The sequence below is a fragment of the Paenibacillus doosanensis genome (assembly GCF_025060755.1).
Taxonomy (GTDB): domain Bacteria; phylum Bacillota; class Bacilli; order Paenibacillales; family NBRC-103111; genus Paenibacillus_S; species Paenibacillus_S doosanensis.
On sequence record NZ_JANYUY010000032.1, the window covers coordinates 1 to 57671 of the forward strand.

The 57671-nt window shown below is 55.2% G+C and carries 44 protein-coding genes, 1 pseudogene, 1 riboswitch and 1 other annotated feature; of the genes and pseudogenes, 38 read left to right on the top strand and 7 right to left on the bottom strand.

The window, feature by feature from the left end; all coding sequences use genetic code 11:
* The 3 genes and pseudogenes from hrpB to N0M98_RS20850 all read right to left on the bottom strand — a co-directional run.
* On the bottom strand, positions 1-1269 hold a 1269-nt coding region (gene hrpB, locus N0M98_RS20840), incomplete at its 3' end, for an ATP-dependent helicase HrpB (RefSeq protein WP_259619027.1).
* Positions 1270-1669: 400 nt separating this feature from the next.
* Positions 1670-1897, bottom strand: a complete 228-nt coding sequence (locus tag N0M98_RS20845) for a 3-dehydroquinate dehydratase (protein ID WP_249864706.1) — start codon at positions 1895-1897, stop codon at positions 1670-1672.
* 250 nt (positions 1898-2147) lie between these two features.
* Positions 2148-2287 (bottom strand): annotated as a pseudogene (locus N0M98_RS20850) (cell wall hydrolase); the annotation flags it as partial.
* Positions 2288-2384: 97 nt separating this feature from the next.
* Here N0M98_RS20850 and N0M98_RS20855 point away from each other — a divergent pair.
* The 8 genes from N0M98_RS20855 (at position 2385) to N0M98_RS20890 (ending at position 14691) form a co-directional block, all read left to right on the top strand.
* Entirely contained in the window at positions 2385-4730 is a 2346-nt protein-coding gene (locus tag N0M98_RS20855; RefSeq protein WP_259619028.1) for a helix-turn-helix domain-containing protein, read from the top strand.
* A gap of 421 nt (positions 4731-5151) precedes the next feature.
* A complete protein-coding gene (locus N0M98_RS20860; protein WP_259619062.1) occupies positions 5152-6057 on the top strand; it encodes an ABC transporter permease in 906 nt (301 codons plus the stop codon).
* 18 nt (positions 6058-6075) lie between these two features.
* Positions 6076-6960 (top strand): carbohydrate ABC transporter permease, encoded by an 885-nt coding sequence (locus N0M98_RS20865; protein WP_249864704.1) that lies wholly within the window; start codon positions 6076-6078, stop codon positions 6958-6960.
* Between the two features lie 136 nt (positions 6961-7096).
* On the top strand, positions 7097-8650 hold the full coding sequence (locus N0M98_RS20870) for an extracellular solute-binding protein (protein ID WP_259619029.1): 1554 nt from the start codon (positions 7097-7099) through the stop codon (positions 8648-8650).
* Between the two features lie 316 nt (positions 8651-8966).
* A complete protein-coding gene (locus N0M98_RS20875; RefSeq protein ID WP_259619030.1) occupies positions 8967-9665 on the top strand; it encodes a DUF1961 family protein in 699 nt (232 codons plus the stop codon).
* Positions 9666-9668: 3 nt separating this feature from the next.
* A complete protein-coding gene (locus N0M98_RS20880) occupies positions 9669-10358 on the top strand; it encodes a rhamnogalacturonan acetylesterase (protein ID WP_259619031.1) in 690 nt (229 codons plus the stop codon).
* A gap of 21 nt (positions 10359-10379) precedes the next feature.
* On the top strand, positions 10380-12980 hold the full coding sequence (locus N0M98_RS20885; RefSeq protein ID WP_259619032.1) for an exo-rhamnogalacturonan lyase family protein: 2601 nt from the start codon (positions 10380-10382) through the stop codon (positions 12978-12980).
* Between the two features lie 373 nt (positions 12981-13353).
* Positions 13354-14691, top strand: coding sequence for an ABC transporter substrate-binding protein (locus N0M98_RS20890; RefSeq protein ID WP_259619033.1), 1338 nt, complete (start codon positions 13354-13356; stop codon positions 14689-14691).
* Between the two features lie 162 nt (positions 14692-14853).
* Here N0M98_RS20890 and N0M98_RS20895 read toward each other — a convergent pair whose 3' ends face one another.
* Positions 14854-16053: an aminotransferase class I/II-fold pyridoxal phosphate-dependent enzyme gene (locus N0M98_RS20895; protein WP_249864698.1), complete on the bottom strand. Its 1200-nt coding sequence runs from the start codon at positions 16051-16053 to the stop codon at positions 14854-14856.
* A gap of 293 nt (positions 16054-16346) precedes the next feature.
* Positions 16347-16559: a binding site (T-box leader), on the bottom strand.
* Between the two features lie 220 nt (positions 16560-16779).
* Between N0M98_RS20895 and N0M98_RS20900 the strand changes: the two genes are divergently transcribed.
* Together N0M98_RS20900 and N0M98_RS20905 are read left to right on the top strand one after the other, a co-directional pair.
* The gene (locus N0M98_RS20900; protein WP_259619034.1) at positions 16780-17616 is read left to right on the top strand and encodes an amidohydrolase family protein; all 837 of its coding nucleotides are present in this window, start codon (positions 16780-16782) and stop codon (positions 17614-17616) included.
* A 15-nt stretch (positions 17617-17631) separates the two neighbouring features.
* A complete protein-coding gene (locus N0M98_RS20905) occupies positions 17632-18735 on the top strand; it encodes a lactonase family protein (RefSeq protein WP_259619035.1) in 1104 nt (367 codons plus the stop codon).
* Positions 18736-18899: 164 nt separating this feature from the next.
* On the opposite strand, the gene N0M98_RS20910 is transcribed toward N0M98_RS20905, so the two are convergent.
* A complete protein-coding gene (locus N0M98_RS20910) occupies positions 18900-19355 on the bottom strand; it encodes a MarR family winged helix-turn-helix transcriptional regulator (protein ID WP_249864695.1) in 456 nt (151 codons plus the stop codon).
* 266 nt (positions 19356-19621) lie between these two features.
* Here N0M98_RS20910 and N0M98_RS20915 point away from each other — a divergent pair, with 266 nt between their 5' ends.
* The 13 genes from N0M98_RS20915 to N0M98_RS20975 all read left to right on the top strand — a co-directional run bounded on the left by N0M98_RS20915 (position 19622) and on the right by N0M98_RS20975 (position 36386).
* Entirely contained in the window at positions 19622-20395 is a 774-nt protein-coding gene (locus N0M98_RS20915; RefSeq protein WP_259619036.1) for a type III pantothenate kinase, read from the top strand.
* A 335-nt stretch (positions 20396-20730) separates the two neighbouring features.
* Positions 20731-20932: riboswitch (cobalamin riboswitch) on the top strand.
* A gap of 418 nt (positions 20933-21350) precedes the next feature.
* On the top strand, positions 21351-21710 hold the full coding sequence (gene nrdI / locus N0M98_RS20920; protein WP_249864693.1) for a class Ib ribonucleoside-diphosphate reductase assembly flavoprotein NrdI: 360 nt from the start codon (positions 21351-21353) through the stop codon (positions 21708-21710).
* Entirely contained in the window at positions 21697-23781 is a 2085-nt protein-coding gene (gene nrdE, locus N0M98_RS20925; protein ID WP_249864692.1) for a class 1b ribonucleoside-diphosphate reductase subunit alpha, read from the top strand. Before nrdI ends, nrdE begins: the two co-directional genes overlap by 14 nt.
* Before the next feature lie 37 nt (positions 23782-23818).
* Positions 23819-24799, top strand: coding sequence for a class 1b ribonucleoside-diphosphate reductase subunit beta (gene nrdF, locus N0M98_RS20930; protein ID WP_249864691.1), 981 nt, complete (start codon positions 23819-23821; stop codon positions 24797-24799).
* A 121-nt stretch (positions 24800-24920) separates the two neighbouring features.
* A complete protein-coding gene (locus tag N0M98_RS20935; protein ID WP_259619037.1) occupies positions 24921-25298 on the top strand; it encodes a hypothetical protein in 378 nt (125 codons plus the stop codon).
* A gap of 143 nt (positions 25299-25441) precedes the next feature.
* Positions 25442-26497, top strand: a complete 1056-nt coding sequence (locus tag N0M98_RS20940; protein WP_259619038.1) for a CotH kinase family protein — start codon at positions 25442-25444, stop codon at positions 26495-26497.
* Positions 26498-26639: 142 nt separating this feature from the next.
* Positions 26640-28829: a RelA/SpoT family protein gene (locus tag N0M98_RS20945; protein WP_249866234.1), complete on the top strand. Its 2190-nt coding sequence runs from the start codon at positions 26640-26642 to the stop codon at positions 28827-28829.
* 54 nt (positions 28830-28883) lie between these two features.
* A complete protein-coding gene (gene dtd / locus N0M98_RS20950; protein ID WP_259619039.1) occupies positions 28884-29327 on the top strand; it encodes a D-aminoacyl-tRNA deacylase in 444 nt (147 codons plus the stop codon).
* Between the two features lie 135 nt (positions 29328-29462).
* Positions 29463-29639: a hypothetical protein gene (locus N0M98_RS20955; RefSeq protein WP_249864689.1), complete on the top strand. Its 177-nt coding sequence runs from the start codon at positions 29463-29465 to the stop codon at positions 29637-29639.
* Positions 29640-29854: 215 nt separating this feature from the next.
* The gene (locus N0M98_RS20960) at positions 29855-31813 is read left to right on the top strand and encodes an FAD-dependent oxidoreductase (protein WP_259619040.1); all 1959 of its coding nucleotides are present in this window, start codon (positions 29855-29857) and stop codon (positions 31811-31813) included.
* Between the two features lie 620 nt (positions 31814-32433).
* Positions 32434-33690 (top strand): histidine--tRNA ligase, encoded by a 1257-nt coding sequence (gene hisS, locus N0M98_RS20965; protein ID WP_259619041.1) that lies wholly within the window; start codon positions 32434-32436, stop codon positions 33688-33690.
* Between the two features lie 34 nt (positions 33691-33724).
* A complete protein-coding gene (gene aspS, locus N0M98_RS20970; protein ID WP_259619063.1) occupies positions 33725-35500 on the top strand; it encodes an aspartate--tRNA ligase in 1776 nt (591 codons plus the stop codon).
* A gap of 127 nt (positions 35501-35627) precedes the next feature.
* Positions 35628-36386 carry a tRNA threonylcarbamoyladenosine dehydratase gene (locus N0M98_RS20975; protein ID WP_259619042.1) on the top strand — a complete coding sequence of 253 codons (759 nt, stop codon included), beginning with the start codon at positions 35628-35630 and terminating at the stop codon, positions 36384-36386.
* A 78-nt stretch (positions 36387-36464) separates the two neighbouring features.
* On the opposite strand, the gene N0M98_RS20980 is transcribed toward N0M98_RS20975, so the two are convergent.
* The gene (locus tag N0M98_RS20980) at positions 36465-37400 is read right to left on the bottom strand and encodes a helix-turn-helix domain-containing protein (protein ID WP_259619043.1); all 936 of its coding nucleotides are present in this window, start codon (positions 37398-37400) and stop codon (positions 36465-36467) included.
* A gap of 311 nt (positions 37401-37711) precedes the next feature.
* Here N0M98_RS20980 and N0M98_RS20985 point away from each other — a divergent pair, with 311 nt between their 5' ends.
* The 9 genes from N0M98_RS20985 (at position 37712) to N0M98_RS21025 (ending at position 50470) form a co-directional block, all read left to right on the top strand.
* Positions 37712-39775 (top strand): glycoside hydrolase family 65, encoded by a 2064-nt coding sequence (locus N0M98_RS20985; protein WP_259619044.1) that lies wholly within the window; start codon positions 37712-37714, stop codon positions 39773-39775.
* A 64-nt stretch (positions 39776-39839) separates the two neighbouring features.
* The gene (locus N0M98_RS20990; protein WP_249864683.1) at positions 39840-40043 is read left to right on the top strand and encodes a hypothetical protein; all 204 of its coding nucleotides are present in this window, start codon (positions 39840-39842) and stop codon (positions 40041-40043) included.
* A gap of 56 nt (positions 40044-40099) precedes the next feature.
* Entirely contained in the window at positions 40100-41194 is a 1095-nt protein-coding gene (locus tag N0M98_RS20995; RefSeq protein ID WP_259619045.1) for a Gfo/Idh/MocA family protein, read from the top strand.
* Positions 41191-42090, top strand: coding sequence for a sugar phosphate isomerase/epimerase family protein (locus tag N0M98_RS21000; protein ID WP_259619046.1), 900 nt, complete (start codon positions 41191-41193; stop codon positions 42088-42090). The genes N0M98_RS20995 and N0M98_RS21000 overlap by 4 nt, the downstream gene beginning before the upstream one ends.
* 1 nt (position 42091) lies before the next feature.
* Positions 42092-43255 carry a DUF6807 domain-containing protein gene (locus N0M98_RS21005; RefSeq protein ID WP_259619047.1) on the top strand — a complete coding sequence of 388 codons (1164 nt, stop codon included), beginning with the start codon at positions 42092-42094 and terminating at the stop codon, positions 43253-43255.
* Between the two features lie 20 nt (positions 43256-43275).
* On the top strand, positions 43276-45828 hold the full coding sequence (locus N0M98_RS21010) for a glycosylhydrolase-like jelly roll fold domain-containing protein (RefSeq protein WP_259619048.1): 2553 nt from the start codon (positions 43276-43278) through the stop codon (positions 45826-45828).
* Between the two features lie 173 nt (positions 45829-46001).
* Positions 46002-47321, top strand: coding sequence for an ABC transporter substrate-binding protein (locus tag N0M98_RS21015; RefSeq protein ID WP_259619049.1), 1320 nt, complete (start codon positions 46002-46004; stop codon positions 47319-47321).
* A gap of 238 nt (positions 47322-47559) precedes the next feature.
* Positions 47560-48879 (top strand): replication-associated recombination protein A, encoded by a 1320-nt coding sequence (locus N0M98_RS21020; RefSeq protein ID WP_249864677.1) that lies wholly within the window; start codon positions 47560-47562, stop codon positions 48877-48879.
* Between the two features lie 253 nt (positions 48880-49132).
* A complete protein-coding gene (locus N0M98_RS21025) occupies positions 49133-50470 on the top strand; it encodes a hemolysin family protein (RefSeq protein WP_249866232.1) in 1338 nt (445 codons plus the stop codon).
* A 106-nt stretch (positions 50471-50576) separates the two neighbouring features.
* Here the strand turns inward: N0M98_RS21025 and mnmA are convergent, their stop codons facing one another.
* Positions 50577-51662 carry a tRNA 2-thiouridine(34) synthase MnmA gene (gene mnmA, locus N0M98_RS21030; protein ID WP_259619050.1) on the bottom strand — a complete coding sequence of 362 codons (1086 nt, stop codon included), beginning with the start codon at positions 51660-51662 and terminating at the stop codon, positions 50577-50579.
* Between the two features lie 343 nt (positions 51663-52005).
* Here mnmA and cymR point away from each other — a divergent pair, with 343 nt between their 5' ends.
* The 6 genes from cymR (at position 52006) to N0M98_RS21060 (ending at position 57457) form a co-directional block, all read left to right on the top strand.
* Positions 52006-52425, top strand: a complete 420-nt coding sequence (cymR, locus tag N0M98_RS21035; RefSeq protein ID WP_249864675.1) for a cysteine metabolism transcriptional regulator CymR — start codon at positions 52006-52008, stop codon at positions 52423-52425.
* 18 nt (positions 52426-52443) lie between these two features.
* The gene (locus N0M98_RS21040) at positions 52444-53592 is read left to right on the top strand and encodes a cysteine desulfurase family protein (RefSeq protein ID WP_259619051.1); all 1149 of its coding nucleotides are present in this window, start codon (positions 52444-52446) and stop codon (positions 53590-53592) included.
* Between the two features lie 165 nt (positions 53593-53757).
* On the top strand, positions 53758-54282 hold the full coding sequence (locus N0M98_RS21045) for a PRC-barrel domain-containing protein (RefSeq protein ID WP_249864673.1): 525 nt from the start codon (positions 53758-53760) through the stop codon (positions 54280-54282).
* A gap of 11 nt (positions 54283-54293) precedes the next feature.
* The gene (locus N0M98_RS21050) at positions 54294-54491 is read left to right on the top strand and encodes a YrzR-like zinc ribbon domain (protein WP_218093074.1); all 198 of its coding nucleotides are present in this window, start codon (positions 54294-54296) and stop codon (positions 54489-54491) included.
* Positions 54492-54895: 404 nt separating this feature from the next.
* A complete protein-coding gene (locus N0M98_RS21055) occupies positions 54896-55966 on the top strand; it encodes an AI-2E family transporter (protein ID WP_249866231.1) in 1071 nt (356 codons plus the stop codon).
* Positions 55967-56176: 210 nt separating this feature from the next.
* Positions 56177-57457 carry an ArsB/NhaD family transporter gene (locus tag N0M98_RS21060; RefSeq protein WP_249864672.1) on the top strand — a complete coding sequence of 427 codons (1281 nt, stop codon included), beginning with the start codon at positions 56177-56179 and terminating at the stop codon, positions 57455-57457.
* Positions 57458-57671 lie beyond the last annotated feature (214 nt).

The following is a 57671-nucleotide window of genomic DNA, read 5'->3' on the forward strand; positions in this document are numbered from 1 at the left end:
CAGCCCGAGCGCGGCCATGCGCTTGCCGTGCGCCGTGACGGCGCCGTCCGCGGCCAGCGCGCCGAGCCGGGCGAGCAGCTCGCGCGCCTGCGCGAAGGCGGCCGCCGGCGGCGGGTCGAGCCAGCGTAGCTGCGCCGGGTCGCTGACGCCCCACTCCGCGAGCTCCAGCGCCAGCGGCGCGAGATCGGCCTCGGCGATCTCGGGGACGCCGCGCGCCGGCAAGCTTCGGTCGTCGGCTTCCGTCCACAGCCGGTAACAGACGCCCGGAGCCGTACGGCCTGCCCGGCCGCGCCGCTGATCGGCGGAGGCGCGCGATACGGCGACCGTCTCCAGCCGGGTCATGCCCGTTCGCGGCGAGAAGCGCGGCACGCGCATCAGACCGGCGTCGATCACGACGCGGACGCCTTCGACGGTCAGCGACGATTCGGCGATCGTCGTGGCGAGCACGACCTTGCGCTGACCAGGTTTGCCGGGAGCTATCGCGCGATCCTGCTCTTCCTGCGGCAAATTGCCGTAGAGAGGCGCGACCATGACCGCGCCGCGCATCGCCGAAGCCGCAAGATGCTCGTGGAGCAGCGCGGCGGCGCGGCGAATTTCTCCTTCGCCGGGCAGGAAGACGAGAATGTCGCCTTCGTCCTGCTCCAAGGCGTTCAGAATCGAGCGGACGGCGACCGGTTCGATGCGTCCTTCCGGTCGTCGGCTCGCGAATCTCGTCTCAACCGGATAGCTGCGGCCTTCGCTGGCGACGACCGGAGCTTGTCCGAGCATAGCGGCCACCGGCTCCGCGTCGAGCGTTGCGGACATGACGAGAATGCGCAGATCGTCCCGCAGGACGGATTGCGCCTCAAGACATAGCGCGAGTCCGAGGTCGGCGTGAAGGGAGCGTTCGTGGAATTCGTCGAAGATGACGATTCCGACGTCCTCCAGCGCCGGATCGGACTGCAGCATGCGGGTGAGAATCCCTTCGGTGACGACTTCGATGCGGGTGTCCGGGCCGACTTTCGTATCCAGTCGAACCCGGTACCCTACGGTCCGGCCTACGTCCTCGTTCAGCGCGGCGGACATGTAGCGGGCCGCAGAACGTGCGGCCAGCCGCCGAGGCTCCAGCATGATGATGCGCCGGCCGTTCAGCCACGGCTCGTTGAGTAAGGCCGGCGGGACGCGCGTCGTCTTGCCTGCTCCCGGCGGAGCGACCAGAACGGCGGAAGTGCGCTCGCGGAGCGCCGGCAGAAGATCGGGAATAACGGAATCAATCGGTAACGCGTTCATGAAATCACTCTTTCTCATCCTTACAGCGTACTGGTGATATGATGGATGGCCTTGTAAGGCCGTTTGTTCACCGGTCATATAGTGATATTATACCGTCCGGCGCGCGGAAAAGGAAAAAGCAATTTTTGCGGGCGCCATTCGGCCGTTCGTACAGATTGACGGGATTGTAACCGTTTTCATAATAATCCAAATCAAAACTAGCGTCTGCGAAAACGAAAAAAGAAGCCTGTCCGCAGCCGAACCGGTATGAAATGCGGGTTATACAGCCAATCGCGGGCGCACTTATAAAGACAGGCTGACGCAGATCGGGACTTGCCTGCAGGCGCAGTCCGGGGCAAGGCAGGCGCGGGCCTCGGCCGAGGCCCGAATAACCTGACATGAATGAAACGCAAGTCTCATATCAATAAAGGGACAGAGCAAGCGTATCTCTCTCATTCAAGGAATGAAGTATAGCTTCGCAGCCGACAATTTCGATGCTGATCAAAGAATCGAGACATTTTTTGATCGCTTTGCGGCCTTTGGTCACTTTGGATTCCAAAGCGGATTTTAATAGATTAAACTTTTTATTTGTTTTCTCATCGGTGTACACAGGCACAGTTTTGTTTTGAACAGTAATAAATAGTTTCATCAATGATCACCAACCTAATATTGGATATGTAAATAGGATATATTACGATTATTAAAATAACATTAAAAAAGTTTTACAATTTGACTACAGAATCTATTATCTTTGCGAAGTCTTACTAATAAGACGAAAGATAGATGGAAAAGGTTACACATGGATACAGAAAAATTTGCAATTATCAGCGTGCAATCATCGCCGAATCAGCCTGGTATCAGGGAATCGGCAAAAAGCCTCCGAGGGCGCAGTCCTATGAATCGGAGCCGTTTGCTCTGATTCTATTAATCCCCACATGGCCTACGGGCAGCATCCCCTGTTCTCCTTCGCCTTCCGCCTCCGCACCAGTAGCTTTGCCGACAGCGCAATGTCCTTCCGTTCTCCAAATGAATAACCAATCAAAAGACGATCTGTTCAAAATAAAACGGTTGAAAACAAAAATAAATAAAGGTATGTTATAAAAAGCGACTATACATAAGCTTGGTGGTGAAGTGGATTGCCCGATACGCTGAAATTGCGCTTGACGCATTGGGGCTCCCGCTTTTATGGCGGCAAAGGAACGCATTATCGTAAAATATTGATTCTTATCTTATTGATCGCGAGCATCCCCGGTCTGATCACAGGCGCGCTTATTTATTGGTTTGTCGGGGGAACCATCGAGAATGAGCTGCTGCAGCTGCACAAAAATCAAATTGTGAAGCGCGCCGAGCATATCGACGGGCAGTTTGCCAATATGGAGCTGGCGATGTCTCACGGCGCGCTCGATACGAAGTTTGATTACAGCTTGAAGGAAACCGATTTCTACACGCAGTTTGCCGTGACCCGCGACATTTCCAAAACGATCGTGCTGATGCAGGGCGCCATGCCGCTGGCCAAATCGCTCGATCTGTATATTGACGGAAAAATGCCCGCTCACTTTAATCCGGAATTCAGCTTGATCGATATTCAGTCGGATGAATGGAAGCAGTTCAAATCTATCACCATGAAAGCGCCGAACGTATTTTGGACTATGGTGCTGACGAACACCAAGGCGGGAACGACCACGGACTTGGCGCTCGTGCACAAAATTCCCGGAGGCGTCTCCGAGCCGTTCGGACTTATGGTCGCCAGGCTTGACCGGGACAATGTCGTCTCTTTGTTGAAAACGGTTGCTCCTTATGACGAAGGCGAAGCCTTCATGATGCAGGAGGACGGAACGGAGCTAATTTCGACCGGCGGCGGCAGCAATCGGGAATCGTCCCTGATCGAAGCGGTCAAGAAGGAAGTGCTCGGCCGCGGCGGCGTTCAGCAGATGTCGTTCTTGTTCAAATGGGACAAGAATACGTATTCCGTTTCGGCAGGCGCTCTGGAGCGTATCGACAGCAGGTGGATCTACGTATCGATCGCTCCGATCAGCGCCATCAAGAAGCCGATCGTATTTCTGTCCCAGGCGATCGTGCTGGTGAGCTGCGCCGGCCTGCTGCTCGCCGCCGTGCTGGCGTGGATTGCATCCAGGCGAATTTACTCGCCGCTGCACCAGCTTGTGCGCCTGCTTAGCGGAGGCAAGCTGACGCAAGGAAACGAATTCGAGCTGATCGAGCGGCATTGGGAGCATATGAACCGGGAGAGCCTGGAGCTGCAGAGCAAGCTGGAGCAGCAGCTGCCGCAGGTGAAGGAAGGGTTTTTGCTTCAGCTGATTCAAGGCTATTTGTCCGCTTATTCGGAGGAAGATCTGATCGAGCGGATGCATCATTACGGCTGGAACACCGAGCAGCGGCAGTATATCGTCCTGTATATTCAGCTGGTCGGCATGTCCCAGCTCGACACGGTCGGCCGGTTTTCGCACGGGGACGAAGGGCTCATTACGTTCGCGGCGGCGAATATGGCGGAGGAAATCGCGCGCGAGCGGTTCGACGACTGCCATGTCATTAACTTCCATAACTTAACCGCAGGGCTGCTGATCAGCATTCCGCAGGGCGATTCCTGCCAAGCGGAGCTCAAGCAGCTGAGCGAAGCGTTGATGCAGACGATTAACCGGATTTTGAAGATGCAAGTTACGATTACGCTGAGCAAGGCGACGACTCAGATTAGAAAAATCCCGCTTTTGTTCGAGGAAGCGAAGCTGGCGCTTAGCTACCGAAACTTCGGCAACGAGAATCAGATCATCGATCTGGATGCGTTCAGCCGGACGGAGGAGGAGCAGCCGTTCCAATACCCGTTTTCGCTGGAGCGCGATATTATTCAAGCGATGCGGATGGGGCAGGAGAGCGAGGCGGAGAGCCACATCCGGGCGTTTATGGAGACGCTGGCCGCCGACGGCGTGAAGGAAATGGACGTGCAGCAAGGGGTGATGAACCTGCTCGGTTCGTTGGAGCACGCGATGATGCAGTCCGGCATGAATCCGAATCAGCTGTTCAAATCGGCGAATATGTTCGAGCAGCTCGGACAGCTGCGGGAGCCGGAGCAAATCGAAAAGTGGTTCGTGCATAAAGTGATTGGCCCGTTCATCGCGGCGATGGAAAGCCGCGCCGATTTCCAGCTCAAAAAAATGATCGAGCAGGCGATGCTCTACATACAGGCCCACTATATGAACGATATTTCTCTCGACAGCTGCGCCGAGCATTGCGGCACGAACGCTTTCGTCCTGAGCCGGACGTTCAAGCAGGTTTCGGGCAAAAATTTCATCGATTATTTGACCGATCTGCGGATGGAAAAAGCGAAGGAGATGCTGCGCAACTCCGATCTCAAGATCAACGAGGTATCGGAGCGCGTCGGTTACCAGCACAGTTATTTCAACCGCATTTTCAAAAAATACGAAGGCGTTACGCCGAGTCAATATCGCGATATGAGCCGCAAAAGTTAGCTTTGCCAGGAGAAGCTCCGCTCTTCACCATGCTCCGGCAAGAGCGGGCGCCTTCGGGGAAACGTTGTTCACCGGCGGCTCGATAGCACATGAAAACCCGCTCCTGGAGCGGGTTTTTCGCGTTTTCATCAAGAAAAGAGTAGATTTGCCAAAGAAGTGTAAACGCCAGAAACTGCCGGATCAAGAATGTCTAATTGAAAACAAACGGCCCTTCCAACACAATGTGACTTATGAATCAGCCGAACGACGAAACGAATCGAAACCGAATCAAAACCGAATCGAAACTTGAAAGCTTATAAGTGCTTAAATCGGAATTTGTCGCATAGGTGAACATGATATTCGTATAGGGAGTGAAACTATGGGCCACACAACAACGACAGACACGATCCGCGGGACGAAGGAGCGGAAACGGCAAAGCGCCATGGAATGGTTTCTCGGCAGGCTGAAGAGAGATAAATGGATGTATTTGCTGCTGCTGCCCGGCTTGCTTTACTTTTTAATTTTTAAATATGTGCCGATGTGGGGCGTCCTGCTCGCCTTCAAAAACTATCAGCCTTTTACGGGCTTCTGGAACAGCGAATGGGTCGGGCTCGAGCATTTCCGCAACTTTTTCCAAAATCCCGACTTCGGCCGCCTGCTCAGAAACACGCTGCTGCTGTCGTTCTACAATCTGGTATTTTTCTTTCCGGCGCCGATCGTCATTGCGCTTCTGCTCAACGAGATCCGCAAAGACCTTTATAAACGGACGATTCAGACGCTTATTTATGTGCCGCATTTCATATCGATGGTGATCGTGGCGAGTATTTCCTACGTATTTCTGACGACGGAAGGCGGTATTGTCAACAGCCTGCTCGAGCAGTATACCGGTCATAAGCTCGACTTCTTATCCGATCCGAGCTGGTTCCGGCCGCTCATTATTTTGCAGACGATGTGGAAAGAATGCGGTTGGGGCACGATCATCTTCCTCGCGGCGTTAGCCGGGGTAGATACCGAGCAGTATGAGGCGGCGATCGTCGACGGCGCGAATCGCTGGCGCCAAATGTGGCATATTACGCTGCCTTCCGTGCGCAGCACGATCATCATTTTGCTGATTTTGCGCGTGGGCGACGTTCTGGAGAACGGCTTCGAGCAAATTTACTTGATGACCAACGCCTTGAACCGCGAAGTCGCCGACGTATTCGACACCTACGTCTATATGATGGGGATTACCCAAGGGGCGTTCAGCTACAGTACCGCGGTCGGATTGTTCAAATCGATCGTCGGCGTCATCCTTGTCTTCACAAGCAATTATTTGGCCAAGCGGTTCGGCCAATCCGGTATTTACTAAATAAAGGGGTGGAAATAAGTGGGGAGACATCATAGAAGCTTTTTGGGCAACTTGTTCGACGGCATCAACTACGTCGTTCTCGGACTTCTCGGTCTATTGACGATACTGCCGTTCCTGTACGTGATCGCCGGCTCCTTCGCTACCGAAGCGGAGCTGACGCAGCGGGCGTTCTTCCTCGTACCGAAGACGTTCTCGCTATCGGGCTACCGGTTTATCTTTTCTTCCGACACGCTCTTCCGCAGCATTCTCGTCTCGGTCTATGTGACGGCGATGGGAACGCTGGTCAATCTGCTATTTACCGTCACGATGGCGTATGCGCTTGCGCGCCGCGACTTGATGGGCCGGAATACGATTCTGAATCTCGTGCTGTTCTCGATGCTGTTCTCCGGGGGCATGATCCCGACGTATTTGATCGTCAAAAATCTCGGCCTGCTCGATTCCTATTGGGCTTTGATGCTGCCGGGCGCGATCAGCGCGTTTAACCTGATCGTCGTCAAAAACTTTTTCCAGGAGCTGCCCCCGGGACTCGAAGAAGCGGCCAAAATCGACGGCTGCACCGAGCTCGGCGTGCTGTGGAGAATCGTTCTGCCGCTGTCGAAGCCGGTGCTGGCGACCTTCGGCCTGTTCTATGCGGTAGGCCATTGGAACAACTTTTTCCAGGCGCTGCTCTACATCAACGATCCGGACAAATGGCCTTTGCAGGTGATGCTGCGGCAGCTGGTCATGCTGTCCCAGGGCAGCATCGGGGATATGAGTCAGCTCGACCCGACGTTCGTCCAGCCGCCGGAGCAAACGATCAAAATGGCCGTTATCGTCGTGGGAACGATTCCGATTCTGCTGGTGTATCCGTTCCTGCAAAAGCATTTTGCCAAAGGGGTATTGATCGGTTCGATCAAAGGCTGACGGCCGCTTTCGACCGACGGGCTCCCCGCACTGCCGTATGAGGATAGGCGCTCGCAGTGCGGGTTCATATAAATAGCTAGAACCTATCACCCATTTATATTATTCTATGAAGAGATCAAAGGGAGGCAATCATGGTATGAAATCCACCAAAAAATCGATGAAGCGCTGGGCAAGCGGAGTTATGCTTTCCGCCATCGCCGTGACGGCGGTAACCGGCTGTGCCGCAAACGGCGGCGATAAAGCTTCCGCGGGCAAAGAAGGCGGCTCTGCGGCGCAAGGTCCGCTTGAGCTGAGCATTATGCTTCCGGCGTTCAAGCCGACGTTTCCCAAGGACGGCAGCCCGGTCGTCGCCGAGCTGGAGAAGTACACGAATACGAAAATTCATCTGGACTGGGTGCCGGACTCTTCCTATGCGGACAAAATCAATATTACGCTGGCGTCGGGCAAGCTGCCGACCGTCATGGTCATCAAGGACAAGACGGCGAGCTTCATCAATGCGGCGCGATCCGGCGCGTTCTGGGAAGTCGGGCCCTATTTGAAAGATTATCCGAACTTGAGCAAAGCCAATCCGATCGTCAACAACAATATTTCGGTCGACGGCAAAATTTACGGCATTTACCGCGCCAGACCGCTCGGCCGCAACGGCATCGTCTACCGCAAGGAGTGGCTGGATAATCTTGGCATGCAAGAGCCGAAGACGATCGACGACTTTTATAACATGCTGAAAGCCTTTACAACCAAAGATCCGGATAAAAACGGCAAAAACGATACGTACGGCATGGTCATTTCCAAATATACCGGACCGTTCGACATTATGCAGACCTGGTTCGGCGTTCCGAACAAATGGGGGACGGACGAGAGCGGCAAGCTGATTCCTGCCCATTATACGCCGGAATATATGGAAGCTTTGAAATTTTTCAAAAAGCTGTATGACGAGAAGCTGATCAATGCGGACTTTGCCGTGATGGACTCGAACAAATGGACCGACCCGATCGTCAACGGCCAGGCGGGCGTTATCGTCGACGTCACGGATAACGCGGCACGGATCGACGAAAAGATTCACAAGGCGCTGGAGCAGGCGGGCAAGGACGACAAGAACAAATATTTCATGGACATTCTGGGCTCCGTCGCCGGACCTAAGGGCAATCGCGCGCTGCCTACCTCCGGGTATGCGGGCATGCTGGCGATTTCCAAATCGACGGTCAAAACCGAGGCCGAGCTTCGCCAGGTGCTCGCCTTCCTGGATAAGTTGAATGACGAAACGGCGCAAAATCTCGGCTTTAACGGCATCGAAGGCAAGCATTACAAGAAAGTGGAAGGCGGTATCGAGCCGGCGAAGGACACGACCTTGATGGATCAGGAATTAAGCGGCTTGAACCAAATGTTCATGGGCATTCCGGAAAACCGCTATTTGGAGGTCGTGCAAACTCCGGTTCGCATTAAATCCAATGAAGTGCAGAAAGCGAACGAATCCATCGTCGTGGCGAACCCGGCCGAACCGCTCGTGTCTAACGTATACGCGCAAAAAGGACCGCAGCTGGATAACATCATCAACGATGCGAGAACGAAATTTATCGTAGGCCAGATCGACGAGGCGGGCTTTAAAGCGGCGGTAGAGCTGTGGAAGAAGAGCGGCGGCGACGACTACGTCAAAGAAATCAATGACCTGTACCAGGCCTCCAAGAAATAAGGCTGCGGGCAAGGGCCGTGTCATTGCGACACGGTCCTTTTGGCCTGTTAGCGGGAGTGACGCCGCCAGCCGCTTTGTATGAGCGGCTGGCGGCGCGGCGCGGCGCGGAAACAGCCGATATGCAGCAGTTAACCCGAAGGCCGCGGCCCGCGAAACGGCGGGCTCAAGACCGGGCCGGCCGATTCAGCCTATTGCAAGGAAGTGGAAGCGGTGCAATAAAGTATTAAGCAATGCTGCCCCCGGCTCAAAAATCTACAATGGCCGGAAAAGCGGATGTGCGGTACATTGGTACTACACTATAAGGGGGAGACAGCAGATGACGGCAATCGATTCATCATTGTATTCATTGGGCGAACGCATCTATCATAATCCGTTCGCCAAGGAAAAGGATGTCGGCGATTTTATTATGGAAGGACAGGCGGCGATCATCTTTCCGCAAGGCAGAATGCGCATGGAAAACGTGCTGGACCCGAAGCTTGGCCAACAGGCGAACTTCGTGTTCTGGTGTCCTGTGGATTTCCCGGACTCCATAGCGGCGACCTGGGAATTTTGGCCGGTCCGCGAGCCGGGTCTCTGCATGACGTTTTTCTCTGCCGCGGGCGCTCAAGGGGAAGACCTGTTCGACGCCGGACTGGCGCCGCGGACAGGCGTATACCCCGAGTATCATCACGGCGATATGAACGCTTATCATGTCTCATACTTCCGCCGCAAGGAGGCGGACGAGCGCAGCTTCCATACGTGCAATCTGCGCAAAAGCTTCGGACTTCATCTGGTTGCGCAAGGAGGCGACCCGATTCCTTCCGTCGGAGATGCGGCCGGCCCGTATCGAATCAAGCTGCTGAAATGGCAGGATGAGATCGTATTCATGATCAATGAGATGACGGTATTTCAGTGGAAGGACGACGGCGTAACGTACGGCAAACGGCTCGAAGGAGGCAAAATCGGCTTCAGGCAGCTGGCGCCGATGATCGGCGAGTATGCGAATTTGAATGTTTATGCATTGGAGAGAGGATAGCTTATGACAAACGCAATACGAATTTATATCGCCGGCGATTCCACGGCGGCGAGCTACCCGGCGGATCAAGCGCCGATGGCCGGGTGGGGGCAGATGCTCGGCGCGCTGCTGACGGCGGAAGCCGAAGTGCATAACCACGCTTCCTGCGGCCGGAGCTCCAAGAGCTTCATCGCCGAAGGGCGCCTCAAGCCCATCGCGGAGGGGCTTCGCCAGGGCGACTATTTGTTCGTCCAATTCGGACATAACGACGAGAAGCCGGACGAGCAGCGGCACACGGAGCCGTTCACGACGTATCTGGATCACCTGATGCAGTATATTGCCGCAGCCCGGAAGAAGGGAGCGGTGCCGGTCCTGTTCACCTCCGTCGCCCGCCGGCATTTCGATGCGGACGGGCAGCTGCTGGCTACGCACGGCGATTACCCGGAAGCGATGAAGAAGCTGGCCGCCGAGCAGGACGTGCTGCTGATCGATATGGAGGCGAAGACCGGCGAGCTGTACCGCAAGCTGGGGCCGGAAGATTCAAAGCGGCTGTTCACGTGGCTGGAGCCCGGCGAGCACCCGAATTATCCGGACGGCGCGCGGGATAACACGCATTTCAACGAGCGCGGAGCGATGGAGGTCGCGCGCATTGCGGCGGCCGAGCTTGCGGCGTTATATCCGGGATTATCGCATTATTTCCGCAAGGTCCAATAAGGTGAGGGAGAGGACTTAACGATGAGCGTACAAACCGATCGTATAGAGCTGAAATGGCTGGGAACGAAAGGTCATGCCGCCGACGGGCTGGGAGTGACCTGGGGGATACCGTGGGCGGAAGGGCAGCTGCAGCGCGACGAACCGCTTGCTCTTACGGGAGCCGGCGGAGAAGCGGTGCCTGTGCAAAGCTGGCCGACGGCTTATTGGCCCGACGGCAGCGTGAAATGGTCCGCGCATGCGGCGTCTATCGCCGGAGAGCGTTCGGATGCGTATTATTTGAGCAAAGGCGCGCCCGCCGCGGCGGCAGGCGTTAAGGTGACGTCCTCGGACGATGAGGTGGTCGTCGATACCGGCAGCATCGTCTGCCGGTTGAACCGCGAAGGCTCGTCGCTGATCCGCTCGATTCAACGCGGCGGCTCGCTTGTCTGCACCGGCGGCCGGCTCCTCTGCATCCGCGAGGAGCGCCATGCGACATCGGGCGTGGTGACGAGGAAGGAGCATCCGTTCTCCAGCGTCATCTCGAGCGTCGCAGTCGAACAAAGCGGTCCGGTGCGCGCCGTCGTGCGGATCGAGGGCAACCATAAGCTTCACGCCGGTGTGCGGGAATGGCTGCCGTTCTCGCTGCGGCTCTATTTCTATGCGGGACAGCCTACGATCAAAGCTATCCACACGTTCAAGTTCGACGGCAACCCGCATATGGATTTTATCAAAGGGCTCGGCATGACGTTCAAGGTGCCGATGAACGGGCCGCTGTACAACCGTCACGTCCGGTTCGCCGGAGATGCCGGGATCTTCGCCGAATCGCCGAAGCATTTGATGACGATCCGTACGTCCGGCAAGTACGAGGAATTGTTCCGCCGCCAGACCGCCGGAGAACCGGTCAGCTTCGATCCCGAAGAGGACGAGCGCTTCATCGGGCTTATTGAGGAGTCGGCCGTATGGGACGACTTCAAGCTCGTGCAAAGCTCGGCCGATTCGTATACTATTACGAAGCGAACGCAGGAGGGCTGCGCTTGGATTCGCGCGGCGTTCGGACAGCGCTCGCTCGGCACCGCCTACGCCGGAGGCGAGAACGGCGGCTTGAGCGTCGGCGTGCGCAATTTCTGGAAGAAGTATCCTTCCTCGCTGGAGCTTCATCATACGTCCAAGGAAGAGGCGGAGCTGACGGCATGGTTCTGGTCGCCGGACGCCGAGCCGATGGATTTGCGTCATTACGATACGACGACTCATCTGCAATCGTCGTACGAAGGCTTCGACGAGATGCGCAGCACGCCGTACGGCATAGCGAATACGAGCGAGCTGGCGCTCGGCTGCTACGAACGGACGCCGAGCCATGCCGAGCTTCATGCGGCGGCGCTCGAATGCCAATCCCCGTCTCTGCTCGTATGCCGCCCCGAGCATTATTATGAAGCCCGAGCCTTCGGCATCTGGAGTCTTCCGAACCGCAGCACATCCGCTCACGCGCGGCTGGAAGACCAGCTGGACGCGGCGATCGAGTTCTACAAGGAAGAAATCGAGCAGCGCCGCTGGTACGGCTTCTGGGACTACGGCGACGTTATGCACAGCTACGATCCGACCCGCCATACGTGGCGCTACGATATCGGCGGCTGCGCTTGGCAAAATACCGAGCTCGTGCCGAATATGTGGCTGTGGTACATGTTCCTCCGTTCCGGACGCGAGGATATATTCCGCTTGGCCGAGGCGATGACGCGCCATACGAGCGAAGTCGACGTCTATCACTTCGGCGAATACGCCGGCCTCGGCTCCCGGCATAACGTCGTTCACTGGGGCTGCGGCTGCAAGGAAGCGCGGATCGGCATGGCCGGGCTTCACCGCTTCTACTATTATTTGACCGCGGACGAGCGGATCGGCGACATTATGAACGAAGTGACCGATTCGGATTATACGACGGTTCATCTGGACCCGATGCGGTACTACTTCCCGAAAGACGAATACCCGACCCATGCCCGCGTAGGTCCGGATTGGGCGGCTTTCAGCTCCAACTGGATGACCCGCTGGGAGCGTTATGAGGATACTTCTTACCGCGACAAGCTGCTGGTCGGAATCGAAAGCTTGAAGAGGATGCCGAATCGGATGAAAAACCTCGCGGTGCACGGCTACGATCCGAAAACCGGTAAGCTGTACGACATGGGCAATAACGCCGGCGGCCATTTGGCGATCTGCATGGGCGGTCCGCAGGTGTGGATGGAATTGGCCTTCATGCTTAAGGACCCCGAATGGGAAACCATGCTGGCGGAGATCGGCGAATTTTACAATTTGCCGAGAGAGGTGAAGGAGGAGAAGCTTGTCGGCGAACTGGGCAAGGGAGGGTATTCCTGGCCGATGTTCTCTACCGGCATCGCCGCCTATGCCGCGTCCCGCAATCAGGATGCCGCTTTGGCGCAGCTGGCTTGGTCGATCCTGCTGAACGACGAGGTCGGCAATGTTCATTTGGGCCATAGTGCGCAAGCGGTAGACGAGCTCGGTTATATCCGCCCGATCCGGGAAATTCCCTGGATCGCCACGAATACGGTATCCCAATGGTCGCTCAACGCCATCGTATGCCTGGAACTGATCGGACCGTCTCTTGCGCAAGCGGAAGCGGCGGCCGGATCGGACTAAGCCTGCCGGATGATGCCGGATGGACAGCCGAATAAAGCGCAAAGCTCGCATCACATCCGTGATCGGGCCTTTGTGCTTGTTTAGGAAATGATGCGCAGCCATCTCCTGTGGATATCCGGGGGCTCCCCCGAAAGTAATGTCTAACCATAGAACGATCCCAGCGGAATGGTTAGACGCCGATCCAGCTGAAGCTGGATGCGGACGGAATAAGCTTCAGAGCATCACGTCACTACCCTGGAAATTACTCTTGTTACCCCATTTCCATTGTCTGTGGTGCCGCGTAGCGGCATGGATGGCTTTTGGGGGATTTGTCCCGGCTTTGTATGTCATATTTTTCATGAAAAGGAATAAAAAGAGAGGGGAATTACGCCATATGAAATGGAAAACGGCGAGCACGTTAGCCTTATTATCCGCTGTAAGCCTGATTGGAAGCGCATGCAGCGGCGGATCGGGCTCGGGCTCCGGCGACTCGGAGGAGGTCAAGGACGCATCGGCCAAGGAAAGCAAAGATCCGGTCGAGCTCGTATTTTACTCGATGAGCCGCGATTCGGAGGCGAGCTTTAACGAACGGTACGGAGACGCGATCCGCAAAAAATTTCCGAATTACACGATCAAATACATACAGCGGGCACAGGGCAGCGATCTGCCCGATCTGATCAACGCCGGCACGCGCATCGATATCCATTGGGATTCGATCGGCTCCTTTCCTTCCAGCAACATGGTGTACGAGCTCAGCTACGACATGTCGGACCTGATCAAGAAGCATCAGGTGGATTTGAGCCGGTTCGAGCCTTCCCTGATCGATGCGATGAAGCAGCTCGGCAACGGCGCGATCTACGGCCTCCCGGTCTATAACGAGCGCATGGCGCTGTTCTACAACAAAGACCTGTTCGACAAGCTGAACGTGCCGTATCCGCAGGACGGCATGACCTGGACCGAGCTGGACGAGCTGGCGAAGAAGCTGAATGTGGAGAAGGACGGCGTCTTGTACACCGGGTTTTCGCCTTCGGTCAATCATTTGTTCCTGACGAATCAATACTCGCTTCCGCTCCTCGATAAGAGCGCGATGCGCCCCACGATTACGAATGAAAAGTGGAAGCAGGTTCTGGAGCTGCAGCTGCTGCAGCCGACGCAAAATCCGGTCTACCAAAAGGCGATGCAGGCGAACAAGGGCAAAATTCTCGACCTGAATCAATTCGCCAAAGATCAGTCGCTGGCCATGTTCATTTCTTCCCCTTTAATGCCGCTTGTGATGAAAGAAGAGCTGTCCAAATTTAACTGGGATATCGTCTCGGAGCCTACGATGCCGGACGCGCCGGGCGTCGGCCCGCAGTCGTACCCCGGATATTTCGCCATTACGAAAATGGCCAAAGATAAGGACGCGGCGATGGAAGTCATCAAATATTTGACCTCCGACGAATACCAGATGGAGTATGCGAAGAAGGGAATTATGACCTCGCTGAAAAGCGAAGAGATTCAAAAGGCGCTCGGACAGGAGAGCGCGTTCAAGGGCAAAAATTTCGGCGCGTTCTTCTATAATAAGTTCCCGGCCATCGCGGATAAAACCGTGGAAGAGAGTCAGGTTCCGATTCTCGCCACCTATACGAAAAACTTGAACAAGCTTTCCGCCGGAGAGATGGACATCAACACCATGATGCGGACGGCGGACGAAGAAGCAAGCAAGCTGCTCGACGGCTTGAAGAAGAAGTAGCCCTGCGGCGGCAGGGATAGGAAGGACTTCCGGGCGAATATGCCCGGAAGTCCTTCTGATTGTTGGCGTTGGCGGAAATAACGGCCGCTGTTTTCGCTTGGGCAGAGCGCGCCGCCTGGCCGGTCAGCGGCCGGGCGGCAGGCTCCGTAAGCGGGCGTTCCTTTAGCCGGATACGATCGCGGTTCCTTGCTGCCGCAGCTCGTGCAGAAAGCTTCCCATCCGTTCGATGGCTTCGGTCAAGTTCTGCACCGAGGAGGCGTAGGAGCAGCGGATATGCCCTTCGCCGCATTCCCCCAGCACGTTGCCGGGGACGACCGCAACCTTCTTCGATTCCAGCAGCCGCTGGGCGAACTGCTCCGAGGTCATCCCGGTAGCCTTAATCGACGGGAAAGCGTAGAAGGCGCCTTTCGGTTCGAAGCAGGAGAGGCCGATCTCCTCGAATCCTTTGAGCACGAGGCGTCTGCGCTGATCGTACGAAGCGACCATCTGCTTCATCTCCTCCGTGCCGTTGCGCAGCGCTTCGACAGCCGCTCTCTGCGTGGTGATAGGCGCGCAGATCATCGTGTACTGGTGAATCTTGGTCATGGCCGCAATGACCTCCGGATGACCGCAGGCATAGCCGAGCCTCCAGCCTGTCATCGCGTAAGCTTTGGAGAAGCCGTTCAGCAGTATCGTCCGGTCTCTCATTCCGGGCAGCTCGGCGAAGCAGGTATGCTCCCCGACATAGGTCAGCTTATCGTACACTTCGTCGGAGATGACGATCAAATCGTGCTTCTCCACGACTTTGGCGATTTTCAGCAGCTCCTCGCGCGGCATCGTAGCTCCGGTAGGATTGTTCGGATAATTGATCAAGAGCGCCTTCGTGCGAGGCGTTATCGCCGCTTCCAGCTGCTCGGCCGTAATCCGGAATTCGTTGGCCGCGTCGGAAGGCAAAGGCACGGCCACGCCTCCCGCCATGACGGTGCACGGGGAGTAGGAAACATAGCAGGGCTCGGCGATCAGCACCTCGTCTCCGGGGTGGATGATCGTGCGCAGCGCCAGATCGACCGCCTCGCTGACGCCGACGGTAACGAGCACTTCGCTGCGCGGCTCGTACCGCACGTTATACCACTCGTGCAAGTGGCGAGCGATTTCTTCCCTTAGCTCCAGCAAGCCCGCGTTGGAAGTATACATCGTATAACCGTCGCGCAAGGACGAAATCCCGGTTTCGCGAATGTTCCACGGCGTGACGAAATCGGGCTCCCCGACGCCGAGGGAAATAACGCCTTTCATCTCGGAAGCCATATCGAAAAAACGGCGAATCCCTGACGGCGGAATGTTTCTGATCGTAGGAGAAATGCGTTCGGACCAATTGAATTGCATAACAGTTCACCAGCTCTCTTAAATTTGGAAAAAACAAAAAGCTCCCGTCCCCGGAAAGGGACGAGAGCATAGCTCACGCGTTACCACCCTAATTGACATAATGATGCCAGGTTATCCGACGCGGCACTATGGGGCGGCGGAAACCGGCTCTGCCGATGCCGCGCCAGCGGTCGCACGGGAAGGGTTCCGGGACCGTTCTCCCTAAACAAGGGGGAACAAGTCCGTCGTTATCCGCAGGAGAAGATGAACGCTGCCGTCGCTTCTTGAAGCAGCAAAAAAAGCTCCCATCCCCGGAAAGGGACGAGAGCTTAGCTCACGCGGTACCACCCAAATTGACATTATTATGTCCACTCTTATCCTATAACGGGGATCACCGGCCTGCTCTTACTCAAAGATTCAGAGGGCGACTCCGGGGCGGCTTTCGGCAGGGCTTCCTATCCGGGCTCTCACCGTCCCCGGATCGCTTGATAATCCACCTTGACTACTTTCCCCATCACGGTCTGTTCGTTACTAAATTATTGAGAATAATACCATGCTGCTTCGGCGCTGTCAACCGGCTTTTTGCAACGGCTTGTCCCGTAACGCCGGAATCGTATGGCGGCGCCGCCCCTTGGTTACACTAGCGCAGGGGAGATGCGGATGTTGTGAAACGGCAGAACATGTATTATCATCAGACATGGAAGAGGAAGAAACTAGCAAGTTTGATTTTAACGGTATGGGGAGGAAATGACGTTGAGAATTGATGCGCATCAGCATTACTGGAAGCTGGACCGCGGGGATTACGATTGGCTTTCCCCGGAGACGCCCGTGCTGTACCGCGATTTTTTGCCGGCGCAGCTTGAAGAGCATCTGCAGGCTCACGGCATCGACAAGTCGATCGTCGTTCAGGCCGCGCCGACGCTCGCCGAGACCGAGTTTATGCTGAGCCTTTGCGGACAAAGCCGGACGATAGCCGGAGTGGTCGGCTGGATGGACCTGGAAGATCCCGCTTTCCGGGACCATTACGCGGCGTTTAAAGCCAATCCGTTTTTCAAAGGAATACGCGTCATGCTCCAGGACATCGACATGGAATTCGCGTTTCGCCCGGCCGTTTTGGAAGCGCTGCGATTTTTCGAGCAAGAGCGCTTTCCGGTCGATCTGCTGATCAAGACCCATCAGCTGGAGGACACGCGCAAACTGCTTAAGCTGCTGCCCGATTTGCACGCGGTCATCGATCATATCGCCAAGCCGGTCATCTCGGCGCATGAGAGCGAACCGTGGACAACGCATATCGCGGCGATAGCCGCAGAGCATCCGAACGTGTACTGCAAGCTGTCCGGCATGGTGACGGAGGCGGATCACCGCAATTGGAGCGAAGCGGATTTCGTTCCGTACGTGCGGCATGTCGTCGAGCATTTCGGTCCGGAGCGCATCATGTACGGCAGCGATTGGCCGGTATGCCTGCTGGCCGCCGAGTACGGCGAAGTGTACGGGCTGCTGGAATCGACGCTGCCGGAGCATTTGTCCGAGGCGGAGCGGGAGCAAATTTTCGGTCTTACCGCCGCCCGGTTTTACAGATTGTAGAAGGGACTGATCCTGATGCCAACGGCAAGCGGCAACAACGTATTCATGTATGTAGGCTCCTATACGCATAAAGAAGCGGCCGGTATATCCGTATACCGGTGCAATCCGGCCGAGGGAGCGTTCGAGCTGGTTCAGCAGGTGACGGGGCTTCGCAACGCTTCTTTCTTGACGATCGATTCAAAGAGACAGATGCTGTACGCAGTCAGCGAGGTTCAAGAAACGGACGGCGAGCCGGGAGGAGCCGTTGCCTGCTATGCGATCGACCGCGCTTCCGGGAAGCTGTCCGAGCGCGGAGAGCGCCAGTTTACCCGCGGCAGCGATCCTTGCTACGTCAGCTTAAGCCAAGCGGGAGCGGAGCCGAGCTTGCTGGCCGCCAACTACTCGGGCGGCAGCATAGCGAGGTTTCCTCTGACCGGACCGGGGGGATCGATCCGGCCGGCGGCTCAGGTGATTCGTCATGAAGGAGCGAGCAAGGCGACGGACAGGCAGCTGGAGCCGCACCCCCACTCCATCGTTCCCGATTGGAACGAACGGTACGCCATCGTGCCGGATCTTGGCCGGGACAAGCTGGTCGTGTACCGCATCGGCAGCGGCAGCGAGCTTGAGCCTCATGGGGAGACGGATACGGAGAAAGGCGCGGGGCCTCGGCATTTGGCGTTTCTTCCCGCACTAAACCGCATCTATGCGATCAATGAGCTGAACTGTACGATCGCCGTGTACGATTATGATACAAGCGAAGGGAGATTGGCTGCGCTTCAGTCGATCGGCACGCTGCCGGATGATTTTGACGGGACGAATACGTCCGCCGATCTTCACTTATCTCCGGACGGACGGTTTCTTTACGGCTCCAATCGCGGCCACGACAGCATAGCGGTTTACGCGGTGAACGAAGCGGACGGCCTGCTCGCTCTGGTGGAGCACGTTCACACCCGCGGACGGACGCCGCGTAATTTCGCGGTAACCCCGGACGGGCAATATTTGCTTGCCGCCAACCAGGAGTCCGACGACATTACGGTTTTCCGCCGCCGCGAGGATGACGGGAAGCTGGAGTGGACCGGCCATCGGATCGCCGTCTCCGAGCCGGTTTGCATCGCAATGATGACTGCTGCCGGCGCTTGACAAGCGCTGCGTCGGACAGGCCGTTTCCCCCAGCTTGGCTGACGCCTTGCCGGGAGGAAGCGGCCTTTTGTCTGCGGCTTTTCGGATATATCCGACACTGATGGTCGTTCGCCAATGACAGCGGTTTCAATAAACGTCATTTTCCACTTTAAGGAGCTCGTGATTCAATTGTTTTTTTCAGCGTTGTCGTTGTAAGCGCTTAACAAGCTTTCCATTTTATCGGCAAATTCGATGTACTGCCGGATATCCTCTTCGGACGCCTGATGAAAGATCACTTCGGCTTCGTTAAAAATTTGCTTGCGCAAATTGCACATCTTTTCTTTGCCGGCCTGTGTCATCTGCACATAAATAATGCGGCGATCTTCTTGGGAACGGATTCGTTCTACGAACTGCTGCCGTTCCAGCTTATCGACAAGACTGGTCGCGGCTCCCAGCGTAATGCACAAATAGTCGGCGATATCGTTCATTTTCATGGATTGCTGCTCCAGCTGGAAGATGACCGAAATCGTCGAGTGGTTAAGATAGGGGTTTTTATTAATCTGCTGTATCGCTCGCTTCAGCTGTCTGCTCATGGCCAACAGCCTTCGTAACAGCAATGTCGAATCTTGTTCTCTGCTCATCGCAAAATCTCCTAACTAATAGACATAAATTGATGTTATTTTACTACATTACGGCGAAAATGAACATGGCGGCGTCGAATTTAGGCGAATAAACACACTCCCTATAAAATCAATGTAACCTTCCGTCATGCGTTTCATACCGCGCGCCGTAAAGGTTTTCGGCCTGTCCGCCGGCAGGTTAAAATAAATTTCCGCTTCGCCTTGTAGCGGCGACTCTTCGAATTGTTTATAATAGCAATGACATGTTGGACACAGGAGAATGAGCGATGCAGGAAAACATACTAGTCATCGACGTCGGCAACACGAATATGAAGCTGGCGGTTTACGGCGGGACGAGCCTGAACCAATTTTGGAGAATCACTACGCAGCGCGATATGACTGCGGAAGAGCTGTGGATCGTGCTGCGCCAGTTGTTTGTCCGGAGCCGGTTTGATTATTCCGCGTTGGGAGGCGTCGTGATCAGCACGGTCGTACCGTCCCTATTGGCGGCGCTGCGCGAAGTTTCCCGTCGTCATCTGGGATTGGAGCCGCTTGTATTCGGACCCGGGATCAAAACCGGTCTCACCATCAAAACCGATCATCCCGCGCAGGTCGGATCGGACCGGATCGCCAGCGCGATAGCGGCCCTTCAGTTTTATGGCGCGCCCGTCATTGTGATCGGTCTCGGAACGGCGACGACGATCAATGTCGTGGACGACAAAAAGCAATTTCTCGGCGGAGCGATTTTGCCCGGCGGATTTATATCGGCCGAGGCGCTGTACCAAAATACGGCTCAGCTGCCTTCGGTGAATATTACCAGCCCCGAGAGGGGGCTTAGCCATGATACGTCGTCCAGCATGATGTACGGCATTGTGAACGGAATCGCCGGGCAGGTCGACGGGATCGTGACCAGAATGAAGGAAGAGACGGGACTGCCTTTTACGGTGGTCGCCTCGGGGGGCTTGTCGGAGCTGATCTCGCCCGAGTCGCGGACGATCCAGCATACGCATCCGGATCTTGTGCTCGAAGGCTTGCGCATCGCTTGGGAGTTAAACCGCTAGATGCCGGAAGCCCGCTGCCGAAGAAGACGAAGCAAGCGGAAACCGGCTGCGGAAGCGTCGGCGTTCGCCCTTGTCCCCGGATTTCAACCGGCATTTTCCGCATGGCGCGATCGGCGTTTTTACCGCATTTCTATAAGCAGTTTATAGCGAAGCCTTGCAAGGACGAACGACCGCGTTCAGGAGCAAGCAGCATGAACCCCGGCTCTCCTTTTGCCATAAGGCTTCTTCGCCTTGCCGGGAGCGGGGCGGCGAAAGATTGCGTCCGGTTTTGTGCAGAGTGGGACAAATGTATCATTGACAATCACAATATATTGAGGTACATTTAATTCTGCATTCTATATATTGTGCTGATCGGTGCTTTTCGCTTGTTTGAAGCGTTAAGCTTAAAAGGGAAGTCCGGTGCAATTCCGGCACGGTCCCGCCACTGTAAGGGAGGAGCTTCGCGCCAAAAGCCACTGGGATGATCAGCATTCCGGGAAGGCGGCGAGGAAGCCGGGATTCCCGAGTCAGGAGACCTGCCTATCAGTTTGCCACTACCTACGGAGAATAGGGAAGTGTCGGATTCGTACGTACATACGCTTACGGTTGGTTGTTAACCGTAGAGCTTTTCGTCCAGAATGCGCATCCGGCTTCCGCCGAAAGAAGCGCTTTTTTTGTTGTTTAGGAAATGATGCGCGGCAATTTCCTGTGGAAATCCGGGGGCTCCCCCGAAAGTAATGTCTAACCATAGAACGATCCCAGCGGAATGGTTTGACGCCGATCCAGCTGAAGCTGGATGCGGACGGAATAAGCTTCAGAGCATCACGTCACTTTTGGGGGATTTGTTCCTGCTCAAGAAACGGCTTCAGAGAAGCGTTTCACGTTTGCAGGATTTTGTCCTGCTGATTTTTTTTGATATGGCGCCAATCTATCAGAAATTTTGATAGGTTCGGAAACAGGAGAGGAGAACACCGATATGCTGATTGCTTACGACTCCAAAACCGGCAATGTGGAACGGTTCGTCGGCAAGCTGAATGTGCCCTCGGTCAAAATCGAGGAGAATATGACGATTGACGAACCGTTTGTGCTCGTCACCTACACGACCGGTTTCGGCCAGCCTCCTGAGAAGGTGCTTCATTTCCTGAAGCGCAACTATCGCCGCCTGGCCGGCGTATCGGCAAGCGGCAACCGCAATTGGGGGAACAACTTTGCCGTCAGCGCGGACCGGATCGCCCGCATGTACGGCGTACCGGTGCTGACCAAATTCGAATTATCGGGCACGTCCCGCGATGTAGAGCAATTCATGAAGGAGATGAGCGCGGTTGCGTCATATTGAATTAAACAATCAGTTGATGAGACGGGAAGACGACGGCTTCTTCCGGCTGGATATGGACCGGGAAGCGGTGGACGCATTTATGGAAGAGGTATTTGCCAAAAGCCAAACGTTCCTCTCCCATACCGATAAAGTAAAGCAAATGATTGCCCTTAACTACTACGAGAATGTGTACGAGCAGTACACCGAGCAGGAGGTCGAGGAAGTTTACAAGCTGACGCACGGCTACAATTTCCGGTTTTCCTCGTATATGGCGGCCTCGAAATTTTATACGGATTATGCGTTGAAGAGCAACGATCACTCCCGTTATCTGGAGCATTATCCGGACCGCGTGTCGATCGTTGCCCTGCATCTTGCGCAGGGCGATGCGGCGACGGCATTGACGCTGGCGGCGTCGATGATGGAACAGCGGCTTCAGCCGGCCACGCCGACGTTCTTGAACGCGGGCAAGAGCCGCCGTGGCGAGATGGTTTCGTGCTTCCTGCTGGAAGTGGACGATTCGCTGAACGCGATCAATTATACGCTTGCCACATGCATGCAGCTGTCCAAGGTCGGAGGCGGCGTTGCCGTCAACTTATCCAAGCTGCGCGGGCGCGGTGAGCCGATCAAAGGCGTGGAAGGGGCGGCCAAGGGCATCATGCCGGTGCTGAAGCTGATGGAGGACGCCTTCTCTTACGCGGATCAGATGGGTCAACGCAAAGGGTCGGGAGCGGCCTATTACAATATTTTCGGCTGGGACGTCATGGAGCTTCTCGACAGCAAAAAAATCAATGCCGACGAGAAAAGCCGTCTCAAGACGCTGTCCATAGGCTTGATCGTGCCCGGCAAGTTTTACGAGCTGGCGGAGCGCAACGAGCCGCTTCACGTGTTCGCTCCTTATTCGGTGTTCCGCGCCTACGGCCGGCATCTCGACGATATGGATATGGACGACATGTACGATAAGCTGCTTGCCGACGAGCGCGTAAACAAAAAGGTAATTATGTCGGCGCGCGACATGCTGGTGAAGATTGCCGCCATTCAGCTCGAATCGGGATACCCGTACATGATGAACAAAACGAACGCGAACCGGCAGCATGCGCTGAAGGCGCTCGGCAGCATCAAAATGTCCAACCTGTGCACGGAAATTTTCCAGCTGCAGGAGACATCGGAGATCGGCGATTACGGACAGCAGGACATCATTCGCCGGGACATCTGCTGTAATCTGGCCTCGCTCAATATCGTCAACGTGATGGAGCAGCGCAAAATCCGCGAGTCCGTCCACGAAGGCATGATCGCGCTGACGGCGGTCAGCGACATGACGACGGTAGCCAATGCGCCCGGCGTGGTCAAGGCGAACCGCGAGCTGCATTCGGTCGGTCTCGGCGCGATGAACCTGCACGGCTATTTGTCGAAAAACCATATTACGTACGAAAGCGATGCGGCCCAAGAATTCGCTCGCGCTTTCTTTATGGCGGTCAATTATTACTCGATCGAGAAAAGCATGGAGATCGCCCGCGAACGCGGCATAACCTTCGAAGGCTTCGAGCGTTCCGATTATGCGACGGGCGCCTACTTCGACCGATATACGAATACCGACTATCGTCCGGTTTCCGACCGAATCGGTCAGCTGTTCGAAGGGATGACGCTGCCGTCGCCCGCAGATTGGCTTGAATTGAAGGAAAAGGTGGCGAAGCACGGTATGTACCATGCTTACCGTCTTGCGATCGCGCCGACCCAGAGCATATCGTATATCCAAAACGCCACGTCTAGCGTCATGCCGATCGTTCAGCAGATCGAGACGCGCACATACGCTAACTCGACGACCTATTACCCGATGCCGTTTTTGTCCAGAGACAATGTGTTTTACTACAAATCGGCTTATAATATGAACCAGTTCAAGGTGATCGATCTGATCGCGGAAATTCAGCAGCACGTCGACCAAGGCATTTCCACCGTTCTTCACGTCAATAGCGACGTGACGACGAGAGATTTGGCGCGCTACTATATTTACGCGGCCCGCAAAGGGCTCAAGTCGCTCTACTATACGAGGACAAATCGCCTGACGGTGGAAGAATGCATCAGCTGCTCCGTATGATCAAGATGAGCGGACATTTGCAAGGGGGAACCACGGAATGAACGAACAAACGACCAGGCCGCATAAAGCCGTCAACTGGAACCGGCCGGATGACGATTTCACGGCGATGTTCTGGAACCAGAACATTATGCAATTTTGGACCGACGAGGAGATTCCGCTGTCGGACGATAAGATGTCGTGGCTGACGCTGAGTCCGACCGAGCAGGAGCTGTATATGAAAGTGCTCGGCGGGCTGACGTTGCTCGATACGGTGCAAGGAGGCATCGGCATGCCCAAAATTTTGGAGCATGTCGATGGACTGCAGCGCAAAGCCGTGCTCGGCTTCATGGGTATGATGGAGCAGATTCACGCCAAGTCGTACAGCAGCATTTTTACGACGCTGGCGACCAACGAGGAGATCGACGACGTCTTTCAATGGGTAGAGCGTCATCCTATGCTGCAAACGAAGGCGGAAACCATTTCGCAGTATTACGAGAACATCCGCTCCGAGAAGCAGCTGTATCTTGCCATGGCGGCTTCGGTGCTGTTGGAGAGCTACTTGTTCTACAGCGGATTTTTCTATCCGTTATACTTGGCCGGTCAAGGAAAAATGACGAGCAGCGGCGAGATCATCGACCTGATTTTGCGGGACGAGAGCATTCACGGTCTCTATGTCGGCATGCTGGCCCAGGAAGTGTATGCCAGACTGACTCCGGACGAGAGGGAAGAAGCGCGGGAGGCGCTGTACGGCCTGCTGTATTTCCTCCACCAGAATGAGGAAGCTTACACGGATGAGCTGTATACGGCCGTCGGGCTTGCCGAAGAAGTGAAGACGTTCGTTCGTTACAACGGCAACAAAGCGTTGATGAATCTCGGACTCGATCCGGCATTTCCGGACGAAGAGGTCAATCCGATCGTATTTAACGGCATTAGCACGCATACGAAGCAGCATGACTTTTTCTCCAAAAAAGGGAACGGATATGTCCGCGCTAGCCGCGTAGAACCGCTGCAGGATGAAGATTTCCGCTTCGATTTCTAAACTTCCGGGACGTTTGGACAAGGAAATCCGTATATTTTCTTCTTGCAAACTATTGTCTATTTCATTTGCCGTCCGCTAGTCATAGACTAAACTATCTCAATGATAGAGGAGGTAGTTTGGCATGGCAGCTATATCCGGATGCAGATGCCGCTGCGGCCGCCGCAGGCGCAGAGGCACCAGAAGGGTTTGCAGATGCGGAACCCGCACGAGATGCATTCGTTCCAGAGGGGACGCGAACGAATGCGGACGCAGAAGATGCCGCCGCATAGGGGGCGATCGTCTCGGGGAAGGCCGGACAATCGGCAACCGCACCAGAGGCGATCATATCGGAGATGAACGGACGATCGGCAGCAGAACCGGAGGGAACCTCATCGGAGGAGATCGGACAAGGGGTAATCATCCTTTGGGGAACCGCTGGGGATGCGACCCTTGCTGGAACCGGGGTTGGTATTCCAACCTTCAGCAGGGCGGCGTTCCAGGCAACGGCGAAGAGCAATAAAACCCGCGCGCAGCTTTGGCCGCCATGGGAACAAGCGCCGTGCCGGCCAAAGAGGCCGCAGCATAAGGTGAAATACGTCAAAAAGTCTATCAATATTCGTTGATAGGCTTTTTGCTTTTCTTAGAGAAAGGCGGCACGGTGCCATGGAATTGCCTACCCGGTCTATCGAGATTGGCGAACAAGAACATTCATCGCTGCAAAAAAACGTATGGAGCGAAAAGTACGTAAGCGCCTTTATGGTTGTCCAAGGAAAGAGAGAGCCTGTAAAGCTGCGCTATCGCGGAGGGCATACCCGGGATTATCCGAAAAAATCGTACGAGGTCGTACGCGGAGGGAAAACTTATCATTACAATGCCGAGTATGACGATCCCTCCATGCTCCGCAATGCGCTTTCGTTCCGATTTTTCGAATGGATCGGCGTTCCGAGTCCCCGCACCCGGCATTGCTTGCTTAGCCTTAACGGGCAAAGCCTCGGGGTGTACCTGGAGATTGAAGGAGTGGACCGTCATTTTTTCGAGCGGCGCGGCATCGCGGTGCAAGCGTTGTTTTATGCAGTGAACGATTTTGCCAATTTTAAGTTGTCAAACCCGGAGTCCCGGCAGCCGAAATCGTCCTTATTTCGCGGTTATGAGCTGAAGATGGGGAGCGAATCCGACCGCATCCGCTGGAAATCGTTTATTTTGAAGCTTAATACGCTTAAGGGGAAGCAATTAAGTCGATACTTGAAGCAGCGGGTGGACATCGACAATTATGTAAAATGGCTCGCCGGCGCGGTCTGTACGGGAAACTACGACGGATTCGATCAAAATTACGCCGTCTACTTGCACCGGAGCAAGCGCCGGTACCGGATCATTCCATGGGATTACGAAGGCACGTGGGGACGCAACTGCTACGGCAAAAAATGCAGCAGCCGACTGGTCCGGGTCCAGGGATACAATCAGCTCACCCGCAAGCTGCTATCGTTTCCGAGCGTCCGCGCACAGTATAAAGCCGTGCTGCGCTCCGTGCTGAAGCGGCACTTCACGGTGCGGAACATCGCTCCCGTCGTCCTGCAGATGCACGAACAAATCGCGCCCCATATATACCGGGATTCGACGCGAAAATGGTCGCACGGCGTCTTCGACGGAGAGCCGGAACTGATCCGCAATTATATTAAGGAACGGCGGAAAATTATTCTGGAATCTCTTAAAAAGCTATAAAAATGCAAGATGTGGAAGCTTAGGCGGCAAAAGCGGTAAAAATCTTTCGACAAAGTTTGTCGAAATGGCGCAAATAAGTTGACGCAGAGCCTATTTCAAAGGCATAATGTATTAAAATCGATTTAAGGGAATGGATAAACGAATGGGCATTGAACAGCTTCTTGAGAAGGCGTCCGGCTATGTAAAGGAAAATGATCTCAAGCGTATAAGAGAAGCCTACGAGTTCGCTGAACAGGCTCATTCGGGCCAGGTTCGCAAGTCGGGGGAGCCTTATATACTGCATCCTCTCGCCGTTGCCGAAATCCTCGTCAACATGCAGATGGATACGACTTCGATCATTGCCGCACTGCTCCATGACGTGGTTGAGGATACAACCGTTTCTTTGCAAACCGTTGAAGAGAAATTCGGGAAAACCTGTGCCATGCTGGTGGACGGCTTGACCAAGCTCGAGAAAATCAAGTTTAAAACGAAGGAAGAGCAGCAAAACGAAAACTACCGGAAAATGTTTGTCGCGATGGCGCAAGATATCCGCGTCATTCTGATCAAGCTGGCTGACCGTCTTCATAATATGCGCACGCTTAAGCATCAATCGGAGGAAGCGCAGCGGCGGATCGCGTACGAGACGCTGGAGATATTTTGTCCGATCGCTCATCGTCTGGGGATCTCGGCGATCAAGTGGGAGATGGAGGACATCGCGCTGCGCTACCTGAACCCGCAGCAATATTACCGCATTGTCAATCTCATGCAAAAGAAGCGGGCAGAGCGCGAGAAGTACATCGAGGATGTTATCGCCACCGTCACCGAGAAACTGTCCGAGATGGGCATCGACAACGACGTATCCGGCCGTCCGAAACATATCTACAGCATTTATAAAAAAATGACCGCTCGCAACAAGCAGTTCAATGAAATCTACGATCTGCTGGCGCTGCGGATTATCGTCGATAATATCAAGGATTGCTACGCGACGCTGGGCATCATTCATACGCTGTGGAAGCCGATGCCCGGCCGGTTCAAGGATTACATCGCGATGCCGAAGCCCAATATGTACCAGTCTCTGCATACGACGGTCATTGGCCCGAAGGGAGAGCCGCTGGAGGTGCAGATTCGCACGTTCGATATGCACAAGACATCCGAGTACGGGATCGCGGCCCACTGGGCATACAAGGAAGGCAGCATGGTTCCTTCCGGAGGCTTCGGCGACAGGATGAACTGGTTCCGCGAAATTTTGGAGCTGCAGCACGAGGCTCAGGACGCGTCGGAGTTCGTCGAATCGCTGAAGATGGACTTCTTCTCGGATTTGGTGTTCGTCTTTACCCCGAAGGGGGAGGTGATCGAGCTGCCCGCAGGCTCGGTGCCTCTTGATTTTGCTTACCGGATTCATACGGAGGTCGGCAATCGCACGATCGGGGCTAAGGTGAACGGACGCATCGTGCCGCTCGATCATCGGTTGAAGACGGGCGATATAATCGAAATATTGACGTCCAAGCATTCGTACGGACCGAGTCAGGATTGGATCAAGCTGGCGCAGTCTTCGCATGCCCGCAGCAAAATTCGCCAATGGTTCAAGAAAGAAAAGCGCGAAGAGAATGTGGAGAAGGGCAAGGACGCCATCGAGCGGGAGCTGCGTCGCCTCGGGATTGACCCTCCGACGCTGATGAAGGACGACGAGCTGATGGAGGTCGCCAAAAAGTTCAACTTCAATGAAATCGAGGATATGTACTCGGCCGTCGGCTTCAGCGGCATTACGGCGGCGCAGATCGTAACCCGGCTGACCGAGAAGCTGCGCAAGCAGCAGGAGGAAGCACAGCAGCAGGCGATGCAGCTCACCAAAGAGGTCAAGGAAATCAAAGCGGCAGGGGAACGTAAAGGAAGGCCGACTCACGGCGTTCGCGTCAAAGGAGTGGACAACCTGCTTGTGCGATTCGCTCGCTGCTGCAACCCGGTTCCCGGTGATCAGATCATCGGATATATCACCCGCGGACGAGGCGTCTCCGTACACCGCGCCGACTGTACGAACATTCCGGGCGCCGACAACGGGGATGAAGGAAACCGCGTTATCGAGGTCGAATGGGCGGATTCCGTCGAAGCCAACTACAATGTGGAAATCGAGATTACGGGCCATGACCGGCTCGGTCTCGTCAATGAAGTGCTGCAGGCGGTTTCCGAGAGCAAGACCGTTATCTCCGCCGTATCGGCTAGATCGGACAAAAACAAGGTAGCGATTATTCACATGACGATTTTAATACGCAATATCGAGCATCTGTATGCGGTCGTCGAGAAAATCAAGCGCGTCAAGGATGTGTACTCGGTGCACCGGATGATGCAATCCTAACCGCGCCTGCACAAGCGGACGCCGGTCATTATTAGGAATAGAGGGTCATGCAATATGAGAATTGTCGTACAGCGCAGCAAGCAGGCGCAGGTTACAGTGGACGGACAAGTCGTCGGGGCGATCGCCCGCGGGCTTGTCCTATTGGTGGGCATTACCCATGAGGATACGGAGCAGGACGCCAAATTCGCTGCGGATAAAATCGCCGGCTTGCGTATTTTTGAAGACGACACGGAGAAGATGAACCATTCCGTACTTGATGTCGGAGGACAAATATTGTCCGTATCGCAGTTTACGTTATACGGCGATTGTCGCAAGGGCAAACGGCCGAATTTCATGGCCGCGGCGCGTCCCGAGCAGGCAAAGCCTCTCTACGATAAATTCAACGAGCTGCTTCGGGGGCACGGCCTCCAGGTGGCAACGGGAACCTTCGGCGCGATGATGGACGTATCGCTTATTAACGACGGACCGGTCACTCTCATCATTGAAAGCAAATCATAGACTTTTGTGACGCCGCCGAGCAAGCATAGGTGGCCTGCGGCATAATGACCTCTTTGAACGGTTAGGTTTTAGCGGATTTGGACAAACTAGCAGTAAGAGTTCGCTACTTTCGCCTGTACAAGGAGATCATACTTTATGCATCAATCCGGCAAAGAAAAAGCGGCCGTTCAACCGGAGCAGCAGCTGTTATTTTGCAGCGTGGAGGAATCGCTCGGCATGATTGCCGCGGCGCTATGCGATAACGAGCTGTCCGCAGGCTATTCTTCCGTCAGCGAGCAGTTGAAGAGGCAGCACCGCAAAACATTTCGATAAAATACGGCAGGCCCTGCGGGATCAAGGTTCCCACGGGGCCTGTTTCTTTTCCAAGCCGCCGCGGTTATGTTACACTTAGTCTAGTTTTGTTTCAAGCCGCACGGGCGGCGCAACGAATTGAAACATTTGCCATGATTGGTCCGTATATAGTAGTTGGATCATCGTTGCATTCAATTCGGCAACAGCTTCAAAAAAAATAGCTTGAGAGGTGCGTAATGGGGAAAGCAGGTTATTCGACCGGCAATGCCAGGGGGTGGCTGTTAGCAATCATCGCTCTGGTCTTGGTGGCTGCCGTAGGGGCTGCGGTCTATATGTTCACAATGAAAAAGGGGGCTTCGCCCGGAAACGGCAAATCGAAGCAGCAGGCGTTAATGGAAGTCAAATCGTCCAAGGATATTAAAAGCAGCTATGATGTCGTCGTCGTCGGCACCGATCCGGAGGGTGTGGCTGCGGCCGTTTCCGCGGCGCGCAACGGGATGAAGACGCTGCTGGTCGACGGCAAAGACCGTACCGTGCTCGGCGGTCTAATGACGGAAGGCTGGCTGAACAGCATCGATATGAACTATGAACCTGCCAAAGGGGTGCTCGGCACCCCGGAGATTATGAATAAAGGTATTTTCGGCGAATGGTACGGCAAAATCGAGGGCGATTCCTTCGATATTACGACGGCGGCCAATGCTTTTTACACAATGGTCGCCAAAGAGAAAAACATCGACTTGCTGATGCAGGCCAAATCCATTGAGCCGACTGTCGCCAAATCGGCGGATACGACAACCGTTACCGGTGTGACCGTCACCAAAGCGGACGGTACGAAGCTGTCCATACAAGCCAAGGCGGTTATCGATGCAACCCAGGACGGAGATATCGGAGACGCGGCCGGCGTGCAGTTTACTCACGGCAGAGAAGACTTGGGCGATGTGAAGAGCCGGATGGCGGTGACGGCGGTATTCCGTCTGACGAATATTACTCCGGAGCGTTGGAAGCAGTTCGCCAAGACGATTGCCGATGAAGACAAGGGTCAGCAGAAGTACGGCATCAACGCAATGAGCCTGTGGGGCTTCGACAAGATGCAGAATTATCCTGCTGTCAACAAGGAGCGCGTCAGAATGCGCGGCCTGAACGGCGGCAGACAGAACGATAATACGATGCTGGTGAACGCGCTGCAAATTTTCGGTGTCGATCCGTTCGATCCGAAGTCCAAGCAGGAAGCGCAGCAGATCGCCAAGGACGAGCTGCCTCACGTGCTGGAATATCTTAAAAAAAGCTACCCCGACTTTGAAGGCGTCGAGCTTGACGGCATCGCTCCCGAGCTGTATGTGCGCGAATCGAGACATATGGTCGGCGAGTACCGGCTGTCGATCATCGATTTGCTCGAAAACCGCGACCAATGGGACCGTATCGCCTTCGGCGGCTATCCGGTCGACATCCAGCGGACAAGCCCGGCCGATAACGGAGCCGTCGTCATCGATCCGGACAAATATGCGATACCGTTTCGCAGCATCGTGCCGCTGAAGGTGGACGGACTGCTCGTTGTCGGCAGAGCGGCGAGCTATGACACGCTGCCGCACGGCAGTGCGAGGGTCATCCCGGTTGGCATGGCCGAAGGTGAGGCGGCCGGCGCGGCCGCCAAGCTGGCGATAGAGCAGAACATGACGTTCCGTCAAATGTCGGCATCGAAGGAGACGATAGCGAAGCTGCAGGATACGCTGAACAAGCAGGGAATGGAGCTGAAGCCTTACTCGCTCAAGCCGGCTCCGTTCATGGAGAATAAATCTTACGAAGGCTTGAAGACGGCGGTCAGTCTCGGTTTGGCGACTGGCGGGTACAAAAACGAATTCAATTTGGACGGCGCATCGAACGAGCAGCGGATGGTCAATCTGCTGAACGGCATGCGCAAGTTTAACCCGGAAGCTCTGGCAGGCAATCCGGCGGCGCCGATTGCAGGTCAGAAGGAGCCGGACAAGCAGCCGCTCAGCCTGGATACAGCCGCCGCTATGATCGCGGCGCTCTTGAAGCTGGACGCTTCGCAAGGAGAGGCGCTTAGCGCACTGCAAGCCAAAGGCTATCTGAACAAGCAAACCGTCGACGGCATCGGCAAAAAGCAGGAGCTGACCAACGGCGATACGTACATGCTTATTAACGACGTATACAAAAAGGTAAAACCGGCAAAATAAGCGGGATTGGACGATCGTGCCGTTCCGACGGCGAAATTGGCTTGACTTTGTCAAATTTCGATATTACAATAGTGCAAAGAATCCATGAAGTGATACTTGATCCGTTGACGGGACAAAGTAATTCGAAAGCCCGCATAGTCAGAGAGGGAAGTCCAGGCTGCAAGCTTCCTTATGCGAATCGAATGAACAGACCTCCCCGAGGACAGGCAGGGAACCGCGGACCGATTGTCCGTGCAGTAGCTGCTTCGCGTAGAGCGGGCGTTAACCGCATGAGTGTGAGTCTTCCAACGATATGATTAAGGATATCGTGGCGGACTCGAATCGTGGGTGGTACCGCGGGAAGATATCGTGAACCGAGTCTCTCGTCCCTGGCTTTGAGCGCCGGGGGCGGGAGATTTTTTAGTTGTTTAGGAAATGATGCGCAGCAATTTCCTGTGGATATCCGGGTTCTCCCCCGAAAGTAAAGTCTACCCATAGAACGATCTCAGAGGAAGGTTAGACGGCGATCCAGCTTAGGCTGGATGCGGACGGATTAAGCTTCAGAGCATAACGTCACTTTTGGGGGGATTTGTTCGTTGTTCAGCCGGATTTCTGGAAGTCAATGAAAGGAGTGGCTATAGATGAGTATTCAAAAGCCTAAGGGAACGCAGGATTTGCTTCCCGGCGAAGTCGAGAAATGGCAGTACGTAGAGAGCAAGGCCAGAGAACTGTGCCAAAGATTCAATTACCGCGAAATCCGCACCCCGATCTTCGAGCACACCGAGCTTTTCCAGCGGGGAGTCGGAGAGACGACGGACATCGTGGAGAAAGAAATGTACACGTTCCTGGATAAGGGCAACCGCAGCATCTCGCTGCGTCCGGAAGGGACGGCGGGCGTCGTTCGCGCCTATGTAGAGAACAAGCTGTACGGCGAGCCGGACGTCAGCAAGCTGTACTACATCGGGCCGATGTTCCGCTACGAGCAGCCGCAGGCGGGAAGATACCGCCAGCTGCATCAGTTCGGCGTGGAAGCGTTCGGTTCGGCCGATCCGAGTATGGATGCGGAAGTGATCGCGCTGGGGTATACATTCTACAGCGAGGTCGGCATCAAGGACGTGACGGTGGAGATTAACTCCGTCGGCAATCCCGCCGTGCGGGCCGTCTATCGTGAGAAGATTCAGCAATTTTTCGCCCCGGTGAAGGAGAAGCTGTGCAAAGACTGTCAATCGCGCTTCGACCGCAATCCGATGCGGATTCTCGATTGCAAGATCGACCAGAAATACGGCGAAGGCGCGCCGACCATTCTGGAATATTTGGACGAGGAATGCAGCGTCCACTTCCAGGCGGTTCAGGATTATCTTAAGGCGATGAGCATCCCGTTCCGCATTAATCCGCGCCTTGTGCGGGGACTGGACTATTATACGCATACCGCTTTCGAATACAAGGCGGCCGGCATCGGCGCCATTGACACGATCGGCGGAGGGGGCCGCTACAACGGACTCGTCGGCCAGATCGGCGGCACGGATCAGCCGGGCGTCGGCCTGGGCCTGGGCCTCGAACGCACGCTGCTGGTGCTGCAGGCGCAAGGAGCCGAGATCCCGGTAGCGAGGCCGCTCGACGTCTATCTGGTCGGGCTCGGCGAGCAGGCGGAGAAAGAGCTGCCCCGTTTGCTGCATGAGCTGCGCCAAGCGGGATTAAAGGCGGAGAAGGATTACTTGGGCCGCAAAATTAAGGCTCAGATGAAATCAGCCGACCGGTATCAAGCTCATTATGTCGCCATTCTCGGCGAAGACGAGCTGACCCGCGGCGAAATTACGGTGAAAACGATGGCCACCGGCGAGCAGCAGACCGTCAAGCTCGATGAATTTGCGGCGATCATGCGCAAGCTGAGCGAATAATTATTTTTAACCCTATGGAGGTAGATGAATCATGATGTTAAAAACGCATCATTGCGGAGCTTTAACGAAAGCGAACATTGGAGAAACGGTCATTTTGAACGGCTGGGTGCAGCGCAGACGCGACCTCGGCGGCGTATTGTTCATTGACCTGCGCGACCGCAGCGGGATCGTGCAAATCGTTTTCAACCCGGATTTCTCCGGCGAAGCGCTGAGCATTGCCGACCGCGCGCGCAACGAATTCGTGCTTGCGGTAACCGGGAAAGTCGTAGAACGCGACTCGGAAACGATCAATCCTAACCTGGCGACCGGCGAAATCGAAATCCGCGTGACGGACATCGAAATTATGAACCCGGCCAAAAACCCGCCGTTCTTTATCGAAGACGGCATCGAAATCGACGAGTCCTTGCGCTTGAAATACCGTTACCTCGATTTGCGCCGTCCGGAAATGCAGCGCACGCTGATGCTTCGCTCCAAAGCGGCTAAGGTATTCCGCGATTTCCTCGACGAGAACGGCTTCCTGGAAGTGGAGACGCCGATCTTGACCAAGAGCACGCCGGAAGGCGCGCGCGATTATTTGGTGCCGAGCCGCGTGCACCCGGGCGAATTTTTCGCGCTGCCGCAATCGCCGCAAATTTTCAAGCAATTGCTGATGGTCAGCGGCTTGGAGCGCTACTATCAAATCGCCCGCTGCTTCCGCGACGAAGACTTGAGAGCGGACCGCCAACCGGAATTTACGCAGGTGGACATCGAGACTTCGTTCCTGTCCCAAGACCAGCTGCTTGAGATGATGGAAGAGCTGGTCGTTCGTTTGATGAAGCAAACGGCCGACGTAGAGATCGAGCGTCCGTTCCAACGCATCAGCTATGCGGACGCCATGGGCAAGTACGGCTCCGACAAGCCGGATTTGCGCTTCGGTCTGGAGCTGCAGGACGTGTCCGACATCGTCTCTTCGTCCGGAGTGAAAGTATTCGCTTCCGTCGTCGAGAAGGGCGGTCAAGTTAAAGCGCTGAACGCCAAAGGCTGCGGAAGCTGGAGCCGCAAGGAAATCGACGATCTGGGAACCTTCGCGGCGCGCTACGGCGCCAAAGGCTTGGCGTGGGTCGTGCTGAAGGACGGAGAGATGAAAGGACCGATCGTCAAGTTCTTCTCCGAGCAGGAGCTTGCAGCGCTCAAGGAACGTCTGGGCGCGGAGGAAGGGGATTTGCTGCTCTTCTCCGCGGACACGAAGAAGGTCGTTGCCGACGTGCTGGGCAACCTTCGTCTGAAGATCGGCCGCGAGCTCGGCTTGATCGACGAGAGCAAGTTCAAATTCGCCTGGGTCGTAGACTTCCCGCTGCTCAGCTATGACGATGAAGCGAAGCGCTATGTAGCCGAGCATCATCCGTTCACCCGCCCGAAAGAAGAAGACGTCGAGTTCTTCCATACCGATCCGGGCCAAATCCGCGCTCAAGCTTACGACCTTGTTCTTAACGGGTACGAAGTGGGCGGCGGCTCGATGCGGATTTACAAACGCGAAGTGCAGGAGCTGATGTTCCAAGCGCTCGGCTTCTCCAAGGAAGAAGCGCAGGAGAAATTCGGCTTCCTGCTGGAAGCTTTCGAATACGGCACGCCTCCGCACGGCGGCATCGCCTTCGGCTTCGACCGTCTGGTCATGCTGATTGCCGGCCGCACCAACTTGCGCGAGACGATCGCTTTCCCGAAAACGGCCAGCGCAACCTGCTTGCTGACAGACGCGCCGGGCACGGTAGACGACAAGCAGCTGGAGCAGTTGTCCATCCGCTTGGCCTTGAAGCAGCCTGCTTCCAAGTAAGCAGGCCTGCACGGGCTGCGGACCTTAAGGGGCCGGAGCGATCCGGCTCCTTAAGGTCCGCTCCCGCCATTCTTGACACGCGATACCCGATAAATCTTCTTACCTGATTCATAAGGAGGGCAGCCGGATGCTGCACCAGTTTTCTAGAACGGAGCTTGCTATCGGACCGGAAGGCCTGGAGGTTATGCGCAACAGCACGATAGCCGTGCTGGGGATCGGCGGCGTAGGCTCGATGGCGGCCGAAGCGCTGGCTCGAACGGGAGTCGGCCGCATCGTCCTTATCGATAAGGACGTCGTCGACATTACGAACGTCAACCGCCAAATTCATGCGCTGTTATCAACCGTGGGTCAGCCGAAAGCGGATTTGATGCGCGACCGCATTTTGCAAATCAATCCGGAGTGCGACGCGATCGCGCTGCGCATGTTCTACACCGAAGAGACGTATGAGAAGCTGTTCGAATATCCGCTCGATTATGTCATCGACGCTTCCGATACGATCAGCTACAAAATTCATCTGATCAAGCAGTGCCTGCAAAGGAAGATCCCGATCATTTCCAGCATGGGCGCCGCCAACAAAATGGACCCGTCAAAGTTTCAAGTGGCGGACATTTCCAAAACGTCGATGGACCCGCTGGCGAGAGTGATTCGTCAGAAGCTGCGCAAAGACGGGATTAAGAAGGGCGTCAAGGTCGTCTTTTCGACCGAAGAGCCGATCAAGCCGCGCCAGGACGTGACGCAGCGGATCGTACCGGACAATGCGCCCGAAATCCGCAAGGCGCAGCAGCCTCCGGCCAGCAACGCGTTCGTGCCGCCGGTCGCCGGCCTTATCGCCGTCGGCACAGTCGTGCAGGATTTGCTCGCCAAGGCGAAGGATAAGCCGCAATAACAAGCAAACAAGCATGGCCGCTTAAGAACCGTTTCTTAAGCAGGCCATGCTTGTTTTATTTTTGCGTTCGTTCATATGCTATTTTTCAGAGATGCCGATTTCGTCCTCATCCATATGTAATAAGCTTCCGTCACAGCGAACGGCGGCCGGATCGTCATACTTCCGGTATTCCTGCGGGGTCATGCCGGTTTTTTGGCGGAATAGCGTATGGAAAAACTTCATGTCCTGATAGCCTACGGCCCCGGCGGTTTGCTGCACGGTCATCGTCGTTGATTTGAGCAGGGCGCAGCATTTTTGAATACGTAAATTTTGCACATAGCAGGTGAACGAAGTTCCCGTGTTTTGCTTAAAGAGACGCTGAAGATGGCTTACGCTTAGAAATGCGTGCTCGGCAACCTGCTTTAAATTGATATCCTCATGAAAGTGGCGCTTAATGAAATGAAGCGCTTCCTGGACTTTGCAATTCATTTTCTCCGGAAGCAGCGAAATGGTCATATCCCGATGAAGCATTGCCATCGTTTGGGTGAGCAGCGAATGAACGATTACCTCGTAGCCGGGCAGCCGCAGCCGGTATTCCGACAACATAGTATGGAACAGCTCGGTGTACTTGCTTTCCTTGTCGTAATGATACAACCATGGCTGCTGTAAGCGCGAAGGCTCGTGCAAAGCATCGTGCAAAGCGGAGCCGGGCGGCGGAAAATTCGCAGCCGCATTCAAAGCTTCCGGACGGAAGACGCAGTTGATGATGGCAAAGCTGCGAACTTTGTCCGGGGACGGCGGACGGTATACATGCGAGGTGCCGACGGGGAGCAAATAAATGTCGCCCCGTTTGACGGGCACCACGGTATCGTTAATAAACTGGTAACCGACCCCCTCGGTCACATAGCTGATCTCGATAGCGTCGTGCGTATGCTGGGGAATGCTAAACGCCTCATAGGCGCGGTTGACGAAAATATTCATCCCCGGACGAAACCGTTTCTCTGAATTGAACACTTCGGAAGCCAAAGTTTGCATGAACGTCCCACCTCCGGTAAATGTGCGAAATGTGAAAGAAGACCGGAGCTACTATAGAGAACGCAACTCGCAGCGGCAGTCATGAGAGCGTTTCCTTTTTTGCTCGGTTGAAAAATTGGATGGCGCTGGATCTCAGTTTGTTCTCATTATAAGCGGAGGCCTATGCGGTTATCAACCTATATCTACACTTATTTTATAGGTGAGGTTAGTCAAAATGAGGTGGAAGCCCTATAAATTTCGTGTATCTCCCCCATATGTCAGGTCATCAGATTGGTATAATAATTTATAATTAAGCATAAGGAGGCGCCTACTTGAGCATTCATCGTAAAGCGTTAGTGACCAGACATAATCCGGTGATCAGAGAGATTAATCCTTTATCGCCGCTATCAGTCGGGAATGGGGAATTTGCCTTTACAGCCGACTTCACAGGCCTTCAAACTTATCCCGAGCAGTATACGATTCCTCTTGGAACCCAGACGCAATGGGCATGGCACAGCTCCGGCGGCCGGAACGTTTGGCGGCTGAGCGACGTGCGCATGCAGTACCGGGACGAGGAGAAGAAGCTCGGCGGGTATCCCGTTCGCCCGGATGACAAGGAAGAGGCTTACCACTGGCTTCGGCAAAATCCGCACCGTCTGCAGCTGGGCCAATTCGGATTCAGATTTGCGTCGGAGACGGGCGGCGAGGTGCAGCCCGGCCAAATTACGGGCATCGAGCAGCAGCTCGATCTGTGGAGCGGAATATTGACCAGCCGCTTCAACGTAGAGGGTGTGCCGGTGACCGTTGTGACCTGCTGTCATCCGGATGCGGAACAGTTCGGCATCGCAGTGGAGAGCGAGCTGTTGACGCAGGGACGTCTCGCGGTTCATATCGCTTTTCCTGCGCCGGGCGTGACTTCCAGAAGCTGGGATCAAACGATCGGGCTTCATTGGGGAGAGCCGGATTCCCATACTACGCGATACATACCGAAGCGAGAAAGAACGGCCGCCATAGAGCGTTTCATGGACGAAGACGGCTACCGGGTGGAACTGGAGTGGTCGCAAGGCGAGCTCAAGCAAACGGCAGCCCATGAATTTATATTATCAAGCCGCGGCATCAACGGAAAATTGGAAATGACGGCAGGCTTTTCATTATTAGACGACGTGATAACGCTTCCAACCGTGCAGCAAATGGCCGAAGCGAGCCGCACCCACTGGGAACGCTTCTGGTCCAAGGGCGGAGCGGTTGAGCTGGCGGACAGCGCGGACCCGAGGGCGATCGAGCTGGAACGGCGCATTGTGCTGTCTCAATTCAATACGGCCATCCACAGCGCGGGAACGGTTCCGCCTCAGGAAACCGGATTGTTGTACAACAGCTGGTTCGGCAAGCTGCATCTGGAGATGCACTGGTGGCATGCGTTTCATTTTCCATTATGGGGAAGGACGGAACTGTTGAAGCGAAGTATGGACTGGTACAGAGACATTCTTCCTTCGGCTCGGGAGATTGCCCGCTCTCAAGGTTATTCCGGCGCGCGTTGGCCTAAGATGGTCGCATCGGACGGAGCTCAGAGTCCGTCGGTCATCGCCCCTCTGCTCATTTGGCAGCAGCCGCATCCGATTGTGCTGGCGGAGCTATGCTACCTGGCGGAGCCGACACGAGAAACGCTGATCCGCTACGGAGACATCGTGCTGGAATCGGCGGAATTTATGGCCTCCTTCGCGGCGTGGGACGATGCGGGGCAGCGCTATGTGTTAGGACCGCCGGTCATTCCGGCTCAGGAGAACCATAAGGCCGAGCATACTTGGAACCCTACATATGAGCTGGAATATTGGCGCCACGGGCTGGAGATCGGGATGAAATGGGCCCGCAGGCTGGGGCTTCCGGTCAGCGACAAGTGGCAGGACGTGTGCTCCCGGTTATCCGAGCTTCCGCAAGAAGACGGAATTTATCTCGCTCATGAGAATTGCCCGGATACGTACACGAAAGCCAATATCGATCATCCTTCCATGCTGGGCGCGCTCGGCATGCTCCCCGGCAAGAAAGTCGATGCCGAAGCGATGCGCAGAACGCTTCAGCGCGTTATGGACAGCTGGCGCTGGGACGACACATGGGGCTGGGATTACCCGATGGCGGCCATGACGGCGGCCAGACTGGGAGAAGGTCATTGGGCGGTCGATCTGCTGCTCAAGGATGTGACCAAAAATACCTATCTCCCTAACGGACATAACTACCAGCGTCCGGGGTTATACGCCTACTTGCCGGGGAACGGCGGACTGCTTACCGCTGTGGCGATGATGGCTTGCGGCTGGCAGGGCGGTCCCGAGCGGCATGCTCCCGGCTTCCCGGACGACGGTTCATGGACGGTCCGCTGGGAAGGGCTGAACGCCTGGATGTAGGAAGCCGTGTAGGAAGCCGGCCCGGCAATGGAAGCCGCTGCAGGAAAATAGGGAGAAACGGTCGATGATCAAAAACTTGCTGATTCTATGCGGTCTGCTGTTAATTTTGCTGGTATTGTGGATTGCGGCGGGGCTGTGGTTTACTTCGGTCTACGGTCAGGCGGGCTTCGGCGGCACTTTGATCATAGGGTTCGTGACGATTCCGCTGGCGCTGCGGCTGGCCGTGACGAAGCTGTTCAAAGCGGGCGGGAAAACGCCTGATTTATAAAAGGGTTCATCAACGGGAATGAAACTAAGCGAACGATATAGGAGGAACTATCGGCCATGACATCGAATGGAATCGGATACGCCGTCTTCGGGCTAGGGGTCGGCAAGAGCCATCTCGCCAGCGCCGTCAAAGCGGAAGGATGCGCATTCGTCGCGATCTGCGATATGAACGAAGCCGTGCTGAACAAGCTTGGCGACGAATACGGCATCGATCCGGCAAATCGTTATACGAGCTATGAGGAGCTGCTGAAGCGCGACGATATCAAGGCGGTGAGCATATGCACCCCGAGCGGCTGGCATCGCGATCACACGGTACAGGCGCTGCGCGCAGGCAAGCATGTGTTGACGGAGAAGCCTCTGGAAATTCGTCTCGACCGAATCGACGAGATGAACCGGACCGCGGAAGAGGAAGGACTCTACCTCGGCTGCGTCTTCCAGAACCGGCTCGCGCCTGCGAACCGGTTCATCAAGGATACGCTTGACAGCGGGAGGATGGGGAAGCCGATCACCTGCAATTTTCACCTCAAATGGTACAGGGACGACAACTATTATGCCAAAAACGGCGGATGGCGAGGCACATGGGAAATGGACGGCGGCGGCGCGATCATGAACCAGACGATCCACACCGTCGATTTGATGCAGTGGTTCATGGGGCCGGTGCGGAGCATTTTCGCCAAAGCGGGCACTTACAATCATCCTATCGAAACGGAAGATACGGCCGTCGCCGTAGTGACGTTCGAAAGCGGGGCGATCGGCACCTTGATCGGAACGACATGCGCTTATCCGGGATTGGAAGTGTCCGCGCAAATTCATGGCTCCCGCGGTTCGATTTACGCTAAAAACAACAGGATCGAACTGTTTAAAATGGCTGATGACGACGAGCAATTTTCGGAGGAAGCCCGCATTATTGCCGCATACGGCAGCGGAGCCAAGTCCGCTCCGTCTTCGCCGGAAACGGGAGGCGGCCAGCCGAAGACGGGGCACGCCGGTCAGGTGCAGGATATGATCGAGGCAGTGATTCATCACCGGCCGCCGATGATTGAAGGCAGGGAGGGCAGAGCTTCGGTGGAAATCGTGCAGGCGCTGTACGAGTCGGCGAGAACCGGCCAAGAAGTATTTCTGCCTTATACGCCGGAGGGGAGCGGGCGATGAGCGGGAAGACGAATCGCGGGCCGAGCCGTCCGCTCCAAGTCGGCTGCTGCCTGACGGCCGGCTCCTTCATGCCGCAGAGCGGCGGGACGTCCGCTTCCTCGGATCGCTTGGAAGAGAGACTGTTTCAGGACATTTCCGGCCTGCTCGAAGCCGGATACGATTACGCGGAGCTGACGGTAGGCGCGCTCATTCAGCTGTCCGAGGAGGAATTCGATCGCCTGGCGGTCAAGATGCGCGCAGCCGGAATTACGATTCCGGTATGCAACAGCTTTATTCCGGCTTCCTTGAAGCTGACGGGACCGGAGGTTCACCGCGAGGCGGTGGAAAGCTATGTGGATTTGGCGATGAAACGGGTTCGGGCGCTTGGCGGGGAAATGATCATTTTCGGCAGCGGCGCGGCCCGAACCGTTCCCGAAGGATATCCGGTGGAGCAGGGGCTGGAGCAGATCAAGCAGTTTCTTGCCATGTGCGACTCCTATGCGGACAAATATGAGGTTGCCGTCGCCATCGAGCCGCTGAACCGCGGCGAAAGCAACATCATCAACCGGGTCGAGCAGGCGCTGGATTTGGCCGAAGAGCTGCAGCTGCGCCATATTAAAGTACTCGCGGACGCATACCATATGCATCTTGAGCAGGAGTCTCCGGACATCCTTCATCGCGCTGCGGCGGGCAATCGGCTCGCCCATGTGCATTATGCGGAGTATGACCGCAGCTTTCCGAGGGAGAGCATTCCGGACGGAGTCGATATTCCGGGTTTGCTCGAAGCGCTGCAAAAGAGCGGTTACAAGGGCCGCATATCCGCCGAATGCATGACGGAAAACCCGTCGCATCAATGGAGCCCGTCGCTCGGCTATATCAGATCGCTCTTGGAACAAGCCTATGAAAGAGGGGAATAGCATGTCAACTATAACGTTACAAGTATCGGCGGGAAGCCACCATCGCGAGTTTTGTCCCGTATCGGTCCGCTTCCTGGCGGATACGCCGCTGCTCAAGGATGCAGAAGCCGGCGGCCTAGAGCTTGCGGACACTTCCGGAAACCCGGTTGCATGTCAATGGGAAGCGCTAGGAGAAGAGGTGGCGCTGCACTGGATCGTCGATCGGCTTGATGCCGGCGAGAGCCGCAACTATATTTTGCAGCGCCGAGAGGAAGGAACGACGCCGGGCTCCGCTTCCGCTTCGTCCGCTCAAGGCATCCGTCTGATCGAAAAAGAGCATGCCGTCGACATCGTCATCGAAGGGCAATTATTCACGTCTTACGTATTCGATCCTGCGGTCGCGAAGCCTTACCTCGGTCCGATCATGGGCCCGTACGGCGAAAGCTATACGAGATTGGATTTCGAAACCCGAGAGCATCCGCATCATCGTTCGCTCTGGCTTGCTATCGGGGACGTGAACGATATCGATATGTGGAATGAGCCGAAGGAACGGCACGGCAAACAAATAGTAACAGGCTTCGGTGAAAAAGCCGCAGGCTCGGTCTTTGCCAGACTGACGTCCACTCAAAACTGGTGTTCCTACGGAGGCAAGCCGCAGCTGAGCGAGACGCGCACGATGACGTTCTACAATACCCCGGGCGAAGGCAGGTTCATCGACCTCGACTTCGTCCTGACGGCTAACGGCCGCGTCGAGCTCGGAGCGACCAAAGAAGCGGGACCGCTCGGCATTCGGGTGGCCGAATCGATGAAAGCGGAGAACGGGGGCGTGATCCGTAATTCCTACGGCTCCGTCGGAGAGAAGGAATGCTGGGGCCAGCGGGCCGTATGGTGCGACTATCACGGCGAGGTGGGCGGACATACGCTCGGCATCGCCGCCTTCGACCATCCGGATAACGCCGATTTTCCGACTTATTGGCATGTCCGGGATTACGGGCTTCTCGCCGCCAACAATCTGTATTTTCTCGGGGGCAAGCTGCTGCAGAAAGGGCAGTCGATCCGCTATAAGCACCGGATATATTTCCACGCGGGCGATACCGCAGCAAGCAAGGTAGCGGATAAATATCAGGATTATATTCATCCTCCGGCAGTCACATGGGCCGAAGACGGATTGCGCATCACACAGTAAAGCTAGGGGGGCGCTTGGCTATGACAACGAATACGGATACATCATTGGAGCAGCAGTTTCTTCATCCCTCCGACGAGTTCACTCCGATTCCGTTCTGGTTCTGGAACGACGAGCTGACAGAAAGCGAAATCGTAAGACAGATCGCCGATTTCGCGGACAAAGGCGTGATGGGCTTCGTCATCCATCCGAGAATCGGAATTCCCGAGAGCATTCCATACTTGTCGGACACCTATATGGGGCTGGTCAAGGCCGCCGTTCAAGAGGCGGAGCGGCGCGGAATGACCGTTATTTTGTACGATGAAGCGATGTATCCTTCCGGAGCGGCCAAAGGGCTTGTCGTGCAGGACAATCCCGAGCTGGCGAGCCGGGGGCTCAAGATGACGGAGCTGAGCGCCTCCGAGCCGGTTCGGCTGGCGGAGGTGCTCGGCGACGGGGATGTCCTGATCTCCGCGCAAGCGGTCAGGAAGAAGGGAGCCGGCATCGAGCCGGGTGCTTCGGCCGTGCTGGAGCCCAGCGACGGAATCGTTGCGTTCCGGGCTGCCGGCGGCGATAACGACGATTGGACGATCTTATTGTTTATCGAGACGTTCTCCCGCGGGACGATTCGCGGCATTCACTTCGGCGAAGACGACGGCGAGCCGAACGCTCCGGCTTCCGCCGACTTGCTGAATCCGCTCGCCGTGGAGAAGTTTATCCGGCTCACGCATGACCGCTATTACGAGGTGTTAAGCCCGTATTTCGGAACGGCCGTCCGGGCGATGTTCACAGACGAGCCGGATATTATGGGCCGCAGACATACGAAGGGGCTTAAGGCGTGGACGGGCGGCTTTCTGGATTATTTTATCCGCGAAGGCTGCGAAGTGACCGATCTGCCGCTGCTGTGGCTGGAGGGCGACCGGGCGGACCTTATCCGCAGACGATACAGCAAAGCCGTCAACAAGCGCATGATCGAATCGTATTACAAACCGCTCGCCGAATGGTGCGGACGCCACGGCATAGCGCTTACCGGCCACCCGGCGGCCAGCGACGAGATCGGTTTGCTGGAGCATTTCCACATTCCCGGCCAAGACGTCGTATGGCGCTGGGTTGCGCCGGAGGACGGCAAGGCGGTGGAGGGCAAGCATACGACGATGGCCAAGTGCTCGTCGGATGCGGCCCGGCATAGGGGAAGACGGAGAAATTTGAACGAGTTTCTCGGCGTCTGCGGACTGGATGCCAGCTGGGCGCTGAGCGCAGGCGATATGAAATGGTATATGGACTGGCTGCTCGTCCGCGGCGTCAATCTGTTATGCCCGCATGCCTTCTATTACTCCATCGACGGGCCGCGCCGATTGAACGAGCGCCCGCCGGACGTCGGGCCCAACAACATCTGGTGGCCGCATTACCGCCGGTTCGCCGATTATATGAAGCGGATGAGCTGGCTGATGACGGACAGCGTCAATGTAACGCCGATTGCCGTGCTGGGCCGCGAGGACTGGCTGCCGTGGCGAAGCGTGAAGCCGCTATTCGAAAACCAGCGGGAGTTCAATTATTTGGAGGAAAGCCTGCTGGTAGCGGTCTGCGGCATTGAGCATGGACGCATAAACATCGCCGGGCAAACGTATTCCGTCGTGATCGTCGAGGATGACGGCTTGTGGGAAGAAGAGACGAAGCGGGTGCTGCGGGGATTCATCGACCAAGGCGGCCAAGTCATTGCGATTCAGGCTCACGAAGGGGCACAGACCGTACCGTCTACGGTCCGATTGGACGATCCGTCCGGCATTGCCGCCGAGCTGGAGAGGCTGGAGCCTGGAGATCTTAAGCTGGAGCCTTCCCGCCCGGATATTCGGGCAAGCCATGTGATCAAGGACGGGAACCATTTTTACGTGCTGGTGAACGAAGGGGAGCGGCCGTATGAAGGCGCTCTGACCATCCGGACCGAAGGCAGAGCGGAGCTGTGGGACCCCTGGGAGGGCAGGATCGACCTGGCTCCGGTTTCGGCGGAGGCCGGTTCAGTCGCCGCTGCTGCCGGCGGCATGACGCTGTCCGCTGCGCTGGAGCGAAGGCAGGCTCTCGTGTATCGTATTGATCCGTCGCGATCTGCCGAGTTGTCTGCAGGAAGCCGCCGCCGGATTCGGCAGAGCAGCGTTTCCATCGACGGGCCGTGGAACGTTTCGGCCGGCCGCCAGGCCGTCGGAACTGTTACGCCTCAGACCGAGAGCGCGGAAGCGGCTGCCGCCGAGTCCGCCATCGGTCGTCTGAGTCTCGGCAATTGGGCCGAAACCGAAGGGCTGGAGCATTTTGCCGGAACGATCACTTATACGAATACAGTTTCCCTGGAAAGCGGAGCTGCAAAAGCGGATAGCCTGATCCTCGATCTGGGCGAAGCCCATGAAATGGCGGAAGTATGGGTGAACGGCGAATGGGCAGGGGTGCGGATGTGGCATCCGTACACGTTTGCTATCGGAGCTTTGGCGAAACAGGGAATGAATGAGCTGCGAATCGACGTGACGAACAATTTAAGCAACCGGTACGACCGTAAAAAGCTTCCGTCCGGTTTGATCGGCCCCGTCGAGGTATCGGTGTACGAGTAAGGGATTCGAAGCAATCGGCCCAGCAGGCGGCGAAGGCTTTACGCTTGCCGGGCTTTTTAAACAGTATGGAATTGATAAATTTCGGGGACCCCCGCAAAGTACCTGAAGCAGCTTCGAAGTCTAGGCCTCACTTTGCAGGGTTATTTTATTGTGTGCGTTAGGAGGAATGAAGGTTGAAACATCAAAAAACGGCGGCAGCGGTTGTCGCCGCCTCCATGCTGCTGTCCATGCTGACGGCCTGCGGCGGCGGAGGCGGGGAGGCCGCATCCTCAGATCAGGCGATCAAAACGAGCGATGACAAGGAAACCGCCGATCTTGTCGTCTATTCCAACAGCGGGGATTCTCCGGACAGCTGGAACGAAAGATTCGGCAATGCGCTCCAGCAGAAATTCCCCGGTTACAACATCAAATACATACAGAAGCAATCGAATTACGGGATCAAAGAGCTGCTGACCGCGGGGGAAACGATCGATATTTACTGGGATTCGATTGGCGGTTTCGCTTCCGGATTGCTCGACAACGGGCTGGAGTTCGATATGACCGATTTGGCCAAAAAATACCAGCTCGATTTATCCAAAATGGAGCCGTCCGTAGCGGATTCCGTGAAGCTGATCGCACCGGATAAAATGTACGGTATCCCCGTGTTCAACAACAATATGGTGCTGTATTACAATAAAGATTTGTTCGATAAATTCGGGGTGCCGTATCCGAAGGACGGCATGACCTGGACGGAGGCGAATCAGCTCGCTCAGCAGCTGACTCGGGTCGACAGCAAGCCGTATATCGGCTTATCCTCGTCGCAGACGCATATGCTGGCGATGAATCAGCTGTCCATTCCTTTCGTAGATCCGGCGACGGAGAAGCCGACGATTTTCACGGACGAAAAGTGGAGGGAATTCTTCGACACCGTCTTCGTCGGGCCGAGCAAATCTCCGGGCTACGTCGATTATATGAAGGAGCTTAAGGATACGATTCCTTACCGCAATGAGTTTCTGAAGGAGAAAAACTTGGCGATGTTTGCCTGGCTGTCGTCCATCATCTTCGTCTTCCCGGACGAATATAAGAGCATGAACTGGGATATGGTGTCGCTTCCGACGTTCGACAGCTTGCCTAAAGTCGGCTCTCAGGCGTATCCGACTTATTTCGCGGTAACCTCAATGTCGAAGCAGAAGGATCAGGCGATGAAGGTAATCCAATACTTGACGACCGAGGAGATGCAGACGAAGCTGTCCAAAATCGGCCTGATGCCGGTCCTAAATAGCGAAAACGTCAAAAAAGTGTACGGCCAGGAGAGCGCGTTCAAGGATAAAAATCTCGCCGCGTCGTTCTATAACGGGTTTGCTCCGATTCCGGCCAAATCCCGTTACGACAGCTTGCTGCTGACGCCTTATGCGAAGGCGGTGCCGAAGATCATTATGAGCGGCGACTACAACACGGTGTTTCGGGCGACGGAAGAGGACACGGCCAAGAAAATCGCCGACGCGAAAAAATAATTTGTCCGCTTGGGCCGCGTGAGGCCGCGGGAATCGTTCTTGCCGGGAGCGCGGAGCGTTTTCCGCGCAGGGCGCAAAGATTGTAATTTCGCGGCGGTCCTTTATAATAGAGCATGAGCGGCTTAGGCCGGCTCATGTTCTTTTTTGCCGGAAGATCGGTTTTTGAACCGGTTTGTTACCCGTTGGCTCGAGATCCAGACGGCCCGGGTAGATTAGAATAAAGGAATGTGATCTTATTATGGATTTGTTCTCACTGGCTGCTGAAGAAAACGGACAAGGCAAGCTGCTGGCGGACCGGATGCGGCCGCTGACGCTTGGCGAATATATAGGGCAAGAGCATATCGTCGGCCCGGGCAAGCTGCTGCGCCGCGCGATCGAAGCGGATCAGGTCACCTCGATCCTGCTGTACGGCCCTCCTGGCACAGGCAAGACGACGCTGGCCAACATCATCTCCCGCGCGACGCAGGGAGCGTTCGTGAAGCTGAACGCCGTCGACGCCTCCGTGAAGGACGTGCGCGATGTGATCGAGCAGGCGAGGAACAACAAGGACTTGTACGGCCGCAAGACGATCCTGTTTCTCGACGAGGTGCACCGTTTCAACACCTCGCGGCAGGATGCGCTGCTCCCTGCGGTGGAGCAGGGGATTATTACGTTCATCGGCGCGACGACCGAGAATCCGTTCCACCATGTGAACGGGGCGCTCTTGTCGCGCTCGACGCTGTTCGAGCTGCACGCGCTGACCCGCGAGCACTCGCTCGCCGCGCTGCGCCGCGCGCTCGCCGACGAAGAGCGCGGCCTCGGGCAGCTGCCCATCGAGGCCGCGGAGGAGGCGCTTGCGCATATCGCGCGCATGGCCGGCGGAGATATCCGCCGCGCGCTCAATGCGCTCGAGCTCGCCGCGCTGACCACCCCGCCCGATCCCGACGGGGTGGTGCGCGTAACGCTGGCCGTCGCCGAAGAATCGATTCGGCGGCGCACCGTGAAGGCCGACGAGTCGACGCAGTACGACGTCCTCTCGGCCTTCCACAAGAGCGTGCGCGGCTCCAGCGACGCCGCGCTGTTCTGGTTTCTCTATGCCGTCGAGAAGCTCGGCATGGACCCGATGACCTTCCTGCGGCGGCTGATCGTCGCCTCCAGCGAGGATATCGGCCTGGCCAATCCGCAAGCGATGGTTCAGGCGGTCTCGGCGATGGACGCGTATCATAAGATCGGCTGGCCCGAATCCAAGTATGTCATCGCCCAGGCGATTCTGTTCGCGGTGGAGAGCCCCAAGTCGAACGCCATTCCGACGGCGATCGCCAAAGTGACGGGCGCGTTCGATGCGATCGGCGAGGCCGAGGTGCCGCTGCATTTGCGCGACGCCCATTACAAAGGGGCGGAAAAGCTCGGGCATGTGGGCTATCAATATCCGCATGATTATCCCGGCCACTATGTCGAGCAGCAATATTTGCCGAAGCCGCTGGACGGGCATTGCTTCTATGAAGCGACGCAGCAGGGGATGGAAGATAAAATCAGGCAAAACCAGGAACGGAGAAGAAACCGGAGGTCTGCGCGATAAGTCGTGCAGGCCTTTTTCTAAATCGAGCCTGAGGGGAACGGTTAGGCCCGTATCTTATAATAGGCCAAATTTGGGCGAATTTTTGCCTTTTACGCCGTTTTTCTCAAATTGTTCAAGCTTTCTTTCGTTTTATGCGTTATTTTCGGGCATAGCACGCAGTTTGACTGTATAGCTTAATATTATATAATTTACAATATAAACCTAAGGGAGGTGTACCTATTCACCTCGGGCTAGGGGGATAGGGAACTTATTGATGGACAGCGACCCTTTACCGACGATTTGGAACTTTACCCTCGTGCTGTTTTTGGTGCTAATGAACGGTTTTTTCGTAGCCGCCGAATTCGCCATGGTCAAAGTCCGCAGCAGCCGCATCGACGCGCTGGTGCAGGAAGGGAACCGCAGGGCCAGGTTCGCCCAAACGGTCGTAGCCAACCTGAACGGTTATTTATCCGCATGCCAGCTAGGCATTACATTAGCTTCCTTGGCGCTGGGCTGGATCGGCGAGCCCGCCATTGCAAGGCTCCTTGAGCCTGTGCTGCATCCGCTGCAGCTGTCTTCCGCCGTCATTCACACGATCTCCTTTATCATTGCCTTTACGATAATTACCGCCTTTCACATTACGCTCGGCGAACAGTTCCCGAAGACATACGCCATTCGTATGTCCGAGAAGGTGACGCTTCTTTCCGCCGGCCCCCTGATTGTTTTTTACAAACTCATGTACCCATTGATCTGGACTTTGAACGGAACGTCGAACTGGATGCTGCGCAAGGCGGGGATTGAGCCTGAGGAGGAGCATCATACGGCGCATACCGAGGAAGAAATCCGCGTTCTCATGAAGGAGAGCAACAAAAGCGGACTCATCGACAACACCGAACTGGCGCTTGTGGACAATATCTTCGATTTTACCGAGACGAATGCCCGCGAGATTATGATTCCCCGAACCGAGATGGTCTGTCTGTACGCCAACCGCTCCTATGAGGAGAACCGCTTGATTGCGGTCACCGAGATGCATACGCGCTATCCGGTATGCAATCCGGATAAAGACAATATTATCGGCTTTATTCACATCAAGGATTTGCTCAAATCCGATCCCGGCATGGAGCATATTAAATCGATCGTCCGGCCCATCACCAAGGTGCCCGAATCGATGCAGATCAGCGCGCTGCTTAAACTGATGCAAAAAAAGCGGAATCAAATGGTGCTTTTGATCGACGAGTACGGAGGGACGTCCGGGCTTGTAACGTTCGAGGATATTATCGAGGAGATCGTCGGAGAGATTCAAGACGAGTTTGACGAAGAACGGCCGCGCATCGAGAAAAAGGACCATTTGACGCATTCCATCGACGGACGGATGCTGATTGAAGAAGTCAACAGTTATTTCGGCCTGGAGATCGAGTCGGACGATTACGATACGATCGGCGGCTGGGTATACTCGCAGGTAGAAATGCCCCCGAAGAAAAACCAAAGAATCCGGTACGACGATACGACCGATTTCATCATCGCCGAAACCGATCAGCTTCGCATTGCAAGAATCGTCGTCAAACAAAAGCCAAATGGCGCGCAGCCCGGCAATTCATCATTTAGCATATAACGGCAAAAAGCGGATTCCTCGCTTCCGCCGCCCCGCTATAACAGCTTCGGGGCCGGATGCACAGGAATCCGCTTTTGATGTTTGGACTGCTGCTGAGCCCGCCGCTTTAAGGAATCATCTTGTCGATGATGCCGCCGCCAAGGCACACGTCTTTGTCGTAGAAGACGACCGATTGTCCCGGCGTAATCGCCTTTTGCGGCTGTTCAAAGGTCACTTCGCAGCGGCCGTTCTCGCCGAAAGCGACCGTAACTCCCTGGTCGGGCTGGCGGTAACGGAACTTGGCCGTACAACGGATCGGCCCCGCAGGGAGCTGTCCGCCGATCCAGTTCAGATCGGTCGCGCGAAGCCCGCGCGAATACAGGCTCGGATGTTTCTCGCCTTGCACCACGTAGAGAATATTTTTCTCGAGATCTTTGCCGGCTACGAACCATGGCTCGCCGCTGCCCGATCCGCCGATGCCGAGCCCCTGCCGCTGGCCGAGGGTGTAATACATCAGCCCGTCGTGACGGCCCTTCACTTCGCCTTCCAGAGTCATCATATCGCCCGGCTTGGCGGGCAAATAACCGCTCAGGAACTCCTTGAAGTTGCGCTCGCCGATGAAGCAGACGCCGGTGCTGTCCTTCTTCTTGGCCGTGGCGAGACCCGCCTTCTCGGCGATCGCTCTGACCTCGGGCTTGGGCAGATGCCCGATAGGGAACATCGCTTTGGACAGCTGGTATTGGTTCAGCGCGTTCAGGAAGTACGTCTGATCCTTGTTGTTGTCGACGCCGCGGAGCAGCCGGTACAGCCCGTCCTTCTGCTCGACGCGCGCGTAATGGCCGGTGGCGATGTAATCTGCGCCGAGCTCAAGCGCTTTATGCAAAAATTCGCCGAACTTGATTTCCCGGTTGCACATGACGTCGGGATTCGGCGTCCTGCCCTTGCGGTATTCGTCCAGGAAGTACTGGAATACCTTGTCCATGTATTGTTTTTCAAAATTTACCGTATAATAGGGGATACCGATCTGGTCGCAAACGCGGCGCACGTCTTCCGCATCTTCTTCTGCGGTACAATGGCCGAATTCGTCGGTGTCGTCCCAATTTTTCATGAAAACGCCTATAACCTCGTACCCCTGTTCCTTGAGCAGGAGCGCCGAGACGGAAGAATCGACTCCGCCGGACATGCCGAGGACGACGCGTGTTTTTTTGTTCATGGGATTACCTCACTTTATAGCTTGATAGCTTGTACGACTTGCCGGCGCCTGCAAAGAATGTACGGGCAATCCGCCTGGGCCGGGAAGTACCGAACCGCGATGGCAGCCTTCTTGGCGCCGTCAGACTAGAGTACGCTATTTAACGAATGTATTCAAGTCGGGTTTATCCGGATTAATGCCATGCGCAGCGTCGAAGAATGTCGTCTAGCTAGTATTATACATAGGTTTCTTCGAATAATAAAATATTTCATCAATATGTCACGGTTTTTCTCCCATAATAGAAGGTTTTATGTTAACATATAATCGATACCAAAATGTATGAAATGTAAATGAGGTGCTTTATTTGAAGATTTCTACCAAAGGCCGATACGGACTAACTATCATGATGGAACTTGCAACCAGATTTGGAGAAGGGCCTACCTCTTTAAAAAGTATTGCCGAGAAGCATCAACTCTCCGAGCATTACTTGGAGCAGCTGGTAGCTCCACTACGGAATGCAGGCTTGGTGAAAAGTATCCGTGGCGCTTATGGAGGATATATTTTATCGAAGGCGGCGGAGGATATTTCCGCAGGCGATGTGATCCGGGTATTGGAAGGTCCTATTAGCCCGGTCGATTTCACGGAGGAAGACGATCCGGCGAAGCGCGATTTGTGGGTGCGCATCCGCGACAGCATCGCTGAAGTGCTCGACTCTACGACGTTATACGATTTGATCAACTACAAAGACGAAGGAATAAACGACAATTATATGTTCTACATATAATTCAGCGGAGACACGCTTATGATGTTCACTTACTTCGATCATGCTGCGACAACTCCGGTGCATCCGGAGGTTGTCGAGGCCATGCTGCCCCATTTTACGCAATCTTTCGGGAACGCCTCCAGTACACATAGCGCAGGAAGAGAAGCGCGTGCGGTTCTTAACCGTTCGAGAGATACGATCGCTTCCTTTATTGGCTGCGCGCCTTCCCAAATCATATTTACGAGCGGGGGAACGGAGAGCGACAATTTGGCGCTTTTCGGCGCGGCTGCCGCCCGCAAATCCATCGGCAACCACATTATTACGACACAATCGGAGCATCATGCGGTGCTTCACGCTTGCGAGCAGCTAGAGCTGCAAGGCTATGAAGTTACTTATTTGCCGGTAGACCGCACCGGACGCGTCAACGTCCGCGATGTGGAGGAAGCGATTCGACCGGACACGATTCTGATCAGCGTCATGTTCGCCAATAACGAAGTAGGCACGCTCCAACCGATTCGGGAAATCGGCGCGATTGCGCGCGCGAAGGGCATTCCCTTCCATGTGGACGCCGTGCAGGCGCTGGGAACCCAGCCGATCGATCTGAGCAGCCTGCCCGTCGATTTGATGAGCTTTTCCGCGCATAAAATTAACGGTCCAAAAGGGATCGGCGCGCTTTATATAGCGAAGCAAATGAAGCTTCAGCCGCTGTTTTACGGCGGCAATCAGGAGCGTAAGCGCCGTCCGGGCACAGAGAATGTCGCCGGAATCGCCGGTTTTGCCAAAGCGGTGCAAATCTTGCGCGAAGAGATGTATGAAAAGCAACAAAACTTGGAAAAACTACGTATAGAGATGGTGACGCGCCTGCAAGCTTTGCTAGGGCAGGAGCAGGCCGTAGTCAACGGACATCCTGCAGAGCGGGTGCCCCATATTCTGAACATAAGCTTCCCCGGCGTTTCGACGGAGACCATGCTGATGAATTTGGATTTGGAAGGCATCGCCGCCGCCAGCGGCTCCGCGTGCACTTCCGGTTCTCTTGAAGTATCGCATGTGCTGAAGGCGATGCGGCTCGAAGACGAGATTACCCGCTCGGCGATCCGCTTCAGCTTCGGCCTCGGCAATACGCTGGAGGAGATCGGAGCGGCCGCCCGGAAAATTGCAACCATCGTCGATCGCGTGCGTAATGCATAATAAGAAACCGCGGCTTGGCGCGTTTCTCTCAAACAGAACGCCGGGCCGCGGCGGATTGTCCGACAAGTGAGCTAGCTTTGCCATTACTGCGGCAAAGAGGCTCCCGTTTGCCAATTCGGTAAACAAATGTTTAATTAAGATTGCTGCTTCAGGAGGACGTCTCCATTGAAAAGAGCGCGTGACGTGATCGGACTGCCGGTATTTTGCGTACAGACCGGCAAGCAGGTAGGTATAGCCAAGGATTTGCTGCTTGGCGACGCTTGGCATTTGGAAGCCGTGCTGTTGGAGACGAAGAGCTGGTTTGCCTCTCCAAGCTGCATTATGTGGAAAGACGTCATCGCACTAGGCGACGACGCCATTACGATTGCCAATGAAGAAGTCATCAGCCGGATGGAGGATGAGGGAGAAGCTTTCACTTCGCTCCTCAATGGGGACAGGAAGCTCAAAGGAATGCCGGTCCTTACGGTCAACGGACAGCAATTAGGCATTGTCGACGACGTTTATTTGGACCCGAATAAGGGCAAAAAGGTAATAGGATACGAATTGACGGAAGGCTTCATCTCCGACTTGAAAGAAGGGCGCAAATGGCTTCCTTTGCCGGAAACCGTAACGGTAGGCGAAGACGCGATTATCGTACCCGTTCATTGCAACGATACATTGGAAGAAAGTTATATACCAATTGAAGAATAGGGTGATTCAATATGCTACGTTGTCCAAATTGCAATTCCAAAGATATCGGCAAAATCGGTTCCCATCAATTTTACTGCTGGGGTTGCTTTATTGAACTGACGGTAAACGGCGAGAAAATGTCCGTATACCAAGTGGAAGAAGACGGGACGTTAAGCTCCCTGGACGATTTATTTTTCGAAGAGGAAATTCCTCAAGTTCATGCGAACTAAACCGGGGCTTTTTGCGGTCCCGGCTTCCGGTCGCATCGACTAACCGCCGCAGCAGGCGGATTAGACGATGCGACTTTTTTGTTGTTTAGGAAATGATGCGCAGCCATATCCTGTGGAAATCCGGGTTCTCCCCCGAAAGGAATGTCTACCCCTAGAACGATCCCAGAGGAAGGGTTAGACGCCGATCCAGCTTAGGCTGGATGCGGACGGAATAAGCTTCAGAGCGTCACGTCACTTTTGGGGGATTTGTTCTTACGGAAGTTAGCCATTATCCAAATGTATTCGCCGGCGGGCAAGTTATGCCCGCTTTCTGGAGAAATCGGGCCGCGGAGGATTAAATAGCAAGGTTGTACATATACTGTAAAGGAGCCCGGACAGAAAGAAGCAAGAGGCAGGTGAAATATGTGGATCGGTTTTATAAAAGTCAATTGTTTACGGTCCTTGTCTATATATTGTTGAGCTTGCTGATTTTGTTCATGCTGCTGCAAATCCGTCCGATGATCACGGCCATCTACGGTTTTTTCAAGGAAATATTGGCTCCGTTTATTATAGCGATGATTATATCGTACGTGCTCAATCCGGTCGTTTCTTTGCTCAATGCGAGGAAGGTGCCCCGCACCGTGGCGGTGCTGCTGATCTACGCCGTATTTATTTTGTCTACGACCGTCGTGCTGATGAACATCATTCCGATGTTTATGACGCAGCTGGCACAGCTGAACAACCATTTGCCGCAGCTGGCGATGAAGGCGCAGGGCATCGTCGACGACATGAACCGGGTGCAGTTTTTGCCGGACAGCGTCCGCACCGGGATCAATCAGTCGCTCAATAAGCTGGAAAACGGGATCTCCTTGGCGATTTCCGAATATATCGACGGAATCGGCAGTACGATCAATATGCTGTTTATTGCGTTTATTATTCCGTTTCTGGCCTTTTATATATTGAAAGATTTCCAGTTGATCGAGAAGACGGTGCTCGCCATCGTGCCCAAAGCGAAGCGCAAGCAGGTCATCACGCTACTCGTGGATATGGATACGGCGCTCGGCAACTACATTCGCGGGCAGTTTCTCGTTTGCATGATTATCGGCATTTTGGCTTATTTGGGATATTGGGCGATAGGGATGCCTTATGCGCTGCTGCTGGCGTGTCTTGTAGCGGTTTTTAACATCATCCCTTACCTCGGTCCGTTTTTCGGCGCGGCTCCCGCAATCGTTATGGCTTCGACGATTTCGCTGAAAATGGTGCTGATGGTGGCGCTGGTCAATACGATCTGCCAAATACTCGAAGGCAACGTCATTTCGCCGCAGGTCGTCGGGCGCTCGCTCAAAATGCATCCGCTGCTTATTATTTTCGCTTTGCTCGTCGGCGGCGAGCTGGCCGGGGTCGTGGGGCTGATTTTGGCCGTACCCTTTTTCGCGGTGATGAAGGTTATCCTGCAGCATGTGTTTATGTACTATGTGCATAGGCGCACGACTTAGCTGATCTATTTGCGGACGAGATATGAAAAAAGTGAAACCATTGGTTAACGTTCATCGTATTAAATGGAGCGTCTACAAACCTGTGAAGACGAGCCGGCGAATGAACGGATAAGCAAACAAACGAATACGCAAACTGTTTTGGAGGAGCCTGTCACCAAGGGCTCCTTTTTGCCTTTTTCAGGTACCGGGAATATGTTTAGGAGGGTCTCTATGGAACAACAAGCTTGGATAGCAATCGGCATTTTTTTGGTTATTTACGCGCTCATTATTACGGAAAAAATTCATCGCACGATCGTTGCGATGATCGGCGGCATATTGATGATCGTTATGGGCATCGTCGATCAGGGCGCAGCTTTGCATCATATCGACTTCAACACGCTGGGGCTGCTGATCGGAATGATGATCATCGTCGGCATCACCGCGGAGACGGGGCTGTTTCGGTATATCGCCGTATGGTCCGCCAAGAAGGTTCAGGGCCACCCGGTTCGCATTCTTATTGTGCTCTGCATCGTGACGGCCGTCGGCTCCGCCTTCCTGGACAATGTAACGACGGTGCTGCTCATGGTGCCGGTCACGTTAAGCATTACTCGGCAGCTGCAAGTAAACCCCGTCCCGTTCTTGATCACGCAAATTATGTCCTCCAATATCGGCGGCACGGCGACGCTCATCGGCGATCCGCCTAACATTATGATCGGCAGCGCGGTAGAGGAACTGACTTTCATGTCGTTCATTAACAATTTGAGCTTGATTTCACTTCTTATCTTACTGGTGACGCTTCCTTTCTTTGTGCTGATTTACCGCAAACAAATCAAGACGACCGACGAACTGCGGCTTGGCATGATGGACATGGATGAAAGAGCGGAGATTAAAGATCCCGTTCTGCTCAAAAAATGCATTGTAGTGCTTGGCCTGACGATCATCGGTTTCTTCGTGCATCAGCTGGTTCACCTGGAATCGGCGACGGTTGCGCTGGCCGGAGCGTTTTTGCTTCTGCTGCTGACCGGAGAGCATTATCTTGAGGAAGCGTTCCACAGGGTGGAATGGACGACCATTTTCTTCTTTGTCGGACTGTTCGTGCTTGTAGGCGGATTGGTAGAGACCGGAGTCATTGCCAAGCTGGCGACCTATGCGATGGAAATAACCGGAGGGGATGTAACCAAATCGGCCGTTCTGATTTTATGGCTTAGTGCCGTCGCCTCGGCGTTTCTGGATAATATTCCGTTCGTAGCGACGATGATTCCCCTCATACAGGAGATGGGAGCGATGGGCGTCTCCGATCTGGAGCCGCTGTGGTGGAGTCTTGCGCTCGGCGCATGTCTGGGAGGCAACGGATCGCTGATCGGAGCCAGCGCCAATCTGATTGTCGCCGGAATATCGGGCAGAGAAGGGCATCCGATTTCGTTCATGAAGTATTTCAAGATCGCTTTCCCGCTTATGCTTTTGTCGGTCGCCATCGCCAACATATATGTGTACTTCCGCTACTTGGCGTGACGGTTCGGCCGGGCATTTTCCGTTGACGGAGTCCGCCCTGCCCGGTCTTGGCCGCTCAGTTGACAGTCCGGCGGCGGAACGTATATAATCTCCTTAATATAGTGCAAAATAATGGATAGAACGAAAGCGTTGATGAAATCAAGTAAGCCGTAGACCTTGTTCAGAGAGAAGGTTCCGGAGCGTGCACTCGGTGCTGCGCCGGCTGCGAGAGCCT

Excerpts from the sequence above, each read along its gene's own strand:
- N0M98_RS20895 (WP_249864698.1), bottom strand. The coding sequence starts at position 16,053 with ATGCAATTCAATTGGTCCGAACGCATTTCTCCTACGATCAGAAACATT.
- N0M98_RS20960 (WP_259619040.1), top strand. The coding sequence starts at position 29,855 with ATGGGGAAAGCAGGTTATTCGACCGGCAATGCCAGGGGGTGGCTGTTA.
- N0M98_RS21040 (WP_259619051.1), top strand. The coding sequence starts at position 52,444 with ATGATGTTCACTTACTTCGATCATGCTGCGACAACTCCGGTGCATCCG.
- N0M98_RS20845 (WP_249864706.1), bottom strand. The coding sequence starts at position 1,897 with ATGAAACTATTTATTACTGTTCAAAACAAAACTGTGCCTGTGTACACC.
- mnmA (WP_259619050.1), bottom strand. The coding sequence starts at position 51,662 with ATGAACAAAAAAACACGCGTCGTCCTCGGCATGTCCGGCGGAGTCGAT.
- N0M98_RS21025 (WP_249866232.1), top strand. The coding sequence starts at position 49,133 with ATGGACAGCGACCCTTTACCGACGATTTGGAACTTTACCCTCGTGCTG.
- N0M98_RS21010 (WP_259619048.1), top strand. The coding sequence starts at position 43,276 with ATGACAACGAATACGGATACATCATTGGAGCAGCAGTTTCTTCATCCC.
- N0M98_RS20955 (WP_249864689.1), top strand. The coding sequence starts at position 29,463 with ATGCATCAATCCGGCAAAGAAAAAGCGGCCGTTCAACCGGAGCAGCAG.
- N0M98_RS21060 (WP_249864672.1), top strand. The coding sequence starts at position 56,177 with ATGGAACAACAAGCTTGGATAGCAATCGGCATTTTTTTGGTTATTTAC.
- hisS (WP_259619041.1), top strand. The coding sequence starts at position 32,434 with ATGAGTATTCAAAAGCCTAAGGGAACGCAGGATTTGCTTCCCGGCGAA.
- N0M98_RS21000 (WP_259619046.1), top strand. The coding sequence starts at position 41,191 with ATGAGCGGGAAGACGAATCGCGGGCCGAGCCGTCCGCTCCAAGTCGGC.
- N0M98_RS20860 (WP_259619062.1), top strand. The coding sequence starts at position 5,152 with ATGGAATGGTTTCTCGGCAGGCTGAAGAGAGATAAATGGATGTATTTG.
- N0M98_RS20870 (WP_259619029.1), top strand. The coding sequence starts at position 7,097 with ATGAAATCCACCAAAAAATCGATGAAGCGCTGGGCAAGCGGAGTTATG.
- N0M98_RS20975 (WP_259619042.1), top strand. The coding sequence starts at position 35,628 with ATGCTGCACCAGTTTTCTAGAACGGAGCTTGCTATCGGACCGGAAGGC.
- nrdI (WP_249864693.1), top strand. The coding sequence starts at position 21,351 with ATGCTGATTGCTTACGACTCCAAAACCGGCAATGTGGAACGGTTCGTC.
- N0M98_RS20900 (WP_259619034.1), top strand. The coding sequence starts at position 16,780 with ATGACGTTGAGAATTGATGCGCATCAGCATTACTGGAAGCTGGACCGC.
- N0M98_RS20915 (WP_259619036.1), top strand. The coding sequence starts at position 19,622 with ATGCAGGAAAACATACTAGTCATCGACGTCGGCAACACGAATATGAAG.
- N0M98_RS20980 (WP_259619043.1), bottom strand. The coding sequence starts at position 37,400 with ATGCAAACTTTGGCTTCCGAAGTGTTCAATTCAGAGAAACGGTTTCGT.
- N0M98_RS20905 (WP_259619035.1), top strand. The coding sequence starts at position 17,632 with ATGCCAACGGCAAGCGGCAACAACGTATTCATGTATGTAGGCTCCTAT.
- N0M98_RS20945 (WP_249866234.1), top strand. The coding sequence starts at position 26,640 with ATGGGCATTGAACAGCTTCTTGAGAAGGCGTCCGGCTATGTAAAGGAA.
- aspS (WP_259619063.1), top strand. The coding sequence starts at position 33,725 with ATGTTAAAAACGCATCATTGCGGAGCTTTAACGAAAGCGAACATTGGA.
- N0M98_RS20885 (WP_259619032.1), top strand. The coding sequence starts at position 10,380 with ATGAGCGTACAAACCGATCGTATAGAGCTGAAATGGCTGGGAACGAAA.
- N0M98_RS21050 (WP_218093074.1), top strand. The coding sequence starts at position 54,294 with ATGCTACGTTGTCCAAATTGCAATTCCAAAGATATCGGCAAAATCGGT.
- N0M98_RS20910 (WP_249864695.1), bottom strand. The coding sequence starts at position 19,355 with ATGAGCAGAGAACAAGATTCGACATTGCTGTTACGAAGGCTGTTGGCC.
- N0M98_RS20940 (WP_259619038.1), top strand. The coding sequence starts at position 25,442 with ATGGAATTGCCTACCCGGTCTATCGAGATTGGCGAACAAGAACATTCA.
- N0M98_RS20880 (WP_259619031.1), top strand. The coding sequence starts at position 9,669 with ATGACAAACGCAATACGAATTTATATCGCCGGCGATTCCACGGCGGCG.
- dtd (WP_259619039.1), top strand. The coding sequence starts at position 28,884 with ATGAGAATTGTCGTACAGCGCAGCAAGCAGGCGCAGGTTACAGTGGAC.
- nrdF (WP_249864691.1), top strand. The coding sequence starts at position 23,819 with ATGAACGAACAAACGACCAGGCCGCATAAAGCCGTCAACTGGAACCGG.
- N0M98_RS21020 (WP_249864677.1), top strand. The coding sequence starts at position 47,560 with ATGGATTTGTTCTCACTGGCTGCTGAAGAAAACGGACAAGGCAAGCTG.
- N0M98_RS20995 (WP_259619045.1), top strand. The coding sequence starts at position 40,100 with ATGACATCGAATGGAATCGGATACGCCGTCTTCGGGCTAGGGGTCGGC.
- N0M98_RS20890 (WP_259619033.1), top strand. The coding sequence starts at position 13,354 with ATGAAATGGAAAACGGCGAGCACGTTAGCCTTATTATCCGCTGTAAGC.
- N0M98_RS21005 (WP_259619047.1), top strand. The coding sequence starts at position 42,092 with ATGTCAACTATAACGTTACAAGTATCGGCGGGAAGCCACCATCGCGAG.
- N0M98_RS20875 (WP_259619030.1), top strand. The coding sequence starts at position 8,967 with ATGACGGCAATCGATTCATCATTGTATTCATTGGGCGAACGCATCTAT.
- N0M98_RS20990 (WP_249864683.1), top strand. The coding sequence starts at position 39,840 with ATGATCAAAAACTTGCTGATTCTATGCGGTCTGCTGTTAATTTTGCTG.
- N0M98_RS20935 (WP_259619037.1), top strand. The coding sequence starts at position 24,921 with ATGGCAGCTATATCCGGATGCAGATGCCGCTGCGGCCGCCGCAGGCGC.